Raw genomic sequence first — 56,233 nt, 5'->3', positions numbered from 1 at the left:
TGATGATTTCATAGACGAAGCTTTATCATATGGAAAGCGAAATTTAAAGCAATCCAAAGAAACTTAAAGCAATTCTATGAAGATATTGTACTATTTTTTCATATTTAGTTTACAGAGCCTTTTATTTTATCAAATCTTTTACAAATATTTTTTAATATATACATTTTGTGGGTAGCATCTTCAAATATTTGACAAAGACAATTAGAGTAAAATAGGGCAGACAAAGTCGTCTGCCCTCTACACGGATGTATGAAAACGTTTCCTCTTGCTATTATCTTGTTAGGAAATACATGGAGAGGAAGTATAGTCCAAGCATTATTCCTAAAAGTATCAAAACATAGGGTAATATTGCTTGATAAAAAGCTATAATCATTGTAAAGATTTCTCCCCAGCTTATATCCATATCCTTTATCTTCTTTTCCAATTCTACATCCTTTTCAGTCTTAGGTTCTTTCCTAGAAAACATTTAATCACAACTTTCCTAAGCCTATCTTTTGTTTACTAAGTGACAAGCTACAAAATGATCAGGAGCTGATTCTATAAATTCCGGTGTCACTTCCTTACAAACATCCATTGCATAAGGACATCTGGTGTGGAAAGTGCATCCTTTAGGCGGATTTGCAGGACTTGGAATATCTCCTTTAAGCACAATTCTTTCTCTCTTTTTTTTTGGATCCGGTACTGGTATAGCAGATAACAATGCTTGAGTATATGGATGCAATGGTGATTCATATAAATCATGTTTCCCTGCTAATTCTACCATATTGCCCAAATACATTACCCCAATACGATCGCTGATATGTTTTACAACAGATAAATCATGGGAGATAAAAAGATAAGTCAATCCCATATCTTGTTGTAAATCCATAAGCAAATTAATTATTTGTGACTGAATAGATACATCAAGAGCTGATACCGGTTCATCACATACTATAAATTCAGGATTAAGTGTTAAAGCTCTGGCTATTCCTATTCTTTGTCTTTGTCCCCCACTAAACTCATGAGGATATCTCCTTATATGATAAGGTGCAAGCCCACATTTTTCTATGGTTTCTGAAACTATATCGTTAACTTCCTTCCCCTTTTTAGCCAAACCATGTTCAACCAATGCCTCTCCACAAATTTGCGCAACGGTTTTACGAGGATTCAATGAGCTATATGGGTCTTGGAATACTATTTGCATCTTTGTACGTAAGTTTACCATTTCGGATTTGGATAACCCAAAAACTTCTTTGCCATCATAGTATACTTCGCCATCTGTCTTTTCAAGAAGTCTCAAAATGGTCCTCCCGGTAGTAGATTTTCCGCAACCGGATTCACCTACTATTCCTAAGGTTTCACCTCTTCTAATTGTGAAGGAAATGTCTTCAACGGCATGAACCTGACCTACTACACGTTTTAAAAATCCACCTGTAATCGGAAAGTATTTCTTCAGATTTTTCACAACAACTAAATCTTTATCATCCAATTCTACTCTATCATCAACTCTCAATTGTTCTGCCATTTATTTCACCTCTCCTTCTTTTTCATATAACCAGCAACGAACTTTACGTCCTTCTTCATTATTAATTAAATGAGGTTGTTTTTCTCTGCATATATCCATAGCATGGGGACATCTAGGATGAAATGTGCATCCTTCCGGCATATCTAATGGATTTGGCACTGCTCCCGGAATAACTTCCAATCTATCACGGTTGTCATCCAAGCTTGGTTTAGATTTCATAAGTCCAACGGTATATGGGTGTTTTGGATCTGTATATAATTCAAGTATATCTGCTTCTTCAACAACCTTACCTGCATACATTACAATTACGTGTTCACACATTTCCGCTACAACACCCAAATCATGTGTAATCAATATAATTGCTGTATTTAATTTATCCTTAAGATCCTTCATAAGTTCAATAATCTGTGCCTGAATGGTTACATCCAGGGCAGTCGTTGGCTCATCAGCAATTAACAATTTGGGATTACATGACAATGCCATAGCAATCATAGCTCTTTGTCTCATTCCTCCGCTGAATTGATGAGGATATTCATCGATTGCTTGCTCTGCTCTAGGTATACCTACCAATTTAAGCATTTCAATACATTTTTCCCTAGCTGCATTCTTATCTAAATTTTGATGAAGCATTATAGCTTCCATAATCTGTTTGCCTATTGTAAATACTGGGTTTAATGAGGTCATTGGCTCCTGAAATATCATAGCTATGTCATTGCCCCTTATATGCTGCATTTCTGACTCAGTAGCTTGAACTAAATCCTTGCCTTCAAACAATATTTCACCTTCAACAATTCTTCCGGGAGGGTTTGGAACCAATCTCAAGATAGAGAGGGAAGTTACTGATTTCCCACAACCAGATTCTCCAACTATTCCTAAGGTCTGACCAGGTTTAAGTTCAAAATCTACACCATCTACAGCTGGTACTACACCATCTTCTGTATAAAAGTAAGTTTTTAAATCTTTTACTTCCAATAAATTTTCCATATTTTCACCCCTAGCCTATTGTTTTAGTCGTGGATCTAGTGCATCTCTTAATCCATCACCCAATAAATTCAAGCTCAGCACTGCAATAAATATAACCAATCCAGGTGGAACCCACTGCCACCAACGATGTTGTAGTACAAATTGATTGTTAGCATCAGTTAGCATGTTCCCCCAAGTAGGTGTCGGAGGTGCTACTCCCAGTCCCAAAAAACTCAAAGTTGATTCAGTTAGGATTGCGTCGGCTATTCCAGTAGTTGCAGATACTATTATAGACGCCATGGTATTTGGAATCAAATGAGAAGTAATCTTTTTAAAATCGCTAATTCCCAAAGCTGTAGCCGCTTCCATAAACTCTCTTTCACGAAGGGATAATATTTCAGCCCTTACTATTCTGGCAATTCCAGGCCATCCCAATATTGCCAACACAAGCATTACATTATAAATGCTAGGTCCGCGTATAGCTACAAAGGTAATAGCCATAGGTAAAAATGGAAGACAAGATACTATGTCAGCTATTCTCATTATGATATTGTCAACAGTTTTTCCATAATAACCTGCTACACCGCCTAAGACGACTCCAATAAAAATTCTAAGCCCTGTGGCTACAAAACCTACAGTTAAGGAGATTCTAGCCCCATATAATAACCTTGTATAGATATCTCTTCCCAAAGAGTCCGCCCCAAGTCTATACTCCGCATCTGGCGCAGCATTGGATCTAGCCAAATTTGTTTCATCCCTGCCAAAATCAGTTAGAAACGGAGCGAATATCGCCGCCACAGCCATTATTATCAATACTACCAACCCAACAATAGCTAGTTTGTTTCTACGAAGTCTTTTCAACATTACCTTCCAGGGACTCTCAACTTTGCTGCTTCTTGCTCTGTTATCTGAATTAATATTATTACTTGTAACAGTTGCCATTTTAAGTCCCTCCTTAATCCAATCTTATTCTGGGATCTACAGCTGCATATGATATATCGGCTAATAAATTCCCAATTAAAGTAAATATCGCCAAAAATAGATTTGTACCCATCATTATAGGATAATCCCTATGTAAAACTGCATTGTATTGTAATCTTCCCATTCCCGGCAGTGAAAACATAATTTCCGTAGTTATAGCACCGGAGAATAGTCCCGGTAATGTAAAACCTAAGAGGGTAATTACTGGGATCAGAGCATTCCTTAATGCATGCTTATATATGACAACCCTCTCCTTCAATCCTTTTGCTCTGGCAGTCCTTACGTAATCTTGTCTGATAACTTCCAGCATGCTTGAACGGGTATATCTCATCAAGCTTCCAGCTCCTGCTAGTCCTAAAACTATCAACGGAAGAAAAGAATGGTTTAAAATATCCTTTATCATGTTGATTCCCACATAGTTTTTGCCCGGAGAAACAAAACCGGATAGAGGAAACCATCTTAAATCAATGGCAAACCACTTTTTCATCAAAATAGCAAAGAAAAATATTGGAATAGAAATACCTGCTAATGCAAATATTGTTCCAGCATAGTCAATAAAAGAATATTGTTTAGTAGCTGAAATTACACCTACAGGAATTGCTATCAATATACTTATAAGCAATGAACCAAAAGCTATAAAAAATGTAGCACCCAATCTCTCTGCTATCAATTTGGACACAGGCTGTTTTAACTGAATCGAATATCCAAACTCCCCCTTTAGTGCATTTTTCATATATGAAAAATATTGCTGAACAGGGCTGGCATTTAACCCATATGCCTCTTTTAATGCCTCCATCTGTGCTATAGTCATATTTGGATTTTGCATATAACTTGCAAGAGGGTCCCCAGGAGCCAATTGAATAATGGAGAATACCAATATACTTACACCAAGCATAATCGGGATTTGCTGCAATAGACGTCTTAAAATGTATTTGCCCACCTTACTTCCTCCTTTATGGTAATTCAAGTAAATATAGCCTAGTTGAACTTAAACTAGGCTATATTCAGCTTATTTTATTTTATACTTTTAAATTCTTCTATTGAACAATCTCAATTAGTTGAGATTCATTTGACCAGTCTTTAAATTCTGTTGGGTTGAAGTTTTTAACCCTCTTGCTTACCAGCCATGGATTTGTTCTAATGTATACAAACATATATGGAAGCTCTTCATTAAACTCAATAGCTAATTCTTGATAGATTTCTTTTCTCTTTTCTTGGTCAAATTCATATAGACCATCTTTCATCAACTTTTCAATTGATTCATTTTCAAAGAACCCTCTGTTGTTTCCTGGTGGGAATACAGTTTTTGAGAACACATCGTACATATCAGGGTCAGCAGTTAAACCCCAAGCCATGTTCCACAAATCCCATTTATCTGCATTACCTTCATCACTAATCAAAGTTGACAAGGAGTTGAAGTCCATTAGTTCAATAGTTAAATCAACACCAATTTTCTTCCATTGCTCAACAGCTAAAGCAGTGATCTTCATTGACCATTCTGCGTCATTATAAGAACACCATTTTAGGGCTAATTTCTTCCCGTCTTTTTCTCTGATTCCATCTGCGCCCATCTTCCAACCTGAAGCTTCTAAAAGTTCAGCAGCCTTATCGGGATTATAGTCATATGGATTCAATTTGTCAACATCCGGATATGCCCAGCTAACTGGTGACACAGGAGCGTGACATACGAAACCACCCTCGTCTCCAAAGAAGGACTGAACGAATCCTTTTCTGTCAAGACCATATGTTAATGCCTGACGTACATTTTTATCAGCTAGTATTGGATTTTTGAAGTTGAATCCAACATAAGAATATCCATTGTTCATGTTATTGATTAAATCTCCATGAGCAAATGTATCTCCTTTGATTGTCTCGTAGTTTTCTACGGAGCCTTCAAAGTTAACAGCATCTACAGCTCCAGTTTCAAATTCTGATAACTGGTCGACATTTGCTATAACCTTGTAGATGATACCGTCAAGTTTTGGAGGTCCTTGCCAGTAGTCCTTATTTGCTTCTAATTCTACATATTGGTCTACTTCATATTTCTTTAATTTGAACGCACCATTTCCTAATGGTTCACGGTTCAAATTTGCCTGTTCATCAGCAGTCATTCCGCCGTAGTAGTGCTTAGGCATAATTTCCAAATATCCTAAATCTCTTAAGGTAGTAGCATAAGCTTCTGTTACTGTAACTTCTACAGTATACTTGTCGAGTGCCTTGATGCCTTCAGCTGTCTCAGCTTTTCCAGCCTTTACATCTTCTGCACCAACTATGGATTGCATTACTGCAGTGTATCCTCTGCCCTTATAATCAGGTTGTAAGATGTCATTGTAAGTCCATACTAGGTCATCAGCAGTTACTTCTTCACCATCATGCCATTTAATCCCTTCTCTTAGATAGAAAGTATATACCAATCCATCATCAGAAACCTTATAGTCCTTTGCTAAAGCTCCTTCAGTAGTCAATTCAGTATTTTCCTCAATGTTCAATAACTTGTCAAATACTAACTCAATGATGTAATGGTCATATACTGCTGAATAAGTATTTGGATTGAATATCCCCTCAGGGCTTGTATCACCAATAGTCAATACATTGCCTCTTTCTGAGCCAGGAATTGTTGCAGCTGGTTCTACCGCCGGTTCCCCTTCAGAACTAGGCTCTTGAGTGCCAGTTGGTGCTTCTTTTGGTTGACATCCAGCTAAGAAAACAGATAGTACCATTGCTAATGCAAGTAATAAAACTATGCTTTTTTTCATTGCCTTTCCCCCTTATTTTTTATTTAAAAGTAGCTGTATCGCTACTTTTAAGAACTAATAAAGCTTTATACAAATATATTATGTATATCTGTATATTATGAATTGTAACTGCTACTTTTTGTTCTACCTTAGAAAAGATATGGACTCATTGTGTATACTTATTCTATAACATTTTCACGAGTTTTTCAATACCTATTTATTTAAGCTATAATTGGGTGTTACAAATCAATGCACAATTCACAGTTCACAGTTCACAGTTCACAATCGACCCTTGGGTCGTCCTGAGACGTGCAGTATAAACATTACTCTCGAAGGATCTCCGGTTTTAAGATAGTGAGGAGTTAAGAACTAAAAGTTAAGAACTGCTAAGGTCGAGCTTTGGGGATTAAAACAATTCACAATTCACAGTTCACAATTATTGGAGGCAGATTAATTAAATAACCCTTTAAGAATTTATATCTTAAAGGGCTATCTAGTATTACTATTTTATATTATTTATTATAGAGATTATATCATCTGTCGTTTGAATTGATTTGGAATTCAAAGAGTATGCTCTTTGTGCTGTAATCATCTCCGCCATGCTCCTTGTGACATCTACATTTGAATTTTCCAGAGAATATTGTGCTATGTCTCCAAATCCTTCATCACTGTCTAAAGAATTCCTTAATGTAACATTTTGAGACGGTAGAAACTTTCCTTCACCTATTGATGTTAAAGAGTCTAAAATCTCAGGCATGTACAATATTATCCTCCCTACAGATTGATACTCTCCGTCAACATCGGTAAAAATTTCTCCCTTAGCATTGATATCTACTTTCCCCCACTGTTCTACGGGCATATTTAGGCTAATGTCCAAGAAATACCCGTTATCATCAACTATATTGGAATCTCCATCTATTTTGAAACTTCCATTTCTGCTTAAATATAGATTGCCATTTGAATCTCTTATTCCGAAAAATCCATCACCTTCAATAGCCATATCCATCATATTTGGTGAGTTACTCACTGTTCCTTGTTTAAAATTTATTGTATTTATACTACTTTTTGAACCTGCATTGATACTGAAATCAGTCCCTTCAATAGTATTGTGAACAAGCTCTTGAAAGCTAATTTCTTTTCTTTTATACCCTGTGGTATTTATATTTGCTAAGTCATCAGAGATAGCGTCCATTTTATTTTGGAGCGCTTTTAAACCTGATTTATTGATCCCTAACACATTCATCCCATATCACCTATACCCTTCCGATTTCATTAACTGCCTTATTCAACGTTTCATCTGCTGCATGAAGCAGTTTTTGGTTTGATTCAAATTCTCTGGATATCTCAATCAATTTTACTATTTCATCTACTATGGTAACGTTGGAAGTTTCCAAAAATCCTTGCCTAACATCGGAGTTTTGTATTGTATACCCCTGATCATTGCTGACAAACAAGGTGTCCCCTATACTCACTAAATCATCATAATCATCAAAATCTGTGATCAGTAAACTATAACCCGGATATGCTGCATCTCCTTTGCTGTCATCACTTAATACCTGATATCCTTCAGTTGTCACCAATTGGTTTTCATCGTTTAATCTAAAATTTCCGTTTCTTGTATAGCCTAATTGACCATCAGCCATCCTCACTGTAAAAAAGCCATTGCCTGCAATTGCATAATCCGTTTCTTTATCCGTTTCATATAAATTACCCGGCTCAAAACTTATGACAGCATCATCTATTCTATTGCTATAAATGAAATTGCCTAAATCTACTCTTGTATTTCCATCAGCTCCACCTGTATAGTTGAACATCTCTTGAGACTCATTTGTGCTTTGAACGATATCCTGAAATTTATACCCAGGTGTATTGACATTTGCAATGTTTGCATTGGTGTTTTCCAATTTTTTTTGCAGTATATTCATATTTTTGTTCACAGTGTTGATACTTCGAATCATAAATATCATCCTTTCAAGGTTTAATCTCTATTGTTTTTATTTCAGAAGGATATACCATACCCAATTTTCGTGCTTCTGTTTCCACATCACTTTGATATTTTCTGCCATAGCTAATATTCATTAAAATTGCAGATATAAGTATTCCCACACCTAAAGCAGTTAGTATTTGTCCATTTATGTTTTGTAATTTTTGTACAAATTTTTTAATAATAGCACCTCCCCCTTTTTCATATCCAATAGATTACAAATCTCCTCTAAGGAATAATTATCCTCCTCATATTTTAAGATTCGTTCGTATTTTTCTAATGAATTCTGAGGTATGCTTTGAGGTTCTTCTTTTAAGGACTTTTCTATGGACTTTTCTATAGATTTATATGTATCATCACCAAATTCATCAGAATCTGGAAAAAACAATATCTTTTCTATTGCCTCTATTCTTTGATTTAAATGGTAAAGATCATTTAGTGCAACTTTTCCATATTTTTCATCTGTCTTTATATTATTCTTTTCTTTGTAAACTCCTAATGCAATCAAAACTATCCCTAATGTCATTAAAAAATAAAACATCATTACTCCTCCAATTTAGGCTTTAAATTTTCTTTCAATTTCAAAAGTATTTTCCCATGTATTTGAGATACTCTAGGTATTGAAATTCCTAGAATATAAGCTATTTCTTTAAGGGATAATTCCTCGTTATAATATAAATTTAGAATAATTCTTTCTCTTTTGTCCAATTTGCTTATTGCCTCAGACAACAATTTTCTTTGTTCGATATAAATTATTTCTTCCTCCGGGGTCTTAGTATTTAAGTCCTTAACAGTATCCATTAAATGAATATCCTTATCATCGCTTGAAAATATAATTGATTCCAATGATATAGTGGAAAGAAAGTGCACTGTTTCATGTATTTTAGATAGTTGTTTTTGATCAATGCCAAGTTCTTTACAAATCTCCCATTCTTCGGGAGTCCTCAACAGCTTGTTTTCTAAGGATTCTTTTGCATTGTAATATTGATTTAGTTTATCAATCTTATCCCTAGATACTCTCCCGCCTCTTCTTACTTCATCTATTATAGAACCTCTTATCCTTAAGTTAGCGTAGGCCTCAAAGGGAACATTTTTACTTTGATCAAATTTCTCTATCGCATCCATAAGTCCAATAACCCCTATACTGAATAAATCATCTTGATCATATTCACTACCCTTCACATCTATTCTACCGGCAATTTTTTTTACTAAGGGTAAATATTTAATTATTAGATTATCTCGTTCTTCATTTAACACATAAGACATAAAATTACCCTCTTTTTTATCTTTATTTAATCTTGTTTTTTCTCATAATCTTGAAAACATGTCTAATAATTTTTTCTCTGTTCTTCTCATTTATTTCAATAAACTTCATACCATAATTGTAAACAGTTTTGTTTGAAGAAGTCTTTATGTTTTTATGAACAACTTCACCTTTTAGCATAAAAATATCATCCAATAATTCAAGTACAAACACTAATATCATACCTACTTGAATGCTCTCCTCACTGGCAAATTTCAATCCTCCGCCGCTTAAATCCAAAATTATTCCATCCTTTGAAAATTCTTTTATTTTCTCAAACGCTTTAGTAACTTGGGAATAGTCATTAAAATTCAATTTTGTCAGCTGTTTGTTATCGGTATATATAAACGGTAAACTGGTTTTCACCCTTACATATTCTCTTCTTTGGATAATTTCAAAATTTTCATAGGATAATATCTCATATATGGGCATATCCCCGGCTATACGATTTAATATCACCCCGTCAAAACCCAAGATTCTAGCCTTATCATATACAATACATTTGATTTTATCATCCTGCTTTAGCAGTTTAAACTCTCTGTCATCAGGTGATATGGAAACATAGAGTCTATTCTCTACTAAATCTTGAATAAGCCCAAACGTAATTTCTCCATTTTCGGTTATAAGCTCAACTTTACTCATTAAATTGAATACAGACATAATAATCACCCAAATATCTTTCGTAGTCTATTGCTTAATTGTTTTAAGCTGGATACATTAAAATTATAATTCTTATCGTTTAAAATATTGTTTGAAATTTGGCTAATATTTTTACTTGCAAGGGAATTTGGATATTTTAAAACTATAGGTTGCTGATCCATAACAGCTTTATTGACCCTAATATCATTAAAAATAAATCCGATATTTTCCAGTTCCAATTTTAAAAATTTCTGACATGTTAAGGCTAATTTATTGAAACTTTCTTCTCCTGAGACAATATCCGGTACTTGATTGATTACAACTTTTACTTTATCTTTCAACTTATATATAGAAATCGCCTTCAAATAACTATAAGCATCGGTAATCGCTGTTGGTTCCGGAGTTGTGACCAATATAAGCTCATGGGCAAATATTGCAAATGTCAGTGACTCCCTGCTAATCCCTGCACCATTATCTATTATCAAGATATCATAAACACCTATACTGCTTAATTCATTGATTATTGTTTGCTGCTTATCATAGTCTAAGATTTCCATATTAAATAAATCAGAACCACCGGAGAGCAAGTCTACCCCTTCAGGACCGGTTACAATAATATCTTTTAAAGATATACCTTCATTAAAAAGGTTAAACAAATTCAATGGAGTATTTATGCCAAGTAAAATATTTGCGTTGCTCAACCCAACATCTGCGTCCAAAACAAGTACCCTTTTACCCATTTGCTGCAATTTAATAGCTAAATTAACGCTAAAATTAGTCTTTCCTACTCCGCCCTTCCCGCTTGCTACTGAATAGATCTTTATACCTTGCCCGTTTTGAGTTTTCTCATTTCCATTATCAACCAAAGCCCTTAATTTACTAGCTTGATCAAGCATATGTAAAATTCTCCTCAATATAATCTAATAAATTTTCTAAAGTTGCATCCTTTATATCATCAGGCACATCTTGTCCAAAGCAAAAATATTGTACGGGCAAAGTATTGTTTTCAATAATGCTCCAAAAATTTGTTAAAACAGTTACTTCATCAAATTTAGTCAATATTAAACCGTCATAATTTAATAATTTATACCTATCTAAAATAGAATAAATTGTATCTTTATCAGTAGATACACTTAATACCAAATATTTGTTGAATTCTCCCTCTATGGCATCCAGATAATCCTTTATATCGATTAATTTCCCTTTATTTCTTTGACTAGTGCCCAGAGTATCTATTAAAATCATGTCGCAATCCTTCAATTTGTTTATTTTATAAGCCATCTCATCAGGTGAATTCACCACCTCAAAGGGAGCATCTAAAATATTTGCATAGGTTTTAAGCTGCTCAACTGCTCCTATCCTATAAGTATCCATAGTAACTAACCCAACATTTCTCTTATTGACTAAATGTTCTTTTGCTGCTATTTTGGCAATGGTCGTAGTCTTACCTACGCCTGTCGGCCCCATGAATACATTGATTCTCTCTAACTCAAGTTTCTTTTCAAAACAGTTATTTTTTAAAACCAAATTTAAAAAATTCTTTTTTTCTTCAATGGTTAATTTATTGTCTTCTATTTCATAAAGGTCACAATAACTAACAAGCTTATTTTTAATTATATCGCTTGCTTTTTCATATATGAAATCAGTTTCAATACTTTGCCCCATATCCGTTTCTTTATATTCATTTTGTATACTATTTATATTGTTATTTTTTGTAACAATATTTTCTTCTACTGCAACTGTTACTTCCAATTGTTTCTTTTTTCTAAGGTTATACCATTTCCCAACCTTTACCGTTCTCTGACTAATGATTACAGCATCTTTGCCCAATTCATACTTAGCTCTAATGATGGCTTCCTTCATATCATTAACTATATACTTCTTTATAATCATATCTTATTCACCAATCCTACAGCTTGTATTTCTACATCATTTGGTATCTCGTTAAGTGATAATACCGGTATATTGGGGAAGTTAAATGAAATTAAGTTTCTAAATGCTATTCTTATTTTAGGTGATGCTAAAATTACAGGCTCAATCCCATTGAACAATAATTTCTCATTTAATGTTTTAATATTATCAAAAATTTTAGTTATGATTGCAGGATCCAATACAGGCATCGAACCTGATACTGTCTTTCTAATGTTATTTCCTATAAGCTCTTCAATATCCGGATGTATGGTTATTACATTTAATGTCCTGTCATCTGCCAAATATCCTTTAATAATTGTTCGTTTTAGTTGACTTCTTACATGTTCCGTTAAAACCTCCGGGTCTTTGGTTATGTTTCCAAAATCAGCCAAAACCTCTAATATTGTAACTAGGTCAAATATTGGAACTCCTTCTTTAAGCAAATTTTGCAGTACCTTTTGCACTTCTCCAAGCGACATTATATCCGGAATCAGCTCATCTATTACCACATTATATTTTTCTTTTATACCTTCCAGCATTTGTTTTACTTCCTGTCTCCCTAACAATTCAGCACTGTTTTGCTTTATTACTTCTTTCAAATGAGTTGCAATAACTGTAGTAGGTTCAACTATTGTATATCCCTTTAAGTCTGCTTTTTCCCTGTCTTTTGAATCCACCCATATGGCATCAAGTCCAAAAGCGGGTTCTTTGGTTTTTATTCCTTCTAAGTCAAACTCACTGGTTCCGGGATCGATGACTAAATATTTATTCATATAGATTTGTCCTCTGGCTACTTCATTTCCTTTAATCTTTATAATATAATCATTGGGGCCTAATTGAAGATTGTCCCTTATTCTAATAGGGTTTACCATTATTCCCATTTCATTTGCACACTGTCTTCTTATAGAAGTTATATGGTTCATTAAATTGTCATCATTTCCTTCGTCTACCAATTGAATCAATCCATAGCCTATTTCCATTGAAATCGGCTCTACCTGAAATGAAACTACTGCATCCTCCCTTTTACTTTCTCCCCTTTCCATCGCTATTTCAGCATTTACTACAGCTAACTTTTCTTCAGCTTTTTCATTTTCCATTAATAAATATCCGGTGCCGAATAATATAAGCGATACTATTAAAAACGGAATCGTAGGAAAAGCAGGCACCATTGATATTATAAACATTACAACAGCAGATACCATGATAACCCTTGAAACACTAAACAGTTCTGTTGAAACACTTTTTCCAAAACTTTGCCCGTCGTCGGATCTGGTAACTAGAATCCCTGATGCAATTGAAATCAGCAATGAAGGTATTTGGCTCACCAGCCCGCCTCCAATAGTCAGCTTCCCAAATTTATCTAAAGCTTCCATAGCGCCCATATTGTTTTTGACGGAAAATATAAGTATCCCACCAAGTAAATTTATAATAGTAATTATAATACCTGCTATAGCATCTCCTTTGACGAATTTACTAGCTCCGTCCATTGAACCATAGAAGTCAGCCTCCCGTTGCAAATTCTGTCTCCTTTTCTTGGCCTCTTGCTCATCAATTAGTCCTGTATTGAGATCTGCATCTATTGCCATCTGCTTTCCCGGCATTGCATCAAGGGTAAATCTAGCCGATACTTCAGATACTCTGCTTGCGCCGCTTGTTACAACAACCATCTGGACAATTACTATTATCATAAAAATTACCGCTCCTACAATATAATTGTTCCCGGTAACAAAGTTGGCAAATGCATCTATTACATGTCCTGCATTCCCTTCACTAAGTATCAGCCTCGTTGAAGATATATTTAGGGAAAGTCTAAACATAGTGGTTACCAATAATAATGTAGGAAAAGTTGAAAACTCCAGAACATTTTTAGTAAAAAGAGTTAAAAGCAAAATTATAATGCTTAGGGAAATATTGATAACCAGCAATATGTCCAACAAATAGCTGGGCAAAGGCACGATGATAATCCCTAATATTGCAATAATTGAAAATGCAACAACTACTTCCATATATTTCTTAAATATATCTAAGATATTCTTTATAGATTGCGGCATAGTTTACTCCTTTATAATTCAGTTCACGATTCACAGTTCACAATTCACAATTCACGATTCACAATTGCCGGGGTCATATCTTCCCTTTATTTTTCTCTTGCATTTGATAGACAACAGCCAAAATCTCTGCTACAGCTTTATATAAATCTACAGGCACTTGATCGCCAATCTCAACTTTCCTATACATGGCACGTGCTAATTCTCTATTTTCCATAATAGGAATTTTATTTATCCTTGCTACTTCTTTTATTTTTTCAGCCAGATAATCTTCACCTTTAGCAGTAACAATCGGAGCTTTATCCAGTTTTGAATCATACCTTAAAACCACAGCTATATGTGTTGGGTTAGTAACGACTACAGTAGATTCTTTGATGCTTGACATCATTCTGCTCATGGAAATTTGTCTTTGTTTGCTAGCCCTAAAGGATTTTATTTCAGGATTACCTTCCATCTCTTTAAACTCGTCCATAACTTCTTGTTTGGTCATTCTTAAATTCTTTTTAAAGTCTCTTTTCTGAAACACATAGTCTACTATGCTTAGCGCAAACATTACTAATATAATATTGAAGGTTAAATCCTTTATAAAATCAAGCAGAAAGAAAAATATTTTTTCTGTGCCTAAGTTCCCGCTGTTAATGATTTGATTTATATTTTTTGTTAAATTTTTATATGTCATATAAAATACTAAAAACAACTTCAATATGTTTTTAACTAAGTTGAATATGGATTTTTTAGAAAATATCCCTTTAAACCCTTCAATGGGATTGAGCCTTTTCAAATCAGGCTTTAGAGGTTCTGTTGAAAATATAAATCCGGTCTGCACTAAACTAATGCCTATTCCTATAACTATAGCAATCAGTGCAAATGGCAATACAAGCACTACAAAATTTATAATATTTTTTATAAATAAGGATCCTAAATTCGACTTTGTTATCGATACAGTATAGTCCGTCTGTAAAGAGGTCTTTAAAAACTTTAAACTATTAGAAAATAAATAATTGCCTAATACTCCGATAAACATCATAAAAACAAATAGAGATGCTGCAGCCGATAAATCTCCGCTTTTTGCCACTTGACCTTTCTTTTTTGCATCCTTTAATCGCTTGGGGGTGGCCTCTTCGGTTTTATTGTCTTTATCGTTCATAGTTTACACCTCCACGAGCCAATAAGGAAAACAAGGTCGTATTTCCTTACGAGAACAAATTCATAAATCCTTCTAAATTTTCAGGTATTAGTTGAATGGTATTTCCTATGGAGTTTATTAGCCAAGATAATGTAAGTAAAGTAATTATGTAACTCACCATAGCTTTAACAGGCATTCCCAGCATAAGAACATTTATCTGAGGTACGGTCTTTGATATTATACCTAATATAATATCCGTAACCAATACAACTATAATAATCGGGATTGCCAAATTCAACGCCAATTCAAATACTTCTGAAAATAAACTTACTATTGCCTTTGCGTTATAATTATTGAAACTTACTGTATTAAGAGGTATATAATCAAAGGATTTTACCAAGGCGGTAATGACTTTATGATGCATATCAAGCAAGAAAAACACGGAAATAGATATCCAATAATACATTTTTCCATAATTTGCAGCTGTAGTTCCAACACTTGGATCATATACCGATGCCATGGAAAAACCTACCTGAAAATCTACTAAATTCCCTGCTATTTCAGCAGCGCTAAAGATCAAATTTGTTACGAAGCCTAAAGCAAGTCCTAAAATAGTCTCCTTTATATTTAGTAATAAGAACAAAAACATATTATCTATGACATCAATTTTAGGGATTATAGAATTAATAATCAATGTCAAACTAATTGCAAACCCTATTTTAAATGTATTGGGTAAGCCTTTAAATGAAAATCCAGGGCAAATTACAATAAAAGCTGTAATTCTTATAAATATCAAAATTATTTTTTGCAATTGAAAAGTCATAGCGTCACCTTAGCTTAAATTGGAAATTATCCTAAATAAATATGTAGTAAATGATATTAGTCCATTAAGCATGAAATTTCCAAAAACTATTAATGATATCATTACTGCAATTATCTTTGGCACAAAGCTCAATGTCTGTTCTTGGACCTGAGTAGTAGCCTGCAATATACTAATTATCAGTCCAACCACTAAAGATATTAGGAGCACAGGACCTGACACCTTCATTATCGTAATATATGCATTTCTCAATATATCTAATACCAATACTTGAGTCATTATCTCACTCCTAAATCAGACTTTTTAATAGCGATTCTACCACCAAATACCATCCATCTACCAATACAAACAAAAGTATTTTAAAGGGCAATGAAATCATAACCGGCGGAAGCATAAACATACCCATAGACATCAATATGCTGGCTACCACCATATCTATAACTAAGAACGGGATATATATGATAAATCCCATACTAAATGCCATCCTAAGTTCACTTATAGCAAAGGCAGGAACGATTGTTGTCAAGGATAAATCCATAGGATCATCAACATTGTCTTTGCCTGACGTTCTTAAAAATAGTGCTAAATCTTTTTCCCTTGTTTCTTTAAGCATGAATTCCTTCATAGGTATCGAAGCTCTTTCAAAAGCTTCCTCTTGATTTATCTCATCTTCTAAAAAAGGTGTGACTGCTTCGTTCATAACGCGGCTATATGTAGGCTGCATTACGAAAAATGTTAGAAACAAAGCAAGTCCTATCAATATTTGATTTGGAGGAGATTGTTGTGTCCCCAATGCATTTCTTAAGAAAGACAGCACAACTATAATTCTTGTAAAGCATGTAGTCAATATTAAAAATGAAGGAGCTAATGAAAGCACTGTTAATATAATAAAAAGTTTTACTGTATCAACAGTCGACTTTGGATCTCCACTTGGATTTAGAATTTGACCTAAGGAATCTGTCAATGGATCAGCAAATGCAATTTGGGGTATCATTGCTATCAATAAAAATATTAAAGTTAAAGTCAAGAAATTTCGTCTATTCACTTTTCTTCCTCATTTCAAATATATTGCCTAATTTACCTTTAGGATCCGTATGAGATCTTTGAATTTCCATCTCGTCGATATATTGAATTTCTTCCTTATCAAGCTCTTTGAGTATCTTATTTTCGGTACTCGTAAAACTCATAAGATAATATTTCCCACAGATATCCACTATAGTTAATGCTGAATTATTGTTTACAGATACACGTTCTATGATTTTTATTATTTTATTCTGTTTCTTCATGTACCTATTAAGATATTTTAAGCTCAAATTTGCTATAGCTATAATTATTAATAGCACAACTATAGTCTTAACTATGGATAAAACACTTGATAAATCCATTTTCACACTTCCAATCATTGTACAACAAGGTCTGTAATATAAACTTCTTTTACCAATTCATCTTTTAGAGCCAAATTTATCTCTTCTTTCAATTCACCTTTGAGATTTTTGATATTATCTCCCTCAAGTATATCTGATGAAGTCTTGTCCAACAAAATATTGACTACTCTGTCTCTTATTTTATTTACATTGGATTCTATTATTGCTTTATCGCTTTCTTCATTGCACATAAGGGCAATTTGTAGTTTTAAATAGTTTTTTCGATTATTTTCTGATTTTAAATTTACTACAAATTCATTTAATAAGACATCTTCTTCTTTATTTGGCTTAATTAATTTATTTATATCAAAGTTTGGTCCACTACTATTAAAAGCTATATAACCAAATACCATAGTAGTCATAAGAAGAATCACTATTAAAACTATTATCAATACTTTTGGTAATTTGCTTTTTTCATTGACTGTCATTGGTGCTGCCATTTATCTCACCTTCCCCATTTATTATAATTAGTATATTAACTCTTCTGTTGGTCGAACGGTTTGCTGCACTGTCATTAGGAACTATCGGTCTATATTCTCCATAACCCACTGCTGACAATCTATTTGGAGCCACATTCTCTTCGTCAATTAAATATCTCACTACTGTAACTGCTCTGGCAGTAGATAATTCCCAATTGCTGGGATATTGACGGCTATTCATCGGTACATCATCAGTATGACCTTCTATTACCAACTCGTTATCAAAATCGTTGACAAGACCTTCTAATCGTTTAAGTACTTGCAGTCCACTTTCTTTAAGCTCAGCTTTTCCCGGTTCAAACAATATTGCTTCTTTAATATCGACGAAAACACCCCGTCTATTGGCATTTACAGTGACTTTAGCTTCCAATTCGTTATCTCCAATATAATCAACCACTCTGCCATACATTTCCTGTACTTCCTCCGGAAGGGACTCAAAGTCAATTTCATCATCTTCACCTATATGTTCCACATTAGGTATCTCAATATCATTAATTGTTCCCCCTTCAATGGGATAAGGCCCTCCAAGCCCAGTTAGTACCGATTGTAATGAGTATGCTATATCTTTAAATTTCTTAGCATCTACGGTTGACATTGAAAAAAGCAAAATAAAAAAGGTCAGTAAGAGAGACATCAAGTCTGAGTATGTAGTTAACCAGCTAGGAGAACCCCCATTGTCCTTCTTTTTAAACCCTCTTTTACTCATAATAAACCTTCCTCTTTATAGTTATCGTCCTCTCTGAATCTCGTTAAAGTTTTTTGTTCGCTTGGTGAAAGATAAGTCATCAGTTTTTCTTCTAAAAGCCTAGGATTGCTTCCTGCTTGAATCTCCAATATTCCATCGATAATCATTTGCCCTGTAAACATTTCTTCGTCTGTTTGTTCTCCCAAATTTGTAGCTATCGGAATAAATATGAGGTTTGCACACAAGGAACCATAAAACGTAGTAATAAGTGCGGTTGCCATGCCGGCTCCAATAGTACTTGGATCATCTAATTTAGTTAACATGATTATTAGACCTATTAGGGTGCCTAACATACCATATGCAGGTGCCAATTCTGACCACTTCAAAAGTACGCTTTGTCCCATTCTATGGCGTCTTTCCACTGCATCTAACTTTGTTTCCAATATTTCCCTAATATTATCAGGCTCTACACCATCCACTACCATTTGCAATCCGGATATTAAAAAATCATCATTCATATTATTTATATCATCCTCAAGCGCCAATAATCCTTCTTTTCTGGCCTTTCTTGCCAATCTTGAAAACAATAAAACCAATTCCTTATTGTCCCTTTTGGGAGTAAACAGCAGTGCCTTAAATGTATTTGGCAAATTTTTAAGTGTATCAGGCGGAAAGCTGATTATCAATGCACAGAAAGAACCAAATACTGTTATTATAATCGAGGGAATATGTACAAAATTGGAGATTTCACTATCCATCATAATTGACCAAATAACCAGCGCCATCCCCAGCACTAATCCTATTATAGGTGTTATATTTTTTTTCATATACTGCCTCCAAGTAGGTTTGTGTAAATTTTTCTTTTATACTCAATTGTTTTTTCTATAATTTCTTCAGTTTTATTGGCGACTCTTAAAACTTTTCCGTCTGTTAAAGTTATAATAGTATCAGGTGCTTCTTCTATTTTATATATTAAATCATCATTTAAGCAGATTTCTTTCCCATTTACTAACGTAAGAATAATCATAATTACCTCCATATCGATTAAATCAATTCACAATGCACAATTCACAATTGTTGGGGTCAAGCTTATGCAGGATAATTACTGCTTGTCATCCTTGAGCGTAAAGCGAAGGATCTCTACTACCTTTTTACTAAATACTAATATGGGATTCTTCGTTGCTCTCAGAATGACACCCTGCAGTGATTATACTGCCCTAAATCAATTCACAATTCACAGTTCACAATTCACAATTGTTGGGGTCGAGCTTATGCAGGATAATTACTGCTTGTCATCCTTGAGCGTAAAGCGAAGGATCTCTACTACCTTTTTACTAAATACTAATATGGGATTCTTCGTTGCTCTCAGAATGACACCCTGCAGTGATTATACTGCCCTAAATCAATTCACAATGCACAATTGTCAAAGTTGAGTTTTGGGTTAACGCCTTTGATTGTAAAAGAGGGGGATTACATCAAAGGCGTCAGTTCTTCACCCTTCACTAATTGTTAATTGTCTTTTGTTAATCATTAACCGTCAATTGTTATTATCTCTTAAGATTCATCAATTCTTGAAGCATCTCATCAGAGGTTGTTATGCTCCTAGAATTTGCTTGATAAGCTCTGCTTGTAATTATCATTTCTGTAAATTCATTTGCCAAGTCTACGTTGGACATTTCCAAAAATCCTTGGCGGATTACTCCAAATCCTTCTTCTCCGGCAGTACCCTCTTGCGGTTCCCCTGAGTTTCTAGATTCGGAATATACATTGTTTCCCATCTTTACCAATGCTTCAGGATTGCTAAACTTGACAATCCCTACAAATCCGAGGGACTCTGCCTCTCCATCACGTACAACTATAATCTCTCCATTGTTAGCAATTGAAAAACTATCTAATCCCTCTTCCTCCATAGTTATAATACCCCCATCGCTATCCAAGAGATAATATCCACTGGAATTGACTAAATTACCAGCAGCATCTTTATAAAATGTTCCATCTCTTGTATATCTTACTACTTCACCGGAATCATCCAAGGATACTGCAAAAAATCCTTCTCCTTCTATTGCTAAATCCAAGTCCCTATTTGTAGGCTGCATATTTCCACCGGTCATAATGGTGTCTATTGCCCCTACCTTGACGCCAAGTCCTACCTGTTGAGGATTTATTCCTCCCATTCCACCATCCTCAGAAGGGGATGACCCACTTGAAATAGTTTGATTTAGCATATCTTGAAATCTAGCCCTGCCAGATTTAAAAGCTGTTGTATTTACATTTGCAATATTGTTCGCAATAACGTCCATCTTGGTTTGAAAATTTCTCATACCACTTACACCTGAATATAATGATCTTAGCATTTAAACTCCTCCTATAATTTATTTACGCATCTGTCAGTCAGCGTAGTATCGGCTCCCCTTATAGGTCCGGCCGTTTATCTGATAATTACTGCACTATCTATGTTTGTAACTATTTCCATTTCATCGCTTTGCAGCGCTGTGATTATTGTTCTATTGTTTACACTGGCTATTAAGGCCAAGTCCTTATAAAGCATCAAGCTCTCTCTTGCACCCTTTTGTTCCAAATTGTTCATCGCTTGGTTTAGGGTATTCATATCCGACTCTTTCAACTTTATATTTCTTTCAAGCATCCTTTGTTTTGCATGCTGAGATATTTTAATCTTTTCGTCTTTTATCAAGCTTTCCTGCAAAATCTTCTGAAAATCTAGACTTGATGGAGCATTAGTCTCCTTTGATGCACCATTTTTAACAGGTATTACCTGTCCTCGTTCAACCCTGAAATTCATTCTTCCACCTCTTTCTGTCCCACTTCAATGACAGAACCCAAGTAGTAATAATCTCCGTTTACTTGAAGCAATGCTATGCCATTATGAAACTTAACTTTTTCAACTATTCCGGTAACATTGCCTTCTTCATCAGCCACTGTAACCTCCTTGCCTATAAGGCTAAAGGAATACTGTTGTTGACTCATCAATGTAAGGAGACTCAAATTCTCAGTCACACTTGTAAGCTGTTCTAAGGTAGCAAACTGTGCCATTTGAGATAAATAGTCTGTTTTACTGCCCCCGCCATCACCACCCATAGGGTTTTGATTGCTTATTTCTGCTGCCATTATCTGTAGAAAATCATTAATTGATAATCCGCCTCTATCGGGTACGTTGGATGTCTCATTAGTTGTTTTTTGTCCCATTCTCATTGCAGATATATTATTTGTTTCCATTATCATCCCTCCTCTATGCCAAAATGCTTATAGAGCTTAAATTAGAATATCTGTCAGTTAAATCTTCCAGATTAAATTCTTTTTCAAAATCAAACTTCATAAAATGATTTTGCTTAAATTGCTCATGGTTATTTTTATTGGAACTCCCATTAGAATCAAAATACGAGTTTTCATTTTCCATAGCACCTAAGTTCAATTCGACTTCTACTCTATCCATATTGATGTTTTGCTTAAATAGATTTTCACTTATTTCTCCGACTTTAGCTGCAAACAATTGTTTAATCTGGTCATTATCTACCAATATTTTAGTGCTTATCTTTCCTTTATCCATTTTAAGCATTACATTTACTGTTCCCAATTCCTCAGGATAGAGTTGAACTTTCATAACTGAAGTCTGTCCTTCTGTAGTTGTTTCCATCAATTGAATAATAGTTTCTCCTATGTTTTGTACATTTTCTTTGTGCATAACCTGATTTTCAAAAGAATTATCCGTTTCATTTGTTATAACCCTATCTTCATGAACATAGGTATTGAAAATGGTATCTTTTAACCTTCCGGGTTGATTAGTCCCATCGGATTCATGCTCCTTGAACTTTACCTCTTCATCTTCTGATTTTTTTATAATTTCTCTACTTTCTCTGCCGCTATTACTTACACATTCATTCTTTTTAGGTTCCATCTCAGAATCCAAATCGATATTGTTATCAAATGAAACGTCATCTCCCAATTGTCTTGCATTTAAAGCATCGGGTATGCTTACATGTTCAGATACTATTTCACTTACCATAGACTGTATGTCATTAAACGGCATTTCTTGGATTCCCGGAATTATTGTTTCATTAACTTCTGCACCCTCCAAGGTGAGCCCTATTTGAGTATTAGATGGGATTTCTGCAGCCTGAAGCACCCCGATATTATTTGATACTGGATTTTCAATTTGTTGAATATCAGGTGTAGTTTCATTCTCACATAAAGGCATATTTAGAAATACTCCTAATTTGCTAACTATATCAACTACGGATTCGCCTTCATCTACTGAATTTGTATCTTCTGATTCCAGACCTTCAAGATCTATTTTTTCAGCTCCTTCAATTTCTGTTTTAATTGCTTTTGTCAAAACAGCAAGGAAATCTTCTTGATTTTTAGTTCCTTTTAAATCCTTAACATCTCCTGTGCCATAAGGAAGCTGAATTCCTGTAATTATCATCTTTATCACCTCCTTTACAATTTATACAATTCACAATTCACAGTTCACAATGCACAATTGCTATGGTCGAACTTTGGGGTCTTTTCATTGTGCCTCACACATAACTTATTAGTTGTAAATTGTATATTTATTATGCTTTATTAAATCTAAGTATTGCCATTTCATCTAATTCCTTTTGTTCTAGGGACTTTACATTTTCCTTATAAGTGTCAAAGTCCTTTTCCTTAAGATTTTCCATAATTTTTCGTTCTTTTTGTGCATCAACCAAATCAAGTCTGATTTTTTCTAACTCATCATTTTGAAGTTTTATCAACTCTTCTTGTTTTTCTATTCGATCTTCCAGGCTGTGTTTATAAAGGTCATGTTGTCTCAACTCATAAATGTCCATAACTTCCAACCCTTTTTCCTTGGCACTTTCATATTGATTGTTCAAACGTGTTAGTATCAATTCTTGATGCAACAATTCATTTTGCGATAGTGCAAATTCCTCCATGACATTTTTCTCCTTTATTTCTCTCAATTCCAATATTTTTTCCATTGCAAAAGTATAAATATTAACCACCCCCTATTACTTACTGTCCAGTGTTTCTTCAAGAAGATGTACGGTTTCATCAAAAGTATAATGATCTGCGATATTTTGGCGTAAAAATGTATTTATCGGATTGTATAATTGAATTGCCCTATCTATTTTTGGATTGCTTCCCTTTAAGTACGCTCCTACATTGATTAAATCTTCAGATTCTGCATATATTGCCATATTCTCTTTCAATTCACCTGCCATATTATATTGTTCATCTGATACAATTTCCTTCATAAGTCTGCTTATGCTGTTTTGTATATCTATTGCTGGGAAATGATTTTTAGCTGCTATTTTTCTGGACAGTATAATATGTCCATCCAATATACTTCTTACAGCGTCGGCAATTGGCTCATTCATATCATCACCTTCAACTAAAACAGTATAGAACGCTGTAATGGAGCCCTTCTTTGACATACCACTCCTTTCCAATAATTTTGGTAGCTTGGCAAATACAGATGGTGTATATCCCTTGGTAGTCGGTGGTTCTCCTGTGGCAAGCCCAATCTCCCTCTGAGCCATGGCAAAACGCGTTACAGAATCCATCATAAACATGACTTTTTTGCCTTGATCCCTAAAATATTCTGCTATTGCAGTGGCCACGAAAGCACCTTTAAGTCTTACCAATGGCGGTTGGTCAGATGTAGCACATACTACCACGGACTTTTTATATCCTATGGGTCCCAAGTCTTTTTCGATAAATTCCAGTACCTCTCTGCCCCTTTCGCCGATTAGAGCTATGACATTTACATCGGCATCGCTATATTTTGCAATCATACCAAGCAGTGTACTTTTGCCAACCCCGCTGCCTGCAAATATACCAATCCTTTGACCTTCACCACAAGTAAGCAATCCATCTATAGCTTTTACACCTGTCGCCATTATATTTTCAATCTTTCTTCTTTCGAAGGGACTAGGTGGAGACTTGTCCACATCAGTATAAAGCCCATTTAACAAATCTACATCAACTAATGGTCTTCCTAAGCCATCTAATGTACACCCTAGCAAATCATTGCTAATTTTAATTTTCAATGCTTTTCCCGTTGGCTTAACCAAACACCCGGGACCTATCCCTTGTATATCATCTAATGGCATCAAAAGCACTGAATTGCCATTAAACCCAACGACTTCCGATAGTACAACTTTATCAATTGCGTTTATTTTGATTTCACACACTTCTCCGATAAATACTTCCAGTCCTTCTACTTGAATTATGAGTCCAATAACCTGAGTTACCTTGCCCATCTTCAAATAATGATCTTTTTTCTTTATAATGTCTTCATAAGTCTTAAATGGTATATTTAACAAGATATTCACTCCATATTATCTATATCTTTAATACTCTCTAAGATCGAGTTTAACTGCTTTCTAATCTGTAAGTCTATAATCTTATTTTCATTTTCTACAATGCATCCGTCTTTCTCTAAATTTGCATCACTTAATATGGTAAATATAGTATTTGGACATACCTCTTCCAATTTATATTTATACAATTTTAAATAGTCAAGATTGTCAGGATGGCAGGTGATTACAATGTTTTCGGTTTTACCAAATTCTTGCAATATAGGATTTACCAACATCAAAATGTTCTCTGATGATTCATCAATAGTTAGATGAACTATGGATTCAGCCATATCAGCCGCTAATTCAATTATTTGATCATGGCTTTCTCTAAAATAATCTGAAACCGATTCTTGCGCATCTTCGACTATTTTAACAGCATTGTTTTTAATCTTTGAAGCTTCGGATTTAGCATCTAATATACCTTGGTTGTAGCCATTAGTAAGCCCCTCTTTAAAGCCTTCTTCACATCCTTTTTTAAAGCCTTTATCAAAACCTTGCTTTTTGGCTTCTTCCAATAAATTGTTGGCCTCTTCATTTGCCTTTTCGATTATTTTTCTTCTCTCTTCAGCTGTTTTTTTATATAATTCTTTTTTTATATCATCTGTTAAGCTCGCTCTGATTTCATCCTTAATACTTTCTAAATCCGCTAAATCATCACATTTTTCCTCTTCTTCGGGCGAAGGATAAAAATCAATTTTATTATCATAGGAATTCTTAATTGTAATTTTGGATTCACCTTCACAACATATATTGTTCCCTTTAATTACCCTATACGATGACTGTATCTTGATCACCTCTTCCAATGATGATTTCTCCTACTTCATCCAGTCTCCTTATGATACCGACAATCTTAAATTGAGCTTCTTCAACCGTAGATAAACGAACCGGACCCATAAATTGAATATCTTCCTTTAGCATTTCAGCTGCACGCTTGGACATATTACTAAATACAACATTAACAACTTTTTCCGATGCACCCTTCAATGCCAAGGCAAGGTCTTCATTGCTTACCTCACGTAATATTCTTTGAATCGAGCTTCTGTCAAGATTTACTATATCTTCAAAGATAAACAAATTGGATTTGACGATTTCTGCCAAATCAGGTTGATTTGTCTCCAAATTGCCGATTATATTTCTTTCTGTACTTCTATCTACTGAATTTAATATATCTACAAGAGATTTTACTCCACCTATAGTCTCACTTTCGCTATCAATGATATTTGAGAATTTAGCCTCCATAATCTTTTCTATTTTTTTGATTATAGAAGGTGACGTTCTATTTATCATTCCAATTCTTTCTGCAACTTCCGTTTGTAATTCAGAGGGGAACTGGGACAATACAATCGCAGCTTTATCCGGTTGTATATAGCACAATATCAAAGCAACAGTTTGGGGGTGCTCATTGATTAGTAAATTGTACAATTGATGGGGATCTGCTTTACGAGCTATCGCAAAGGGTCGCTCCTTTTGTTGGATTTGATTCAAAACATCCATAATCTCCATTGCCCTCTGAGTCCCTAAAGCCTTGGTCAAAAGGTTTTTTGCATAGTCTATCCCACCATCCAAAATATATTGCCTTGCGGACGCCATTTCCACAAACTCTTCTATAACCATATCCCTCTCATATGGTTCAACGTAATCTATATTTGCTATCTCATATGTAACCTTTTGGATTAAATTGTCCGGCAATAGTTTTAGTATAGAAGATGATATATCCGGTCCTAAAGCTATTAACAAGATAGCCGCTTTTCTTATATTTCTTTCACTTGATTTCATATAATCACCTATTACTCCTTAAGCCATGCTTTAATTAAATCTGCTGCCAATTCAGGATTTTCTTTGGCATATTTTTCTGCCGTTAATTTTTTAGTATCATCTTCAATCTCCATTACTTCTTCAGTTCCATCAAATATCTGATCAATATTTATATTTGTATCTTCCATATTATCTTCCTCAACAGAGACTTCTTCTTTTGGCTTTTTCTTTACAAGTATTGCTCTGCCCAACACAAGCAAAACTACAATACCGGCTATTCTTAAGCCCCATGCAATGTAATTTCCATATAAAGCTTTCTTTTCTTCTTTTGATCTAATATCTTCAAGTTCCTTAGCGACTTCATCCTGATATGATTTGTCAAATGATATGCTTTCAACACTTATAAGATCTCCTCGATCAAAATCATAACCAGTGGCAGTTGCTACCAGGTTTTGTATTTTTTCGATTTCAGCTTCAGTTAGATTGCCGTCATACACTACAGATGTTGTCATCCTATTAACCTTGCCCGGAGCTTTTATAGTAGTTTTAGTTTCCTGAGAAAGTTCATTGTTGACGCTTCGTTCATATGTTGAGTTATCACCGTTTTCCCCTGCAGTGACATTGCTAATATTGTCATCAATATTACCTCCTCCAACAAAGGTATTTACGTTTGGACCGGTAGCTTTAATCTCTTCACTTCTTATAACAGGATTTTCATAGGTTATAGTTGTAGTCTCTTCAGCATCAAAGTCTAAGTCAGCATAAACCGATACTTTTATTTTTTCCTGTCCCAATGCGCTTCCCAATAAATTATACACATTCGACTCTAGCTTTCTTTCAAAGCCCTCTTGTATCTTTTGATACTTATCCAAAACATCAAGGGAGCTTACATCATCATTTTCTTCTTTTAAAATTCCACTTAGCAAATTACCTTTAGAATCAATAATCTGAACGTTTGCCTCTGGTAAATTGTCAACTGCTCCTGATATTAAAGCTGCTATTCCTTTTATCATCTCATTTGTAACCTTTTGAGATGGCTTTATATCTATAATTACAGATGCAGATGACTCTTTGGCTTCAGATTCAAATATGGTTTTTTCCGGAATCATCAAGTGAACTTTAGCAGAATTCACTACATCTAAAGACATAATTGACCTTTGCAATTCCCCTGCGATTGCCCTTTGATACATAATCTTTCGGTCTTCATCGGTTGCCATTAACCCTACATCATCAAATATCTCAAATCCGGTGGAATTTTCGGGCATCATTCCATCCATAGCCAATTGAAGCCTATATTTATCGACTTGCTTCTCATCAATTAAGATATCTCTGCCGTCATTTTCCAATTTATAAGACATCTTCTTAGACTCTAAATCGCTGATAATATTTCCCGCATCCTCTAACTCAAGATTTCTAAACAATACCACATAATTTGTCTTTTTTGAAACATATGTAAAGATGGAAGCGATCAAAATAACGATGACAAAAACAGACACCAAAGCAATTTTCTTTTTAGTGTCGATTTTATTCCAACCATTTTTTGCACCATCAATAATTTCTGTAATCTTTTCCATAAGGGTTTGTAACTCCTTTATCTATACTTAAATTTGCATATTGTTTATCTCTTTGTATGCTTCTACAAGTCTATTTCTTACTTGTACCGCAAGTTCTAAAGCCAGACTAGCTTCGTCAGATGCAATCAATACAGTATGCAAATCTTCAACGTCACCCTGAATAAAATCTTCCACAAGTTCGTCTGCTTGAATTTTCTTATCATTTAATTTGTTTATTTCGTTGTTGACCATTTCTTTAAAAGAAAACTCAGGCTCTTTTGGAGTATTTGTCCTTGAACTATTTACAGTTGAGATAGCTTCATTTATTAAATTAACTCTTGAAATATCCATATGTATCCCCCTTTTTTAGCCTTATTATTTAGAAATCTCTAATGCCCTTTTTAATATTGTTTTACTTGTATTTAATGCCGTAACATTTGCCTCATACGTCCTTTGAACTTTTATTAAATTAATTATTTCATCTACTAAATTTACATTTGGAAAAAACACATATCCGTCTTCATCTGCATCCGGATGTGAAGGATCATATACTACCTTTAAATCTTCATTATCATCAATAATTCCGGTTACTTTGACTCCCATACTTTTGTTTTCGTATGATCCGTTTAATTTATTTTTAACGGCTTTTAAATTTTCTTCGAATACTACCTCCTTTCTTTGATACGGACCGCCTTCTTCAGTTCTTGTGGTATTGATATTGGCTATATTCGTCGAGATAGTATCCATCTTTAACCTCTCCAATGAGAGTCCGCTTGCATTTATTTGCATTGAAGAAAAAACTGACACATTAACACCTCCCTCTTAAATAGTGAACAGTGAATTGTAAATTGTGAATTGTGAATTGTGAAATAGTTATCTATTTATTTATTACATAGTTCAAATCAGAAAGCTTAGAATTCAGCTGATACACTAAAACCGTATAATATATCTCATTAGCTGCCAATTCTGTCATCTCCAAATCCAAATCTACATTGTTCCCATTTTCATTGAACCGAGTGCCTGTCCTCTTTTTGACCACAGGTTCAGGCACAATCTTGTCATTCCTTACCTTTGCTAATATATCCTCAAATTCGACTTTATTCACCTTATAATCAGGAGTGTTTATATTGGCAATGTTGCTTGAAATAACTCTCTGCCTAAGTGCGGACATATCTAGTCCCTTTTTTATCAAATCATAACTATAATCACTCATATGTAACTCCTCCTTTACAAAAAATCACGCAAAAAAACCTTTCGTCTAGGTAACTGGCTACCATTCCATGGGGTAGGCCCTATAGTTTTGCGTCCTTATCTTTCGATAAGTTTGCCCTTAACTTATGAAAAGCTCGTGTGTCGAGGTTTTTATCTTGTTATTGAAATTATATTACCATATAATCCAATATTTTACAACAAAAACATAAAAAAAGCGTCAAATTTTTCCATAACGCTTTTTATTTTCACTTATTTTATTGTTTTTACGTCATTTATATCATTTTTTGTCGACAAAATAAATTCTACCATTTACAATTTCTTATTTATAAAAATCGGTTCCTTATCGGTTTTTATATAACTATTAACAACCTTATCCTTCTTTTTTAGCTGTTCCATGCTGTCTTTTAAATCTTCTTGTCTATCTTTTAAAGTTTCAATAAGTTTTTTTTGCCCGTTTATGATTAGATTTAACTTATACTCATATTTTTCATCATAGATGGAAGTCAAATTTTCGCTTGCTAACTTCTCATTTAATACTTCTATTTCATTAAAAAACGCTTGATTTGTCTCAATCAGATCTATTCCTGTAGCTACTTTCCCATCCCATAACCTAAGATTATCAAGTATTTTATCTAAAATCTGATTTTTAGCCCTAAATATTTTTTGAACATCTATATCCGTTCCCATGTATCCCTCAACTCTTCCAAGTATTTTCTAACTTCTTTTACTACTTCTATGTCCTTATCTATATTTGCGCGAATAAGTCTATCTATCATATAATCATATAATTGATATAGATTATTTGCTATATCCCCACCCGCTTCAAAATTTAATGTAGACATCAATTCAAATATTATATCTTGAGTCTTAGTAAGATATAGATTTACATTTTCGATTTCCTTTTTAGGTAAGGCTAATTCAGCTAACTTAAGATTTTTTATTGCTCCATCATATAACATTATGAGAAGTTTCTTCTTTGGAGCAGTCATGACCTGATTTGTCTTGTAAGCGTTGTTAGCATATGCGTAATTCATCATTTTACTTCCCTCCGTTATTTCTTCTTAGCTCCATTCATAGCATCTATTTGCCCTTGCAGCCAATCCAACTGACTTTCGGCTTTCATCATCGCTGTATCAAGAGCAGCAAACTTCTTTGTGTAATACTCTTCTTTTCTTATCATGCGGTCATTGAAACGGTCTATTTGCTTGTTTAAATCATCCAAAGTTCTTTCCAAACTTTTATTTTTGGTTTTTATAAGTCCATCATTAGATGATATATAGGAGTCTATCTTTATATTCAGTTTTGCAATGAACCCTACATCTTCACCATCGACTTTGTTAGTAAAAAAGTTCATTACATTTTGTGAATCCTTTGAAAATTCTTCTAAAAGCTTTGAAGAATCAAAACTTAACACACCGGATTTATCTTTGGTTGTTACCCCAAGTATAGAAATATCATTTATTGTTGTTCCTTTGTTCCCTCCAAGAGTATCTGTAACCATCTTTCTAAGAGATGAATGAAGGCTTCGCAAACTGCTATCCCCTGCCAGAGCTCCTCTTCCTTCTGTAGTGTAAGAGCCGTCAGAGCCTTTCGTAACAGTTCCGGCTGCCGATTGTGTCTCTATGAAGCTCATAGTCGAATTATACTGATCTACAAAATCCTGTATAGCCTTAGTTAACTTTTCTGTATCGGTAGCTACAGTAACAGTTGATTCCCCTTCTTGATTTAGATTGATAGTTAGACCAAGGACTGCATCAGTTACTGTGTTGGAGTCGCTTTCAATATCAATATCGTTAATCTTTAATTGGGCATTAACTCCGATTTTTTCATCTCTTGCTGCTTCATTTAAACCTAAACTAGCTAATGTTCCATTACCATCATCATTTAAAGTTATATTTCTTTTACCGGTTTTGCTGTCAGTTAAAATCAATTTCCCATCTATAATTGTAGCATTAATTCCCGTGCCTTTAACGGTCTCTCCATCTTCACCCTTCGTATCCTTTGCTGCTTCATTTATCTTTCCGACTATAGCTTTTAAACTATCACTGTCTTCAACATTTATATCTCTTGAGTCCCCATCAGCATTTGTTATAGTAAATTTACCAGTGGTAATTCCCAATGCCTTGGTGATATCTCCATTTTCTAATGATATTTTCTCTGAAATATAACTAGTATTAGTAGCTAATTGAGAAACATTTATTTTATATGTTCCTGCTACTGCATCCTTAGAAACAGTTGCACTAATAATTTCATCATTTGATAATTTAGCCTTCATCGAATTAAATGTCTTTGGATTTTGTAGTGCCTTTAGCTTCTCGAAAAGAGAATTCAATCTGGTATTTACATCCTTCCAGGCATTTTGCTTTGCTGTTATATCTGTCTTTTTATTTGATAATTGAACTAAAGGCAGTTTTTCTACCTCCATTAGCTTATCGATAGTAGCTTGATCTATTCCTGAATAAGAGCCTATAAAGCTAATCCCTGCCATTTTTTATCCCCTTTCATCTACCAAAATCCCCACTAAGTCCCAAATACTGGCTACTAAATCCAATATCTTTTCCGGTGGGATTTCTTTTACGATTTCATTTGTCTCATTGTTTACAAGCTTTACCATTATACGCCCGGTTCGCTCATGTATCTTAAACTCAAATCTATTGTCATCTTTAAATATCATTTGATTTGTCTGTTCAATTGCTCTTTGCAGTTCATCTCTTTGTAGATCATATTTTACTTTTTGGATTTCCTGCTGATTTAAAACTTGCTCCTTGGGTCCTTTTCCTTGTAAATTGTTTTCCAATACCTTGTCAGCGGTCTTAGGTACTCTTCTTTGGGTCTCGTTCACAGGTCTAGTTATATATATCATAATAATCACCCCATGATATTTTAATAGGACTATTTTAAATAAAGCCGACCGAAACCGGTCGGCTTATTTTTTACTATTATTGTAATAATTGTAATACTGATTGTGGCATTTGGTTAGCTTGAGCAAGCATTGATGTAGCTGCTTGGCTTAGGATGTTATTCTTTGTGAATTCCACCATTTCTTCTGCCATATCAACGTCTCTGATTCTTGATTCAGCAGCACTTAGGTTTTCTGAAGTAGCCGTTAAGTTGTTGATAGTATGGTCTAATCTGTTTTGTGCAGCACCTAATGATGCTCTTTGGGAAGAAACTGTTTCTATTGCTTTATCAATTTTCCCCAAAATACCGTCAGTAACATTGCCGCTAGCATCAAGTAAATTAATACCTACTACATCTCCCTCTACTCCACGTCCTTCATAATCTCCTCCACTACCTACATCTCCTGAAGTTAATACATAACCTACCTCTAATTTTACTGAATCCATACCTTCTATACTTACACTCATAGTTTGCTTATCATTAGCACCTATTTGGAATGTGAATGATGCTTCTTCAAATTTACCTGATTCCTTATCATATCCAAACAGAGACTTTGTATTGAATTCTGTATCAGTTGCTACTCTTGTAATTTCTTTAGCCAATTGATCAAATTCAGCTTGTATTTGTTTTGTATCTTCTGCTGTATTAGTTCCTGTATTTGAAGCCTGTACTGCTAAATCTCTCATTCTTTGAAGCATTGAATGAGTTTCTGTTAAAGCACCTTCTGCTGTTTGGATTAAAGAGATACCGTCCTGTGCATTTCTAACTGCTTGTTTAAGTCCGCCAATCTGACCTCTCATTTTTTCTGATATTGCTAATCCTGCTGCGTCATCTCCTGCTTTGTTGATCCTTAAACCTGATGATAGTTTTGCTAAAGAATTGCTCTTTGCACTATTTGCTGCTGTTAATCTTGAATAAGTATTCATTGCTGAGATATTTTGGTTAATTCTCATTTATTATTCCTCCTTGAATTTTCGTTTGGCTTCCTTGCCTTTTTTTAAGAAACATCGCGATATTTGCTTCTTGTTATATTTATCGGAGAGTTGGAGTAAAGTTTAATAGGATTTTGAAAGATATTTTTTCAATTACTTTTAATTTTAAGGTAGTCTTTTTCTAATAAAGATAAAACAAATGAGTTCCACCATCTTCCATCATAAAAATAATTTTCTCTAAGAACTCCATCTAGTTTAAAATTCATAGTGTCGTATAATTTTTTCTTTTTTATATCAAACTCATAGATTTCTGTCCATATCTTATTTAATCCCAATTCATTAAATCCATATTTAAATAATAGTTTACAGCTTTCTTCTGCAATTCCATTTTCATCTATATATGAATCTTCAAATCCTATATATAGTGATAAATCAGCATATCTATGAACCCAATTTATATAGCAGAGTCCACAACAACCCAACAACTCATCAGTTATAATATCTCTAATTGAAAACATAATAGTATTCGGGTCATTTAGAACCTTGGAATCAAACCAATTATTTTGCATTTCAGAGCTTATTTCCCTATATTCCCTAAAATATTTCCTGAACTCCTCTTTATTTCTCCATTTTCTAAGTATAGGTAAATCCTCTCTCTCTACAGCTGTAAGATAAACCTTATCCCCACTAATCATTCACAAGATCTCCCCATTTAATATAATCATCTTTCTTTAAGTCCCTATTAACCTTTTTTCCTACTATTTCATCAATTTTATATGGTGGGATTCCATCTTCTTTTATCGGTCTAACCGGAAATAAGTCCTCTTTATATATAATAGATCCCTTAGCAATATCTCTTGTCAAAAAAAGAGCACGTCTCTGTATTATTGATGTTTCTTTTTCATTATCTTCAATTTTTTTGTTCCCATCCCCTAGCGCATAATATAATTCCATAGATCTGTCTACCATTTCTCTCCATGAAACAGGATTCATCGAAAACTTATGATCCGGTCCTATTCTTCCATTATCATCAGTGAAATGTTTTTCAATTACCTTAGCACCTAAAGCTATTGCACCTAAAACCGTAGCATGACCTAAAGTATGATCAGATAATCCTAAAATAATATTAGGAAATAACTCTTTATATGTTTTTAATACATTTAAGTTAATATATTTAAAATTTTCTGCAGAAGCAGTATAATTAGTATTGCATTGCATTAAAACCAGATTTTTATTTTTATGATATATTGTTTTAACTGCCCTTTCTACATCTTCTATATCCGATGCACCAGTTGCAAGCAAAACTGGTTTATTTTTACTTGCAATATAATTTATTATTTCAAGCCAAGTAATATCTCCTGATCCTATTTTATATGCATTTACGTAAGGGCTTACTAAATCAACTGATTCAAAATCATATGGACTAGTCATATATTCTATGCCAACTTCATCGCATTTTTGTTTTAATTTGCATGTCCAATCTTCTGGTATACTTGCATCTTTATACACTTCATAAACTGATTTATCCCATGATGATTGATGTGAATTCATATTCCCCATATTACTAAATCCTTTTTTGCTAACAATTTTTGGAGCTTTAAAATTTTGAAACTTAGCTGCATCAGCACCAGATTTCTTTGCTAACTCTATAAGCATAAATGCTCTTTTCAAATCTCCATCATGATTTGCAGCTAAATCAGCTATAAAATACGGTTTCTTACCTTCCCCAACAAATCTATTTCCTATTTTTATAACACTCATAATTCACCTCTAATAAATTAATCTATTTATTGTAATAATCTTTAACCAATTCCTTAAATCCGGTATCAATACTTAAATCTACATTCACTAATTCTTTAATATATTGTGTATTAAGGGTAGTATTTTTTGACCTTTTAACCTTAAAATTCATCATATTGTCAATTGAACCTTTTTTGACTAAATTTGAATCTAGTTTGAAATAATCAGCTAACTTTATTAAAAAGTCATACTTACTTATGTTTTTATAACTGCCAACATTAACTAATCCTTTGTAATTAGATATTATTAACTCATAGCAAACCTCAGCAAGTTGTTTAGTATAAACAGGATTGAAAATCACATCATAAAATCCAGTTATTCCCCTTCCAGCAATAAGGTTTTTTAGTCCCCATTCAACTAATGAATTACCTGTTTCAGTGTGAAATCCATAAATATTGGTTCTAATTATAATTGCATTAGGATTACTTTGAGTAATAAGTTTTTCACCTTCTAGTTTGGTGAAAGCATAATAATTTAATGGATTTGTCTCAGATCCTTCTGTGTAATCCCCTACTATCCCATCAAATACTGAATCAGTAGAAATATAAATAAATTTTGTCACATCTGAATTATAGGAAGCAAGTATTTCCGATGATTTTGCATTCAATTGATATGCATATTTCTTTTCTCTTTCACAATATTCCAAGTTTACATTTGCTGCACAATGTATAATAATATCCGGTTTTATTTCATCTAATATGCTTCTTAGTATTTTTAGATCAGTTAAATCACAAGTATAATTATCTATGAATTGTTTATTAGATGCTGATCTATTTATACCAAATAAACTAAAAGATCTATCTTTTGAAAAGATTTCTACAAGAGCTTTCCCTAACATTCCATTAGAACCAGTAATTAATACCTTATTCATTACATTAGCCCTCCACAAAAATTATTCTACAATAACGCTATACTTATTCGCCTACTTTTTTTGCTCTATATGACTATTTATATAAAATAATTCCGGCTTTTTATTAAACAAATTTAATATATCATCCAGATAAAAGTTATGAACTCCTTTATATAAATCACCATAAATAGCTTTAATAAGTTCAAAATCTTCCTCTGTATCAAGTGTCCATCTATGCTTTGACTCATCTTTACTGTTTTTATAGTAAAATATCTTATCGCTATTCTCATAAATATATGGCGTTACATGTTCTAATTGATAATCTTTTTTAGCATTTTCGTAAGCTTCTTTTAAAGATTTTATGGAAAATACCTCCAAATCAAGACCTCTTGGATATGTTCTATTTTCTACATATAAACCTGCATTAGTTACTAAATCATAATCATTATTCAAATAAAAATTAATTACTTCATCAGCTATATTGGGATCAATTAAAGGACAATCAGAAGTAATCCTGACTACAACATCAGCGGAAAATTCCATACCTGCTTGATAATACCTACTTAAAACATTATTCTCACTTCCCCTATATATTTTAACTCCATCCTTAAATGCTTGTCGGACAATTATATCATCTTCATCAGATAGTGTAGTAGCAACCACAATTTCATCTATTGCAGAAGCTTGTTTTATCCTTTCTATATCATGACTAAGAACCGGTTTTCCAAACAAATCTTTCATAACCTTACCATGCAATCTTGAAGAACCCATTCTTGCTTGTATAATTGCAACAACTTTTGGCACATAATCATCTCCTTTTGATTATATGATTTCTATCAAATATTAATATACGTTAAATTACTTAAATCCTTTTAGTTTTTCCCTCAATTCCTCCACACTCAACCATTCATCGTTAGTTCCGGAATTATATTCAAAATTCTCATCAATAGGCTTGCCCCCATTTAAGAAGTTTTCAGATTTCCACCAATCAAAATGAGGGTATATTATATAATGTTTGCCATACTCAAAAGTCATTCTTGATTCGTCTTTTGGAACCATAACCTCATGCAATTTTTCACCTTCACGAATTCCCACTTCTTTTATAATACAGTTTGGTAACATAGCCTTAGCTAGATCCACTATTTTGAAAGAAGGTATCTTGGATATATATGTTTCCCCACCTTTAGATTCGCTCAAAGCTTTGAAAACCAGCTCTACCCCTTCTTCCAAGGTTATCCAAAACCTAGTCATTCTAATATCTGTTATTGGCAATTCCTTTTCACCGCGATTAATTAATTCCTGAAAAAAAGGAATGACTGAGCCTCTGCTGCCTGCTACATTACCATATCTAACTACCGAGAACACCGCTCCTTTTCCACCAGAATATGCATTTGCAGATATAAATAATTTATCAGAAACTAACTTTGTTCCTCCATAAAGGTTAATCGGATTAACAGCTTTATCAGTTGATAAGGCTACTACTTTCTTAACTCCGCAATCCAATGCAGCATCAACTATATTTTGCGCCCCATATATATTAGTCTTTATAGCTTCAAACGGATTATATTCACAAGCCGGAACCTGTTTCATTGCTGCAGCATGTATCACATAGTCAACACCTTTAAACGCTCTATATAGCCTATCCTTGTCTCTGACATCACCAATAAAAAATCTAAGTTTTGATTGCTGTTCTTTTGTTAATTTAGTTGAAAATAATTTCTTAACGGCATCTTGTTTGAATTCATCTCTTGAATATATAATTACTCTTGAAGGATCATATTTAGCAAATATCATCTCAATAAATTTCTTTCCAAATGATCCTGTACCACCAGTAATTAAAATTGATTTATTATCCAACATAGTATTACACTCCATCCACTAAAATTCATTAATGTATTTCTTCATTTCATCATATATAGGTTTTATCATTTCTATATCAGCAGTACATATACCAATGAATCCTCTAAAGCTATTCACTATTCTTTTTCCCTTTTCATATGGATTTTTTTCTTCATTTAAGCTATCTATGCTATTAGCCAGCACTTTATACTGAACTCTATTCATTGGTAATATGAACGTTTTATAAAAATCATTGTTTTCTATTCTTCTTAATTCCTTATCCAATTTTATATATAGATTTTCAGTTTGAGTATAATTCCTATTGTTTATTGCCTTTTCAATTTTAGTTAATATTAGCTTGTATTCCTTATTGATCTTCAAAGCTTTTTCATAGGATTTATCCATACTTTTGGCTTGAAACTCCATATATTCTTTATCATAGCTTGTCTTATTTCCATTTAGCCAATTTTTATCTACTGTTTTTTTGTCTAAAACTGTTTCTATAACATCTTTTAATTCCTTAAATTCCGTTCCTTCTATTTGAGCTCCACCTTTTGTAGTATTAATTACGTTAATATTCGGCAGGATTTTTATATAGATTTCCATTTGATGTCTCATGGAATTAAACCCTTCATTTGTCAATATTTCATTTCCATATACGTCTTTTACCCATAAGCCATTTGATATTTCATCATCAGTGAGCTCCTTATTATAGGAAATCCCTTCTGAATAACGTTCTTTACCTCTATATCCCAGATTTTGACCTACTAACAATATATTATCAAATCCTAAGGTATACAGCAATTGAAGTGTAACCACCGCTATAGACGGAGCATCCTGAATTATACTTATAGCCCCTCCAGTTTCATTTTTTAAAAAATAGCCTGCTACTGTATCTTGACTTGTTATCATATGATATTTTTCCCCGGGATAATTTTCCAAAGTCTCATACCCTACTGATGAACCAAATATCATTGGAACATTACAAATATTTTTATCTTTTATTGTTTTAAATACATTTTGATTAAAAGCTGCCGGATCATAGGTACATGCAGCATCAGGATATATATTATTATATATAAGCGTATTAACAGCTGAACCTACACTGAATATATAAGCCAATCCATTATCTTTAATATATCTAATATTCTCGATCTCATCATTAAGCGATGGACCTGCTGCTACTAATACAGCAGTTTTGCCTTTAAATTCACCTTTCTTTTCAAGTATTATATTTGGAGTGGATAATACTTCTTTTAAATTTTTCATGCTATTTATTATCCATCTTTTTTGAAATGCATAATCTGTATGTAAAGATTTTCTTTCATTTGTTAACACTTCTTTAAACCTTTTGAAAAATATTTCATGATTTTCTTTGAAAGCACTGCTATAGCTTGGCAAGTCTATGATTATAATTTTTTTATCTATTTTCTTTATAATGGTTTTAAAAAAATCTTCCATAATTTTAGGATTATATTCACATTGAACTAAGTCCAATTTTCTATATGAATTACTTTTTAGATTATTGTATTCCAAAAAATGGCAAAAAACTTCAATGGAAGGTTCATATATTGAAAACTCAACATCAGGGTATCTGCCGGCAAAGACATTAATATGATATCCAAGACCTATCCCATAAAAGATTACATATGTATCTTCATCTATATTTTCTCTTTCCCCCAAATTGTCTATTATGGATTCTGCCTCTCTCAGAGGGTTGTATTTACTATGTAGATAAATCATACTATTATCTTTTTCGATTTTAAGTGTTTTATCACTAGTTTTAGTATCCTCTAAAATTACCTTTGATTCATTGGTATTTTCTTCTGATTTCTTAAGTTCTTCATAGAGAATCGGACTATTTTCCTTTAGAAACACTATATTATCAATTAACATCTTCTTTCACCGCCTTGGGCTTTAGAAGTTGCAGTTTATCAAGCATATTTTCAAATGTTGGTACTATTTCGTATAACAATAAATCTCCTATAAGAATATTGTCTTTATTTATTATCGAATTTTCAAGCTCCGGTATAAATTCATTAAGTTGTGATACGGCTTGTACATATTCGTTCCATTTTTCATAATTTATAATACTATTTAAATCATTGATGGAATCTATTTGCGTTAATGTCTGAATAATCCATTGAATTCCTTCAAATAAATTCGTTAACTGTTTCCAAGAATTATTATCAGGTAGTTGATAAAATTCATCTGATAGTTTTGTAATAAGTGGAATTGCATTTTTTATATAATCATAAGATGATAGGATTGTATCATTTACTAATTCTGTAATCATTTGGTTAATGGCCTCGCTTTCTATTTTATTCTTATCATTCTTATCTACTTTTCCTATTTCTATATTAATGGAATCGTTGACTTTATCTTATTATATACCTTTATATCTATTGTCGGCTATAAATTATATATATTTAGATTTTAAAACAAAATTTTACAAATTTCATCATTCAAATAATGCTTTGATAAACCATTTCCAGACAAATATCTACTCTGCATGCGTTTGTATGATCCTATATTTGGGCTTAATTTATTCTTTTTTCTGCCGATAATATGAGTTTAGGGGGATAAACCAGTTCAATCTTAAATAAATTTTCATTTGTATGAAAATGTTTTTAATGGCATGAATTTTAAAAAATAAGGAGGAATTTTTATGAATAAAGTATTTAACAGTTTAAGAGCAAAGATTTTAGCCATAGCCATATCAACCACATTTATTACCCTATTAATATTTGGATCCACCATGTTTTACTTAATAAAAAATAATTCATATAATGATTATATTGGCAGTTCAAATGAAATCTTATGGAAATCGGTAAAACTGGTTGGAATCCTTGCTATTATAACATTGTCACTGACAATAGCCCTCACCAATTACTTTACGAAAAAGTTGACAGACCCAATCAAAAGATCCTCAGAGTATCTAAAGTTAATTGCAGACGGAGACTTTACACAAGAAATGGATGAGAGAGATTTAGCAAGAAAAGATGAGTTAGGTATCATAACAAATGGTATAAATACCATGAAAAACTCCTTAAAGGGACTGGTAGTAAGTATAAAAAGCGAAACGATCGAAATAGAAAATAAAGTTGAGAATGTGAAATCAAATGTAAATTTGCTAAACAGTGATTTACAGGATATATCGGCAACTACCGAAGAAGTGGCTGCAAGCATGGAAGAGACTGCAGCTTCATCAGAGGAAATGACAGCGACTTCCCTGGAAATTCAAAAAGCTGCTCAAGCAATCGCCCTTAAATCTCAAAATGGATCAATAGCTGCAAATGCGATCAATGAAAGCGCTGAGGGCACAAAGGAGAACGTAAATGCTTCTCTTGAAAAGGCCTTTGAAATATTAAAAAACACTAAAGAACCTCTTGAGATAGCTATCAATGAATCAAAGGTAGTAGAACAAATCAATATCTTATCAGATTCAATAATGAAGATAGCAGAACAAACTAATTTACTTGCTTTAAATGCTGCTATAGAAGCTGCCAGAGCAGGAGAAGCCGGTAGAGGATTCTCCGTAGTAGCAGACGAGATACGAAAACTGGCTGAACAATCGAAGGAAACAGTGTTGAAAATTCAAAACACTACATCTAAAGTAACTACTTCGGTAAAAAATTTAACCAATTGTTCTAACAATTTATTGGCATTTATATCTGAGGATGTTGAAAGCGATTATAATACTATGATGAATGTAGCTGAGCAATATAGTAAATATGCAAAATATGTGGATGGATTGGTTTCCGATTTTAGTTCTACATCCGAAGAACTATTGACTTCTATACAAGATGTACTTACTGCAATTGACGGAGTCGCCATAGCCTCAAGTGAAGGTGCAGAGGGATCATCTGAAATAGCCAACAGAGTATCCGGAGCTAGCATCAATTCAAATGAGGTCCAGATTCAAGTTGAAAAAGCAAGGGAAAGTACTGACAAATTGAAAGCAGATGTGAATAAGTTCAAATTTTGATCAGGAGGTTTATGATTATGATAAAATGGAGTAATAAGTATCTACTTGGCATTGATATCATAGATGAACAACATAAAGAATTGTTTTGCATTGCCGGAGATGCCTACGATCTATTGAAAAATGAATTTTACATTGATAAATATGATAAGGTTGTTAAATTGATAGAAGAATTGAAAAGATATGCAACATTTCATTTTGAAACAGAAGAAAAATATATGATGGAAATCGGTTATAAAAAATTGTTTTCCCATAAGATGGTTCATAATGATTTTATAAAACAGGTAAATGAAATTGATTTGGAAAAGGTGGATGAAAATCAAGAAGAATATTTGGCATCCATAATACAATTTATTGTTGATTGGATTGAACAGCATATATTGAGGATGGACAGAGAATATGTTTCCAATTCACAGTTCACAATGCACAATTCACAATCGAAAGAAAAGTGAAGAGTTGCTAGGGTCAGACTTTTGGGTCTTAAAAGATGAGATTCTTCACTACGGTCGAGAATGACGCAAGCAGTAATTTGGAGTCTTAAAAGAGAATATCCTAGCGGGGCGGATAGGGTCATCCGCCCCTACGAATGATAATACAATACACAAGTGATTTATAGAATTTTAAAATAGGTTGTTCATACGGACAACCTATTCTTTATTAAATAACACCGATATATCAAATTCGGATTCTATTGATTTTTGATTTTCTTCTATTACAGCATCATATACTTCTTTTCTTAAGATAGGAATATCCTTTGGAGCCTCAATGCCTATCTTAATCTTCCCATCTTGAATATCTAATATCTTAATTTCTATATTATCCCCTAGAATTATGCCTTCTCCTATTTTTCTATTTAATATAAGCATATCACTACTCACCTATCCCTTCTGGGAATAGTTTATGCTTTGTTGTATATATAGAGTCATTCAAGATAAATTGCTTCCCCTTTTTATCAGTCGGATTTACAATTATTGGGGCCAAAAGATTTGCTGTACTTTCATTAAAGGATGATCCCATGGTTACAATATTGTAGACTTCCAATTCCCCATCTGCTTTTGGATCTATACCTATTTTAGCCAAATTTTCATCCGGAATATCTATTTCATAACCCGTAAAAAAATCCCAAGGATTTATAAGCAGAAATGTCAAATAACTATGATTTATATCCTGAAGAAATTTAAAATGGCTATTCCCGGGGACATCCAATATTATAAAATCATGATAGTCTTCAAAACCCAATAACCCATATGGAAATGTAATGATTTCATCTTGGGTTATTTTTATTTCTCCTAGGTATTTGGTTTGAATTAACATAGAATTTCGTCCTTTCGATTTTCCTTAATTCACAATTTCTATCTCAAGAAATCCAATAAGCTTGGTTGAAGGATATTAGCTCCTACCGATAGGGATGCTATATAGACTGTTGACATTACCATATATTCCATATATTTTTCTGCTATATCTATATCTTCCTTTTCAGATAATAGACTTGTAAGATTTAGATTCTCAGTTTCATTCCTTGATTGAGCAGCTTCCAACCTGTTGTTTACAGCTCCCACACCGGAACGCACTCTCAAAACATTGTCTAAATGCTTGTCAATATCAGCGAGAAATCCATTTGAGAGTTCTTCAGTGTTTCCGCTCTCCATAGCTTTTGTGATCTTATCAATCAATACACCTAAATCCTTATTTTCATCATCAATATCTGCATTTACTATCCTACTACCATCTGTCATTATATCTACGGTAACACCTTGAGATATTTCTCTTATTATATTGTTATTGTCGCCTTTATATATTAAAACCCCATCTTCATTAATCTCAAACGGTGGCTCAGTAGTCTTTTGCCCGCCAAATATATACCTTCCATCAAAATTTGTATTTAATATATCTTTAAGCTGTTCAGCCTGCATTTTTATCTCATCTTGTATAGCAGCTCTATCCGTATCGGACAACGATCCATTGGCTCCGTAGATTACCAAATCTTTTAATCTATGTAAAGTCGATGTGACTCCCTTCAGTGCAGTATCTTGTGTCTCCACCCATCCTAAAGTATCTTTTATATTTGATTTATATTGTTTGTTTTGTATGATGTTGTTGTTTAAATCCATAATCTTCGACAATAGTATTGGGTTGTCAGAGGGCTTGGATACCTCTTTCCCTGAGGCTAATTGATTTTGATACTTTTGCATTTGTTTTAAGTTTATAGAAAGATTCCTTAGATAATTGGTTGTTAATGTACTATTTGTAATCCTCATATCCTACACCCCTGTCCTATTTATTAAAGTATCCAACATTTCAGTAAGTACCGATATCACCTTTGCATTTGCTTCAAATGACTTTTGAAATTGGATTAGATTTGTTACTTCTTCGTTTATTGATACTCCTGAGGTAGACTCCCTGCGAAGTACCAACTGATTTAATAAGACTTCTTGATTTGACACCATATTGTCTGCATGTTCCTTCGAAATCCCAACTTTGATTACTATATCTCTATATGTTCCTTCAATTGTTGCATTAGTGCTTTCAAGTTTCTTATTCCTCAATCGTGCTATCTCCAAAGCTAAGGAGCCGTCTCCCTCCGAGCCACCAGCCATTTTGGTATTTACCAAATTATTATTCTTTAAAATTTCATCATTCACCTTGATGGTACTTGCCGGATTATTTTCATCAAACACAAAGAAAGGTATCTCGTTTTCTCCCGCTTCATGTACTTCATTAATGACTTGAGCAAGATTTTTAGCAAATTCATTAAATTCACTTCTCCTTGCCTTTATATCATCAATTGCCTCCATATAGCCTTTAAGTTTCCCCGATTTTAAGAAATCTTCTGCCTTAATTGTTTCTGTATTATCTTCTTTTACAAGAATTGGCATCATATTTTCATCTGTTTTTAATTGAAAATCTGCATCCGGTCCCAATACCTCCCTACCTTCTATTTTAACTATAGCCCTATTAAATTTATCAAATTCAACTTTAAAATCCGCTATGGATGATAGTCTCTTAAGCATCAAATCCCTCTGATCCATCAAATCATTTGGAAGATGCCCTTTGGCAGAAATATTGTATATTTGTTGATTGAGGGTCTCTAATTGAGTGATGATGGAGTTAAAATCATCTACAGTCTTTCCCACTTCAAATCTTGTCTGTTCTTCCAAAGAATTTAGTTGAGTTATCATATGATTTATCGTGTCTGTTAAGGTATTTGATTTTTCTACGACTATTGTCTTAAAATTAGCCCCTTCAGGGTTTTTACTCAATTCTTGCCATGCTGTAAACATCTCAGCTAAATTAAAATTCAGTCCTGTATCTGAAGGCTCATTGAATATAATTTCAAGCTGACTCAAGGTTTCTGATTTCGTATCATATCTATTTAGTGTAGAGTTTTCTTGCCTAATTTGTTTGCTTACATAGTCATCAACAAGACGAACAATCGACTCCATTTTGACGCCTGTTCCAAGCTGTCCAACCCCGGCAAAATTAAAGGCCAAATCTGCTTTTAAGTCTACTCTTTGTCTTGAAAATCCTTCTGTGTTTGCATTTGAAATATTGTGGCTAACTGTTTGCAATGCTGTTTGCGCAGCTTGCAAGCCTTTGTTTGCGATGTTAAATGTACTAAATATACCGGACATATTTACCTCCTAAACTTCTTGGTCTATAAGACCAATGTTGTTTGATTTTTGATAATCGCCTTTTGCTGAGTAAGTATTTGACGTATTTTGAATATTTTTAGATATTGCTTCCAATAGGGAATTCTGATAGCTTAGTGATTGCTTTGTTAATAAAAGATTAGTTTCTTGGATGGAATTTATCTCTTCTACGAGTTTTACAAGCTGAGATTTCTCCTCTGCTGTCGGAATTACATCATTTTGACTCAAACTATATTGTGATAGAACCTCAACATACTCGTTTTTCTTCTCGACCAATTCTGAAATTTTTGATACATCATTGTGTATTAGCGCTTCTTCTTCCTCTTCGAGCAATTTTAGCAGAGAATTTAAATGATTACATAAATCTTTAAATTGAGTCATTATTTTATATTTCCTTTCTCATTATCTATAGTAGTTAAAATTTTATCTGCTATATCTTCTGAAGATACTTTATAAGTCCCATCCAGTATTGATTTTCTAATCGCTTCTACTCTTTCACTTATGTTTTCGTCCTCTAATTGCTCCATTTTTATCGCCAATTCTTTAGCAGTTTTAGAAATCTCAACATTTACATATGGTTTGCTCTTGGTATGGATTTTATCCGTTCTTTCATCTTTTGAATTATATACATTTTTATTTATAATTTGAGTATAAATCTTGTTTATTTTCATAACAATACCTCCTTGAAACCTTTGTATATATATCGGAGAAGATATAGAATTTATTAATAGCAATTAATAACAATAATAACAATTCACAATTAAAAGAAAAGTGAAGAGGTAAGCGCTAAGAATTGCTGGGCTCGAGCTGTTGAGGATTAAAAGAGAGATCCTTCGAAAGTAATGATTATACTGCCCGACTCAGGATGACACAGCAGTGATTTTACTGTCAATAAACAATTCAATTCACAATCGACCCTTGGGTCGTCCTCAGACGGGCAAGATTAACTTAACTATCGAAGAATCTCTAGTTTTAAGATATTGAAGAGCTAAAAGCTAAGGGTTACTGGAATCAAGCTTTGGGGGATTAAAAGAGGAGATATGACAAAAAAGGTGGTTTCCCACCTTTCTACCTTATTTTAAATTTTGTACGCGTTGTTCTTGGCTTAGTATATTTGTGATGCGTATGCCAAAGTTTTCGTTAATAACTACTACTTCTCCCTGAGCGATTAACTTCCCATTTACATATATTCCCAACGGATCTACTGCTAGCTTGTTAAGTTCCACTACGGAGCCGTTGCTAAAGGAAAGCACATCTTTTATTGTTTTTTTAGTTTTACCTAAAACTACACTGAATTCCAATGGGACGTCCATTATTAAATCTAAATTTCTAGGAGCTGCCTTTTCCGTTTGTGGCGGATTTAAGTCCTGGAAAATAGGTTTTTGAACACTCACCTTTTCCGCTCTTCTCTCTTCTCTCGAATTCTCTCTTACTTCCACTTCAGGTTGGGATTCTACCGTGACTTCATTTTCTTCTTGGCTTTCTTCTCCATTTAGCATTATATTTACTATCTCTTCTACCGCCTCCATGGTATATATTTGCATGATTTCACTTTGTATCAAGCCCTCTACCGTTAAATCAAATGATATTTTACAAATTGTTTTTTCATATTCAAAGTTGTTACAATCGATAGTATAATTGCTATCCCACAGTTCCACATTAGGAGGTAAAATATCAACCTGTTTCCCAAGCATTGTTGCCATTGCTGTGGATGCGGAACCTATCATCTGATTCATTGCTTCACCTACCGCACTTAACTCCAGTTCAGACAATGTTTTATCTGATTCACTGCCGCCACTGCCATCTCCACCCATCATCAAATCTGCAATAATAGTAGCATCAGACACATCCATCATCAAAAGATTGTCCCCTTTCAATCCATTTTTAAAGCGTACAGTTGAGACTACCTTTGGTTTTTTACATTCTTGTATTATCTGTGCAAACAGTGCTGATGATACTCTCGGGGTGGTTATAAGCACTTGTCTGCCCAATATAGATGACAATGTTGTAGCAGCTGTAGACATGGATATGTTTCCAACTTCTCCAATAATATCTTTCTTTTCATCGGTTAAATCATCGTCATTTACGTCGGCCTTTTTTGATAACAGAGCATCTATTTCATCTTGGGATAAAAAATTATTATTCATTCTCCACATCCCCCTCTATGTATTGTAAAACTTCCACTGCTAATTTATCATTATATACCCCTGGTTTAACTAAGAAATGAAGCTTGTCCTCAACATACATTCTTAAGGGGGCATTAATATCCATATCCAACTGTAATATATCACCTTTTTCAAGTTGTAAAAAATCACTTACTGTAATAGAGGATTTGCCTAGTGAAACCTCTAGATTTACTTCTGAAGACATAAGCCTCTCAGATATTATCTCCTTGTTTTCTTCTACTGATTCCTTTTCAAAATCAAACCAATTTTTAAAGCTTAATTTATCCATTATATTTTCAATTGAAATATATGGTATGCAAAGATTTATAAAGCTTTTTTCCTTAAAAATTTCTACTGTAAAGCTTGCCAGAATAACCGGCTCATTTGGTGATAGATTTTGAATCATTTGCGGATTTGTTTCAATCCCATCTATGCTTGTATCTATTTCAATAATTTCGCTCCACGCTGCTTCATAGGACTTTAATATATTTAGAAGTAATTCTTCTAATATGCTTAATTCTATATCTGTAAACTTATCTTTTTTTCTTATTCTCTTACTATAATCGCTTTCAATGCCTCCACACATCAATTCAATAATCTGCTCACAAAAATTAGGATTTATCTCCAATAATTGTATCCCGCTTAATGGTTTCGAGCGAAATATGCCCATTAATGTTGGATTTGGAATAGAGCGAATAAACTCGTCAAAGCTAATCTGTTCAACTGCACCTATCTTCATGCTTACATTGGTACGCACTTGCGTAGACATAAGATTACCTGCCAATTTAGAAAAATTTTCAAATATCATATATAGGGTATTTATATATTCTTTTGAAAGTTTAATTGGTCTACGAAAGTCATAAGTTCTGACCTTATTCTTTTCTTCTTCCTCTTTAAGGGCATCAGGGTCTAATTCCCCAGAATTTAGTGCACTTAAAAGTGAATCTATTTCTTGTTGTGTTAAAACCTGTTTCAAATTAAATCCCTCATTTTTCAGAAATTAATCTTTCAATATCTAGCAAATTTATAATTTTACCATCCAACAATATAATTGATGAATCCTGTATATCTTCTTCTGAAATATCTACTACTTTTATAACGTCTGATACCATAAGTCCCATGTCATCTTGATTGAATTCTACAATAATAACATTATTATAACATAATCTCCCATCTAGGTCTAAAAGTTTGAATAAATTTATTAGCGGAATTACATTTCCTCTTAAATTTAACAACCCTTCCACCCAATTCGGGGCTTTAGGTATGTATGAAGAATCCATATTGACACTTATTTCCTTTACATTGTGTGTATCAAGTGCATAATATTTATCACCTAATGTAAATACAATAATTTGCATTATCTTCAACTCCATTATCCAATAACTTTATTTATAGACTTGATTACCCTCTCATTGTCAAATGGTTTTACTATAAAATCCAAAGCTCCGGATTGTATAGCTTCCATGACCATTGATTGTTGTCCCATAGCACTGCACATAATGACTTTGGCATTAGGATCTATAGCCATTATTTCCTTCAATGCAGCAACTCCATCCATTTCAGGCATTGTAATATCCATAGTTACTAAATCCGGTCTTTCTGATTTGTATTTTTCAATAGCTTCCATACCATTTTGGGATTCAGCAACTACCTCAAATCCACCCTTTTCCAATATATCCTTTAATTTCATTCTCATAAAAATTGCATCATCTACAATTAAAACTCTTTTTGGCATTTATAAAACCTCCTAAAATCCTAATTTATTGAATAATTTTTTAAGTACTCCCGGTTTTGGTATAAAATATAGTGAAGCTTCTATCTTATCTCCTTGATATATAAATTCATTTTTAATAATTAAAATACTGTTGTCGTATTGCTCAGACTCTATATATACGCTGCTCAAAATAGCTCCAAACATATCTTTGGCTAATAGAGGTATGGACGATATGAAACTAATATCTATCATCTTTGAAATAGCATTTAAAAATGATGTTACTACAATATTTACGAGTTCCTTGATGCATGAATTAGCCAATTCTTCATTTATTTCTATACCATTAGAAATCATCATATTTATAAGATCTAAGGAAGCCGCTTCATCAGTAACAAATAGAAATGTGCCCTCACAACCCCCAAGCATTCTCATGATAATGGCGGTAACCATCTTATCCTCCGGCATTATTTTTTCAAATATTTCATCATAATTTAATATTTCTGTCGTAGGTACTGACATATTTATTGGTTTATCGATTAAATGAGAGATGCTTGTAGCTGCATTTCCGCCACCTATGTTTGTAAGTTCTTTAATAATATCCAATTGCATATCACTAAACTCGTTTGTTTTCAATCTATTCAATCTTCCCTTCCGCACATATATTGCCTACATCCAATATTAGGATGATATCACCATTGCCTAGGATTGTAGCTCCAAGGTATTCTTTTACATTCTTTAGCACACCTCCCAGTTTCTTGATGACTATCTCTTGCTGGCCTATCAATTCATCTACTAAGAGCCCATAGGGCTGTGAACCTAGTGAAATGATAATAAGATGCTTTTCATCACTGTTGGATTCGATGGATAACTTTTTATCCAATCGAATAACCGGAATTGCTTGATCTCTATAGATATAAACTTCGTTTGCATGAGACTTTATTATTTCCTCATTTTCGATTTCGACTACCTTTTCTATGATACCTAAAGGCAGTGCAAATATTTCTTCACCTACCTTTATCATTAAGGATTGTATAATGGACAGAGTCAATGGCAGGTTTATGGTAAATATTGAACCCTTATTTACCTCACTCTTGACGTCTATAGAACCACCTAAACTTAAAATTTTCTGTTTCACTACATCCATCCCAACACCTCTGCCGGAGATGTTATTTACCTCTTTTGTTGTAGAAAAACCTTGGTCAAATATTTTACCTATGTTTTCGGACTTTATGCCTCCGCCATCATCACTGACAGTTATTACAACCTTATTTCCTTCCTGATATGCAGTCAACTTTATAAGTCCTGATTTTGGCTTGCCAAGAATAACTCTATCCTCTGCGTGCTCTATTCCATGGTCTGCTGCATTTCTTAAAAGATGTACCAGAGGTTCTCCAAGTTCAGAGATTACTGTCCTATCCAATTCTGTTTCTTCACCTTCAACTGCAAATTCAAATTCTTTTTCTAAATCCTTTGACAAATCTCTCATCATTCTGGGAAATCTGTTGAAAACAACGCTTACGGGCTGCATTCTGATTTTCAATACCAAATCCTGCAAATCAGATGTAATTCTGGTAATCTGCTCAAGTGTTGAGTTAATTTCTTTAAACTCAAATCTACTGCTGATGTCATCTAATCTGTTCCTATATATGACCAATTCAGACACTAAATTCATAAAATGATCCAGTCTGCTTAAATCCACCCTAATGGATTGATTCGCATGGTTATGAGTATTGATTTCGGTTTTTCCTAAATCTTTTAATTTCGTTTTTTTTATTTTATTATCCGGATTATTGTTTGTTTTTTCTTCCCCGGCTGAAAAATCTTTATCTATCTCTTCTATTATGATATCATCTATTTCAGAAATTTCATCTATTTTTTCAAATACTATATCTTTGCTTTGCTTTGACAAAAATATTAACCTGAATTCAAAATCAAATTCTCCCTCTTCCAGCTTCTCCGGTGCCGGATCTGAATGAATTATTTCACCTATTCCTTCCAATCTATTTACTACTAAATAGCTCCTTGCTCCTTTTAGCTGACAATCTTCGGACAATTTTACGATTATATTGTAGGCATTGAACCCTTGATCTATGGCACTGTTTATGACCATTAAATCAGTATCGCTTATTTTACTTGTTAAATCTACTTTATTTCCCTTTTTAACTTGCTGAGTATCCTTTTTCCCAATGTTGTCCAATTCTTTTAGCAAATCATCTATATCATATTCTATATATTTTTCATTTCTTAAATCTTCTATGATTTCCAACAACTTGTCTAAACATTTAAATAGCAAAGTTATAATCTCTGAGCTAACTTTCACAGTCCCATCTTTAACAAAAGAAAATACATTTTCCATATGATGAGTTAAGCTTTGCATAGTTTTATAACCCATTGTAGCTGCCATACCTTTCAGAGTATGCGCTGCTCTGAAAATCTCATCTATTATACTTTTTTCATTCGGGTTTTTTTCTAATTCCAGTAAACAGTCATTTAAAGTCTGTATATATTCATCAGATTCTTCAAAGAACAATTCTCTATATTTACTTTCATCATCCATAATAACACCTCCTATTTTGAACCCTATATTTTTTCATAAATAAAGGTTGAAATTTTCTTGAACCCAAATTCTTTTGGATTATATATTGCCTCAGTGGCACCTGTAAACAAAATCCCACCTTTTACTAAAGATTCATTGAATTTCTTATAAATCTCATCTTTAGTTTCACTTTTTAAATATATAATTACATTCCTGCAAATAATTGCGTGGAATCCCTTTTGATATTTATCCAGTACCAAGTCATGCTTTTTAAATGATACCATCCCTTTAATATTATCTTTAATATAATATTTATTTTCCTTTTCAATGAAATACTTGTCCAAATCTTTCTTATCCAAATTTTTGATTTCAAAATCCTTGAATACACCATCTTTTGCCTTTTTCAAGATATTGTCGTCTATATCGGTAGCTATTATCTTTTCATTGGTTTTAATATTGTTTTTATCCAATATCATTGCCAAAGAATATGGTTCTGCTCCGATTGAACAAGCTGCGCTCCATATCTTAATATTCTTGAATTGACGGTTTAAGTAATCTCTTAATATAAATTCAAAGTCGGTAAATATATCTTTATTTCTATAAAACTCTGTTACGTTTATCGTTATATAATCTAAAAATTTGTTTCTTATAACTTCATCACTTGCTATCAACTCTGAATAATCCTCAAGAGTTAAAGCTCCGGAGCTTTTCATTACTGTAGCAATACGTCTTTTAAGCTGTTTCTCTTTATACGCATTCAAGTCTACATTCAACTCATCTCTTACAAATCGATAAAATCCTTCATAGTTTAATTCCATTATTTCACCTTTGTTAAGTTGTTTAATACTTTGGATATCTCCTCTAAACTCAAGATACTATCAACTACTCCTCTTTGCACCGCATTGCCGGGCATACCATAAATGACAGAAGATTCTTCATCTTGTGCAATGTTGTAACCTCCGTTAATTTTTATGGTGGACATACCCTCTGAGCCATCTTTTCCCATACCTGTCAGTATGATTCCCAGAAGGTTTTCTCCATAAACCTCAGATGCCGATTTAAACAAATAATCCACACAAGGCCTTACACCGAAAAGCTTAGCTCTGGAATCTAACCTTATTGTATTTCTTTCAACAGTCATATGAAAATCACCCGGTGCAATAAACACAAAGCCTTTTTCAATTTTCATTTTATCTTCAACTTCTACTACTTTAACCTGTGATGCTTTATCAAGCCTAGCTGCAAAGGATGTAGTAAAACCCTTTGGCATATGCTGTACAATAAAAATCGGAACATCCAAGTCCTTTGGCAATTTACTGATTAAATATTCTAAAGCACTTGGTCCTCCTGTTGAGGCTCCTATGGCCACTGCCTGAATCTTTTTTATATGTCTTTCGGTCATATTTATTTAAAACCCATATATTCTTTGTCTCCCATAGAAGTGATGTATAGGTCTTTACCTCCTGTCTAAAAAAGATTGCATAAGAAATTTTCATCCATTGATAAACTCGATTAGAAAGTTTTTCAAGATATATCTCATTACAATTTTGTTATTTCCCTGTTTGCTGTCATTATATTTATCTCAAATGTATCTAAATTCACTACCATCGTTCTGCCAATATTTCCACCTGTATGACTTGCAATAATCGGAATACCCATTTCCTTTAGTTTCTCTTTCACAGCCAATACATTGCGTTCTCCTATATTTGAACACATATTTAATTCCGAGAAGTTGAACATACTTGCTCCTCCTGCTATTTTAGCAATTAATCCTATATTGAATTTGCCATTTGTAATCTTAGATACCATTAACGGAATAGCCAAATCCGCAAATTTCTCGGGCTTTAGATCTCTATTGCTAAAAGGGGTACTATCCGGCAACATAATATGACTTAAACCCCCTATCCTAGTTTTTGGATCATATACTGCTATACCTACGCAGGAACCGAGACCTAAAGTCATCAACACATCAGGTGAGCCAGACACTTTGTAGTCAGATATGCCCACTTTTATTCTACTTATCATATTTTAATCACCATTTCATTTTAAGTCGATTTAAATCCATAGACTATTAAGTCCAACTCCACTACTTTCGAATATATGTTTCTACTCCACTTTAGATGACAATCCTTTTATTTCTTCTTCTTGTTCCGGGGTAAAAACTTTGTCAGTATCTAAAATTATTATGATGCCATGTTCTGTATTGAAAAATCCCTTCATATAATCTTTTATAATTTGATATTCGCCATTTTTTTCTTCATATTGATCTTTGCTTAGTTTATATATTCCAATTATTTTTTCAACCAGAAGTCCTACTAAGCCACCCTTCCAATTGACTACAAGAATCTTGTTTTCTCTCTTTATAGCGGTACTCAAATTGTACAATCTAAGATTTAAGTCTATTATTGGCAAAAATTTCCCATCATATTGTAAATATCCCAACAGATAATCCGAAGAATCAGGTATATCTTTTATATCCTTATATTCAATTACTTTTTCAACTTGTGGTACGCTTAATCCAAATTTTTGATTATTGCTCTCAAAAACTACATATTGTTCCATGGTTACCTCCATATCAATGCACAACTTGATTCAATTCACAATTCACAATTCACAATTCACAATTCACAGTTCACAATTCAAAAGAATTAATTCACGATTTATAATTTAAAATTTAAATTTGTTTATAACGTTGTAAAGATCTTGTGCTAAAGTAGTCAATCCTTCACTGGCTTTTGCTATTTCTTCAATAGATGCAGCTTGCTGTTCCATAGAAGCTGAGGCTTCTTCTGTAGATGCTGAGTTCTCCTCTGCTATTGCAGTCAAATTTTGAAGGGTATTTAATATTTCATTTTTCATTTTTTCCATTTTTTGACCGGATTTATATAGATTTTCGATATCAGCTATTGCTTCTTCGATTGCTTCTGTAATCAAGATATATTTTTCCTTGCTGCTCATAACGCCTTTTGTCTGATCATTTGCAATACCGGATACCATTCCAATGGTCTTGACTGCATTCCCGGAATTTCTTTGCAATTCTACAACAATTTTATCTATATCACCGGTTGAGGATGAGGATTCTTCAGCTAATTTTCTTATTTCATCAGCTACTACTGCAAATCCCCTACCTGCATCCCCGGCTCTTGCAGCTTCTATTGCAGCATTTAAAGCCAGAAGATTGGTTTGTTCCGCTATTGAGGCTATTACCTTGCTAGCTTTTCCTATCTTATTTGAGCTTTCATTCGTCTGCAAGATAACATCATTAATCTCTTTTATAGCAGTTATACTATCATCTGCTGCTTTAGTCAATCTTTCAATTTCTCTCAATCCATCTTCAACGGCTGCAGTTATTATTTCCCCTTGCACCCTTAGTTTCTCTATATAAATCTTGTTTTGATCTATGGAATCTCCTAATAAAATCGCCTTTGAAGAGCCTTCTTCGGTGCTTAATGCTTGGTCTGAAGCTCCCTTTGCAATTTCTTCTACTGTTTTCGTAACTTCTTCAGCTGCAAGTGCAGATTGTTTTGACGTAGCTGTCAACTCCTTAGATGATTCTTGAACTCGTTCAGATGTATTATATACGTCTTGAATTACCGTTCTAAAATTATCAATTATACTTTGAAAAGCCCTAGACAATATTCCCGTCTCATCTTTTCTTTCCAAATCCCTTAAGGATACATCAGTAGTCATATCATAATTCGCTATTTGTTTTGAATATTCAACTACTCCTAATATAGGTTTTGCTATTACATGCCCCGCCATATATGTAACAGTAATACTTATAACTAAAATAAAGATAGTTGCCAATGTAATCATAACTCTTAACTTTGGGATTGCAGATAACGCCTCTTGTTTATTCGCTGTAACAACTAATAGCCAATCTGTTTCTTCAATAGGTGTAAATCCTGCAAACATGTCATTTCCTTGATAAGAATATTCCTCTAATCCAGACCTTTGTTCTAAAATTTTTTCAAACAGAGCTGCAAGGGATTTAATGCTTTTGTCATTTTCCACTTCTACTAATGGATTGTATCCTGCTAAGACCTTTTCTTGATCCGGATGAGCAATTGTATTGCCATTATTATCTATCATATATGCATATCCCAATTCACCATAACCCGTATCGTCTGTAATATCGCTTAGAGTCTTAATATCCATATAGCCTAATAATCCACCAACCGTTCTTCCTGCTCTCTCAATCGGTGTAACATATGCAAGCACAAGTTCATCGTTTACCTGACTTTTAATAATATTTATACTGCTTTCGCCTTCAATTACCTTAAACAACGGGTCATCAGATTCCAATTTGATTGAATTTCCATCAACATAATTTATGTTTCCGCTCAAATTTATAACACCCAAATTTATAAATTCTGT

Annotated in this window: 66 protein-coding genes and 1 riboswitch (1 of these 67 running past the window's edge); of the genes, 2 read left to right on the top strand and 64 right to left on the bottom strand. The window is 33.5% G+C overall.

All coding sequences use genetic code 11. The features are described from left to right. Positions 1 to 271: 271 nt before the first annotated feature. The 47 genes from H8707_RS08970 to H8707_RS08740 all read right to left on the bottom strand — a co-directional run bounded on the left by H8707_RS08970 (position 272) and on the right by H8707_RS08740 (position 40,102). A complete protein-coding gene (locus tag H8707_RS08970; RefSeq protein WP_262429804.1) occupies positions 272 to 466 on the bottom strand; it encodes a hypothetical protein in 195 nt (64 codons plus the stop codon). 21 nt (positions 467 to 487) lie between these two features. Continuing rightward, on the bottom strand, positions 488 to 1,468 hold the full coding sequence (locus H8707_RS08965) for an ABC transporter ATP-binding protein (protein WP_316699635.1): 981 nt from the start codon (positions 1,466 to 1,468) through the stop codon (positions 488 to 490). 36 nt (positions 1,469 to 1,504) lie between these two features. Then, positions 1,505 to 2,488, bottom strand: a complete 984-nt coding sequence (locus H8707_RS08960) for an ABC transporter ATP-binding protein (protein WP_262429802.1) — start codon at positions 2,486 to 2,488, stop codon at positions 1,505 to 1,507. A gap of 15 nt (positions 2,489 to 2,503) precedes the next feature. Beyond that, a complete protein-coding gene (gene opp4C, locus H8707_RS08955) occupies positions 2,504 to 3,409 on the bottom strand; it encodes an oligopeptide ABC transporter permease (RefSeq protein WP_262429801.1) in 906 nt (301 codons plus the stop codon). Positions 3,410 to 3,422: 13 nt separating this feature from the next. Next, the gene (locus H8707_RS08950) at positions 3,423 to 4,388 is read right to left on the bottom strand and encodes an ABC transporter permease (RefSeq protein WP_262429800.1); all 966 of its coding nucleotides are present in this window, start codon (positions 4,386 to 4,388) and stop codon (positions 3,423 to 3,425) included. A gap of 97 nt (positions 4,389 to 4,485) precedes the next feature. Next, positions 4,486 to 6,204 (bottom strand): ABC transporter substrate-binding protein, encoded by a 1,719-nt coding sequence (locus tag H8707_RS08945; protein ID WP_262429799.1) that lies wholly within the window; start codon positions 6,202 to 6,204, stop codon positions 4,486 to 4,488. 481 nt (positions 6,205 to 6,685) lie between these two features. Next, positions 6,686 to 7,426 (bottom strand): flagellar hook-basal body protein, encoded by a 741-nt coding sequence (locus H8707_RS08940; protein WP_262429798.1) that lies wholly within the window; start codon positions 7,424 to 7,426, stop codon positions 6,686 to 6,688. A 10-nt stretch (positions 7,427 to 7,436) separates the two neighbouring features. After that, on the bottom strand, positions 7,437 to 8,141 hold the full coding sequence (locus H8707_RS08935) for a flagellar hook-basal body protein (protein WP_262429797.1): 705 nt from the start codon (positions 8,139 to 8,141) through the stop codon (positions 7,437 to 7,439). Positions 8,142 to 8,315: 174 nt separating this feature from the next. Next, positions 8,316 to 8,708, bottom strand: coding sequence for a hypothetical protein (locus tag H8707_RS08930; protein ID WP_262429796.1), 393 nt, complete (start codon positions 8,706 to 8,708; stop codon positions 8,316 to 8,318). A gap of 2 nt (positions 8,709 to 8,710) precedes the next feature. Further along, on the bottom strand, positions 8,711 to 9,433 hold the full coding sequence (locus H8707_RS08925; protein ID WP_262429795.1) for a sigma-70 family RNA polymerase sigma factor: 723 nt from the start codon (positions 9,431 to 9,433) through the stop codon (positions 8,711 to 8,713). Between the two features lie 22 nt (positions 9,434 to 9,455). Further along, positions 9,456 to 10,112 carry a flagellar brake protein gene (locus H8707_RS08920; RefSeq protein WP_262429794.1) on the bottom strand — a complete coding sequence of 219 codons (657 nt, stop codon included), beginning with the start codon at positions 10,110 to 10,112 and terminating at the stop codon, positions 9,456 to 9,458. A gap of 23 nt (positions 10,113 to 10,135) precedes the next feature. Continuing rightward, on the bottom strand, positions 10,136 to 11,005 hold the full coding sequence (locus H8707_RS08915; RefSeq protein WP_262429793.1) for a MinD/ParA family protein: 870 nt from the start codon (positions 11,003 to 11,005) through the stop codon (positions 10,136 to 10,138). Further along, complete coding sequence (locus tag H8707_RS08910) at positions 10,998 to 12,002, bottom strand: flagellar biosynthesis protein FlhF (RefSeq protein ID WP_262429792.1); 1,005 nt, start codon at positions 12,000 to 12,002, stop codon at positions 10,998 to 11,000. The genes H8707_RS08915 and H8707_RS08910 overlap by 8 nt, the downstream gene beginning before the upstream one ends. Continuing rightward, positions 11,999 to 14,071: a flagellar biosynthesis protein FlhA gene (flhA, locus tag H8707_RS08905; RefSeq protein WP_262429791.1), complete on the bottom strand. Its 2,073-nt coding sequence runs from the start codon at positions 14,069 to 14,071 to the stop codon at positions 11,999 to 12,001. Before flhA ends, H8707_RS08910 begins: the two co-directional genes overlap by 4 nt. 73 nt (positions 14,072 to 14,144) lie before the next feature. Then, the gene (gene flhB / locus H8707_RS08900) at positions 14,145 to 15,215 is read right to left on the bottom strand and encodes a flagellar biosynthesis protein FlhB (RefSeq protein ID WP_262429790.1); all 1,071 of its coding nucleotides are present in this window, start codon (positions 15,213 to 15,215) and stop codon (positions 14,145 to 14,147) included. Positions 15,216 to 15,261: 46 nt separating this feature from the next. Further along, a complete protein-coding gene (fliR, locus tag H8707_RS08895; protein ID WP_262429789.1) occupies positions 15,262 to 15,990 on the bottom strand; it encodes a flagellar biosynthetic protein FliR in 729 nt (242 codons plus the stop codon). Positions 15,991 to 16,026: 36 nt separating this feature from the next. Next, on the bottom strand, positions 16,027 to 16,293 hold the full coding sequence (gene fliQ, locus H8707_RS08890; protein ID WP_262429788.1) for a flagellar biosynthesis protein FliQ: 267 nt from the start codon (positions 16,291 to 16,293) through the stop codon (positions 16,027 to 16,029). Between the two features lie 10 nt (positions 16,294 to 16,303). Further along, the gene (gene fliP / locus H8707_RS08885) at positions 16,304 to 17,059 is read right to left on the bottom strand and encodes a flagellar type III secretion system pore protein FliP (RefSeq protein WP_262429787.1); all 756 of its coding nucleotides are present in this window, start codon (positions 17,057 to 17,059) and stop codon (positions 16,304 to 16,306) included. Further along, entirely contained in the window at positions 17,052 to 17,399 is a 348-nt protein-coding gene (locus H8707_RS08880; protein WP_262429786.1) for a flagellar biosynthetic protein FliO, read from the bottom strand. The genes fliP and H8707_RS08880 overlap by 8 nt, the downstream gene beginning before the upstream one ends. A 14-nt stretch (positions 17,400 to 17,413) precedes the next feature. Further along, entirely contained in the window at positions 17,414 to 17,878 is a 465-nt protein-coding gene (locus H8707_RS08875) for a flagellar basal body-associated FliL family protein (RefSeq protein ID WP_262429785.1), read from the bottom strand. Then, positions 17,853 to 18,623, bottom strand: coding sequence for a flagellar motor protein MotB (locus H8707_RS08870; protein WP_262429784.1), 771 nt, complete (start codon positions 18,621 to 18,623; stop codon positions 17,853 to 17,855). Before H8707_RS08870 ends, H8707_RS08875 begins: the two co-directional genes overlap by 26 nt. Next, on the bottom strand, positions 18,620 to 19,429 hold the full coding sequence (locus H8707_RS08865) for a motility protein A (protein WP_262429783.1): 810 nt from the start codon (positions 19,427 to 19,429) through the stop codon (positions 18,620 to 18,622). Before H8707_RS08865 ends, H8707_RS08870 begins: the two co-directional genes overlap by 4 nt. Further along, positions 19,426 to 19,629, bottom strand: a complete 204-nt coding sequence (locus H8707_RS08860; RefSeq protein ID WP_262429782.1) for a flagellar FlbD family protein — start codon at positions 19,627 to 19,629, stop codon at positions 19,426 to 19,428. Before H8707_RS08860 ends, H8707_RS08865 begins: the two co-directional genes overlap by 4 nt. A 520-nt stretch (positions 19,630 to 20,149) precedes the next feature. Beyond that, on the bottom strand, positions 20,150 to 20,956 hold the full coding sequence (flgF, locus tag H8707_RS08855; protein ID WP_262429781.1) for a flagellar basal-body rod protein FlgF: 807 nt from the start codon (positions 20,954 to 20,956) through the stop codon (positions 20,150 to 20,152). A gap of 74 nt (positions 20,957 to 21,030) precedes the next feature. Beyond that, complete coding sequence (locus tag H8707_RS08850; protein WP_262429780.1) at positions 21,031 to 21,402, bottom strand: TIGR02530 family flagellar biosynthesis protein; 372 nt, start codon at positions 21,400 to 21,402, stop codon at positions 21,031 to 21,033. After that, positions 21,399 to 21,836 carry a flagellar hook assembly protein FlgD gene (locus H8707_RS08845; protein WP_262429779.1) on the bottom strand — a complete coding sequence of 146 codons (438 nt, stop codon included), beginning with the start codon at positions 21,834 to 21,836 and terminating at the stop codon, positions 21,399 to 21,401. Before H8707_RS08845 ends, H8707_RS08850 begins: the two co-directional genes overlap by 4 nt. Positions 21,837 to 21,849: 13 nt before the next feature. Next, positions 21,850 to 23,043, bottom strand: coding sequence for a flagellar hook-length control protein FliK (locus H8707_RS08840; RefSeq protein ID WP_262429778.1), 1,194 nt, complete (start codon positions 23,041 to 23,043; stop codon positions 21,850 to 21,852). Between the two features lie 130 nt (positions 23,044 to 23,173). Beyond that, on the bottom strand, positions 23,174 to 23,581 hold the full coding sequence (fliJ, locus tag H8707_RS08835) for a flagellar export protein FliJ (protein ID WP_262429777.1): 408 nt from the start codon (positions 23,579 to 23,581) through the stop codon (positions 23,174 to 23,176). Positions 23,582 to 23,611: 30 nt separating this feature from the next. Next, the gene (fliI, locus tag H8707_RS08830; protein WP_262429776.1) at positions 23,612 to 24,937 is read right to left on the bottom strand and encodes a flagellar protein export ATPase FliI; all 1,326 of its coding nucleotides are present in this window, start codon (positions 24,935 to 24,937) and stop codon (positions 23,612 to 23,614) included. Then, the gene (locus H8707_RS08825; protein WP_262429812.1) at positions 24,934 to 25,758 is read right to left on the bottom strand and encodes a FliH/SctL family protein; all 825 of its coding nucleotides are present in this window, start codon (positions 25,756 to 25,758) and stop codon (positions 24,934 to 24,936) included. The genes fliI and H8707_RS08825 overlap by 4 nt, the downstream gene beginning before the upstream one ends. Beyond that, positions 25,733 to 26,740 carry a flagellar motor switch protein FliG gene (gene fliG, locus H8707_RS08820; protein WP_262429775.1) on the bottom strand — a complete coding sequence of 336 codons (1,008 nt, stop codon included), beginning with the start codon at positions 26,738 to 26,740 and terminating at the stop codon, positions 25,733 to 25,735. The genes H8707_RS08825 and fliG overlap by 26 nt, the downstream gene beginning before the upstream one ends. An 11-nt stretch (positions 26,741 to 26,751) precedes the next feature. After that, complete coding sequence (fliF, locus tag H8707_RS08815) at positions 26,752 to 28,293, bottom strand: flagellar basal-body MS-ring/collar protein FliF (protein ID WP_262429774.1); 1,542 nt, start codon at positions 28,291 to 28,293, stop codon at positions 26,752 to 26,754. A 27-nt stretch (positions 28,294 to 28,320) separates the two neighbouring features. After that, entirely contained in the window at positions 28,321 to 28,623 is a 303-nt protein-coding gene (fliE, locus tag H8707_RS08810; RefSeq protein ID WP_262429773.1) for a flagellar hook-basal body complex protein FliE, read from the bottom strand. 24 nt (positions 28,624 to 28,647) lie between these two features. Continuing rightward, on the bottom strand, positions 28,648 to 29,079 hold the full coding sequence (flgC, locus tag H8707_RS08805) for a flagellar basal body rod protein FlgC (RefSeq protein ID WP_262429772.1): 432 nt from the start codon (positions 29,077 to 29,079) through the stop codon (positions 28,648 to 28,650). 70 nt (positions 29,080 to 29,149) lie between these two features. Further along, the gene (locus H8707_RS08800) at positions 29,150 to 29,485 is read right to left on the bottom strand and encodes a flagellar basal body rod protein FlgB (protein ID WP_262429771.1); all 336 of its coding nucleotides are present in this window, start codon (positions 29,483 to 29,485) and stop codon (positions 29,150 to 29,152) included. Positions 29,486 to 29,530: 45 nt separating this feature from the next. Further along, a riboswitch (cyclic di-GMP riboswitch) is annotated at positions 29,531 to 29,611 on the bottom strand. A 182-nt stretch (positions 29,612 to 29,793) separates the two neighbouring features. Further along, positions 29,794 to 30,171 carry a hypothetical protein gene (locus H8707_RS08795; RefSeq protein WP_262429770.1) on the bottom strand — a complete coding sequence of 126 codons (378 nt, stop codon included), beginning with the start codon at positions 30,169 to 30,171 and terminating at the stop codon, positions 29,794 to 29,796. After that, on the bottom strand, positions 30,156 to 30,521 hold the full coding sequence (gene fliS / locus H8707_RS08790) for a flagellar export chaperone FliS (RefSeq protein WP_262429769.1): 366 nt from the start codon (positions 30,519 to 30,521) through the stop codon (positions 30,156 to 30,158). The genes H8707_RS08795 and fliS overlap by 16 nt, the downstream gene beginning before the upstream one ends. A gap of 14 nt (positions 30,522 to 30,535) precedes the next feature. Further along, complete coding sequence (gene fliD / locus H8707_RS08785) at positions 30,536 to 31,972, bottom strand: flagellar filament capping protein FliD (RefSeq protein WP_262429768.1); 1,437 nt, start codon at positions 31,970 to 31,972, stop codon at positions 30,536 to 30,538. Positions 31,973 to 31,975: 3 nt separating this feature from the next. Next, entirely contained in the window at positions 31,976 to 32,347 is a 372-nt protein-coding gene (locus H8707_RS08780; RefSeq protein WP_262429767.1) for a flagellar protein FlaG, read from the bottom strand. A gap of 76 nt (positions 32,348 to 32,423) precedes the next feature. Then, positions 32,424 to 33,338, bottom strand: a complete 915-nt coding sequence (gene hag / locus H8707_RS08775) for a flagellin Hag (RefSeq protein WP_262429766.1) — start codon at positions 33,336 to 33,338, stop codon at positions 32,424 to 32,426. A gap of 128 nt (positions 33,339 to 33,466) precedes the next feature. Beyond that, positions 33,467 to 34,012 (bottom strand): GNAT family N-acetyltransferase, encoded by a 546-nt coding sequence (locus H8707_RS08770; protein ID WP_262429765.1) that lies wholly within the window; start codon positions 34,010 to 34,012, stop codon positions 33,467 to 33,469. Continuing rightward, positions 34,005 to 35,078: an N-acetylneuraminate synthase family protein gene (locus tag H8707_RS08765; protein WP_262429764.1), complete on the bottom strand. Its 1,074-nt coding sequence runs from the start codon at positions 35,076 to 35,078 to the stop codon at positions 34,005 to 34,007. The genes H8707_RS08770 and H8707_RS08765 overlap by 8 nt, the downstream gene beginning before the upstream one ends. 22 nt (positions 35,079 to 35,100) lie before the next feature. Continuing rightward, the gene (locus H8707_RS08760; protein WP_262429763.1) at positions 35,101 to 35,988 is read right to left on the bottom strand and encodes an SDR family oxidoreductase; all 888 of its coding nucleotides are present in this window, start codon (positions 35,986 to 35,988) and stop codon (positions 35,101 to 35,103) included. A 51-nt stretch (positions 35,989 to 36,039) separates the two neighbouring features. Continuing rightward, a complete protein-coding gene (locus tag H8707_RS08755; protein ID WP_262429762.1) occupies positions 36,040 to 36,771 on the bottom strand; it encodes a glycosyltransferase family protein in 732 nt (243 codons plus the stop codon). A gap of 54 nt (positions 36,772 to 36,825) precedes the next feature. Beyond that, positions 36,826 to 37,827 (bottom strand): UDP-N-acetylglucosamine 4,6-dehydratase (inverting), encoded by a 1,002-nt coding sequence (pseB, locus tag H8707_RS08750; RefSeq protein WP_262429761.1) that lies wholly within the window; start codon positions 37,825 to 37,827, stop codon positions 36,826 to 36,828. A gap of 18 nt (positions 37,828 to 37,845) precedes the next feature. Continuing rightward, complete coding sequence (locus tag H8707_RS08745) at positions 37,846 to 39,702, bottom strand: motility associated factor glycosyltransferase family protein (protein ID WP_262429760.1); 1,857 nt, start codon at positions 39,700 to 39,702, stop codon at positions 37,846 to 37,848. Continuing rightward, a complete protein-coding gene (locus H8707_RS08740) occupies positions 39,692 to 40,102 on the bottom strand; it encodes a hypothetical protein (protein ID WP_262429759.1) in 411 nt (136 codons plus the stop codon). Before H8707_RS08740 ends, H8707_RS08745 begins: the two co-directional genes overlap by 11 nt. A 372-nt stretch (positions 40,103 to 40,474) precedes the next feature. Here H8707_RS08740 and H8707_RS08735 point away from each other — a divergent pair, with 372 nt between their 5' ends. Together H8707_RS08735 and H8707_RS08730 are read left to right on the top strand one after the other, a co-directional pair. Then, positions 40,475 to 41,794: a methyl-accepting chemotaxis protein gene (locus H8707_RS08735; protein WP_262429758.1), complete on the top strand. Its 1,320-nt coding sequence runs from the start codon at positions 40,475 to 40,477 to the stop codon at positions 41,792 to 41,794. Between the two features lie 17 nt (positions 41,795 to 41,811). After that, positions 41,812 to 42,243, top strand: coding sequence for a bacteriohemerythrin (locus tag H8707_RS08730; protein ID WP_262429757.1), 432 nt, complete (start codon positions 41,812 to 41,814; stop codon positions 42,241 to 42,243). Between the two features lie 195 nt (positions 42,244 to 42,438). Here the strand turns inward: H8707_RS08730 and csrA are convergent, their stop codons facing one another. From csrA to H8707_RS08645, 17 genes are all read right to left on the bottom strand, one after another. Beyond that, positions 42,439 to 42,657, bottom strand: coding sequence for a carbon storage regulator CsrA (csrA, locus tag H8707_RS08725; protein ID WP_262429756.1), 219 nt, complete (start codon positions 42,655 to 42,657; stop codon positions 42,439 to 42,441). A 4-nt stretch (positions 42,658 to 42,661) separates the two neighbouring features. Beyond that, on the bottom strand, positions 42,662 to 43,105 hold the full coding sequence (gene fliW, locus H8707_RS08720; protein ID WP_262429755.1) for a flagellar assembly protein FliW: 444 nt from the start codon (positions 43,103 to 43,105) through the stop codon (positions 42,662 to 42,664). A gap of 38 nt (positions 43,106 to 43,143) precedes the next feature. Then, positions 43,144 to 44,049, bottom strand: a complete 906-nt coding sequence (gene flgL, locus H8707_RS08715; RefSeq protein ID WP_262429754.1) for a flagellar hook-associated protein FlgL — start codon at positions 44,047 to 44,049, stop codon at positions 43,144 to 43,146. A gap of 3 nt (positions 44,050 to 44,052) precedes the next feature. Then, positions 44,053 to 45,423, bottom strand: a complete 1,371-nt coding sequence (flgK, locus tag H8707_RS08710; RefSeq protein WP_262429753.1) for a flagellar hook-associated protein FlgK — start codon at positions 45,421 to 45,423, stop codon at positions 44,053 to 44,055. Positions 45,424 to 45,432: 9 nt separating this feature from the next. After that, complete coding sequence (flgN, locus tag H8707_RS08705; protein WP_262429752.1) at positions 45,433 to 45,822, bottom strand: flagellar export chaperone FlgN; 390 nt, start codon at positions 45,820 to 45,822, stop codon at positions 45,433 to 45,435. Beyond that, positions 45,822 to 46,112, bottom strand: a complete 291-nt coding sequence (flgM, locus tag H8707_RS08700; protein ID WP_262429751.1) for a flagellar biosynthesis anti-sigma factor FlgM — start codon at positions 46,110 to 46,112, stop codon at positions 45,822 to 45,824. Before flgM ends, flgN begins: the two co-directional genes overlap by 1 nt. A 402-nt stretch (positions 46,113 to 46,514) precedes the next feature. Continuing rightward, positions 46,515 to 47,588: a flagellar motor switch phosphatase FliY gene (gene fliY / locus H8707_RS08695; protein ID WP_262429750.1), complete on the bottom strand. Its 1,074-nt coding sequence runs from the start codon at positions 47,586 to 47,588 to the stop codon at positions 46,515 to 46,517. Beyond that, positions 47,581 to 48,582 (bottom strand): flagellar motor switch protein FliM, encoded by a 1,002-nt coding sequence (fliM, locus tag H8707_RS08690; protein WP_262429749.1) that lies wholly within the window; start codon positions 48,580 to 48,582, stop codon positions 47,581 to 47,583. Before fliM ends, fliY begins: the two co-directional genes overlap by 8 nt. A gap of 10 nt (positions 48,583 to 48,592) precedes the next feature. Continuing rightward, positions 48,593 to 48,964 (bottom strand): chemotaxis protein CheW, encoded by a 372-nt coding sequence (locus H8707_RS08685; RefSeq protein ID WP_262429748.1) that lies wholly within the window; start codon positions 48,962 to 48,964, stop codon positions 48,593 to 48,595. A gap of 14 nt (positions 48,965 to 48,978) precedes the next feature. Continuing rightward, positions 48,979 to 49,341: a response regulator gene (locus tag H8707_RS08680; protein WP_262429747.1), complete on the bottom strand. Its 363-nt coding sequence runs from the start codon at positions 49,339 to 49,341 to the stop codon at positions 48,979 to 48,981. A gap of 12 nt (positions 49,342 to 49,353) precedes the next feature. Then, positions 49,354 to 49,962 carry a chemotaxis protein CheC gene (locus tag H8707_RS08675; RefSeq protein ID WP_262429746.1) on the bottom strand — a complete coding sequence of 203 codons (609 nt, stop codon included), beginning with the start codon at positions 49,960 to 49,962 and terminating at the stop codon, positions 49,354 to 49,356. Then, positions 49,955 to 51,877: a chemotaxis protein CheA gene (locus H8707_RS08670; RefSeq protein WP_262429745.1), complete on the bottom strand. Its 1,923-nt coding sequence runs from the start codon at positions 51,875 to 51,877 to the stop codon at positions 49,955 to 49,957. Before H8707_RS08670 ends, H8707_RS08675 begins: the two co-directional genes overlap by 8 nt. A gap of 23 nt (positions 51,878 to 51,900) precedes the next feature. Next, the gene (locus H8707_RS08665) at positions 51,901 to 52,674 is read right to left on the bottom strand and encodes a CheR family methyltransferase (protein WP_262429744.1); all 774 of its coding nucleotides are present in this window, start codon (positions 52,672 to 52,674) and stop codon (positions 51,901 to 51,903) included. After that, positions 52,674 to 53,258, bottom strand: a complete 585-nt coding sequence (locus H8707_RS08660) for a CheB methylesterase domain-containing protein (protein ID WP_262429743.1) — start codon at positions 53,256 to 53,258, stop codon at positions 52,674 to 52,676. The genes H8707_RS08665 and H8707_RS08660 overlap by 1 nt, the downstream gene beginning before the upstream one ends. Before the next feature lie 137 nt (positions 53,259 to 53,395). Then, positions 53,396 to 53,881 (bottom strand): chemotaxis protein CheD, encoded by a 486-nt coding sequence (locus tag H8707_RS08655; RefSeq protein ID WP_262429742.1) that lies wholly within the window; start codon positions 53,879 to 53,881, stop codon positions 53,396 to 53,398. A gap of 81 nt (positions 53,882 to 53,962) precedes the next feature. Further along, entirely contained in the window at positions 53,963 to 54,418 is a 456-nt protein-coding gene (locus H8707_RS08650) for a chemotaxis protein CheW (protein WP_262429741.1), read from the bottom strand. Positions 54,419 to 54,523: 105 nt separating this feature from the next. Beyond that, positions 54,524 to 56,233, bottom strand: the 3' portion of a protein-coding gene (locus H8707_RS08645) for a methyl-accepting chemotaxis protein (protein WP_262429740.1). The gene runs 345 nt beyond the window's last position; the window shows 1,710 of its 2,055 coding nt (coding positions 346-2,055); the start codon falls outside the window, past its right edge; its stop codon occupies positions 54,524 to 54,526.

Source organism: Paratissierella segnis, assembly GCF_014385195.1.
Taxonomy (GTDB): domain Bacteria; phylum Bacillota; class Clostridia; order Tissierellales; family Tissierellaceae; genus Paratissierella; species Paratissierella segnis.
Note: the sequence above shows the minus strand (reverse complement) of the source record. Positions and strands in the feature narration are given on the sequence as shown.

Coding starts and splice junctions, on each gene's coding strand:
- fliJ (WP_262429777.1), bottom strand. CDS start 23,581: ATGGAAAAAATATTGGAATTGAGAGAAATAAAGGAGAAAAATGTCATG.
- pseB (WP_262429761.1), bottom strand. CDS start 37,827: ATGTTGGATAATAAATCAATTTTAATTACTGGTGGTACAGGATCATTT.
- flgF (WP_262429781.1), bottom strand. CDS start 20,956: ATGCTAAGATCATTATATTCAGGTGTAAGTGGTATGAGAAATTTTCAA.
- H8707_RS08650 (WP_262429741.1), bottom strand. CDS start 54,418: ATGGAACAATATGTAGTTTTTGAGAGCAATAATCAAAAATTTGGATTA.
- H8707_RS08655 (WP_262429742.1), bottom strand. CDS start 53,881: ATGATAAGTAGAATAAAAGTGGGCATATCTGACTACAAAGTGTCTGGC.
- flgL (WP_262429754.1), bottom strand. CDS start 44,049: ATGAGGATTACAAATAGTACATTAACAACCAATTATCTAAGGAATCTT.
- H8707_RS08740 (WP_262429759.1), bottom strand. CDS start 40,102: ATGATTACAGAATTAGTAAATGATACAATCCTATCATCTTATGATTAT.
- fliE (WP_262429773.1), bottom strand. CDS start 28,623: ATGGATATTTCAAGAGTTAATTTAATAAATGAAGCTATCTCAACTGTA.
- H8707_RS08945 (WP_262429799.1), bottom strand. CDS start 6,204: ATGAAAAAAAGCATAGTTTTATTACTTGCATTAGCAATGGTACTATCT.
- H8707_RS08910 (WP_262429792.1), bottom strand. CDS start 12,002: ATGATTATAAAGAAGTATATAGTTAATGATATGAAGGAAGCCATCATT.
- H8707_RS08680 (WP_262429747.1), bottom strand. CDS start 49,341: ATGCCAAAAAGAGTTTTAATTGTAGATGATGCAATTTTTATGAGAATG.
- flgK (WP_262429753.1), bottom strand. CDS start 45,423: ATGTCCGGTATATTTAGTACATTTAACATCGCAAACAAAGGCTTGCAA.
- H8707_RS08770 (WP_262429765.1), bottom strand. CDS start 34,012: ATGATTAGTGGGGATAAGGTTTATCTTACAGCTGTAGAGAGAGAGGAT.
- H8707_RS08880 (WP_262429786.1), bottom strand. CDS start 17,399: ATGGATTTATCAAGTGTTTTATCCATAGTTAAGACTATAGTTGTGCTA.
- H8707_RS08960 (WP_262429802.1), bottom strand. CDS start 2,488: ATGGAAAATTTATTGGAAGTAAAAGATTTAAAAACTTACTTTTATACA.
- fliY (WP_262429750.1), bottom strand. CDS start 47,588: ATGAATAATAATTTTTTATCCCAAGATGAAATAGATGCTCTGTTATCA.
- fliQ (WP_262429788.1), bottom strand. CDS start 16,293: ATGACTCAAGTATTGGTATTAGATATATTGAGAAATGCATATATTACG.
- fliF (WP_262429774.1), bottom strand. CDS start 28,293: ATGGAAAAGATTACAGAAATTATTGATGGTGCAAAAAATGGTTGGAAT.
- H8707_RS08670 (WP_262429745.1), bottom strand. CDS start 51,877: ATGGATGATGAAAGTAAATATAGAGAATTGTTCTTTGAAGAATCTGAT.
- opp4C (WP_262429801.1), bottom strand. CDS start 3,409: ATGGCAACTGTTACAAGTAATAATATTAATTCAGATAACAGAGCAAGA.
- H8707_RS08935 (WP_262429797.1), bottom strand. CDS start 8,141: ATGATTCGAAGTATCAACACTGTGAACAAAAATATGAATATACTGCAA.
- hag (WP_262429766.1), bottom strand. CDS start 33,338: ATGAGAATTAACCAAAATATCTCAGCAATGAATACTTATTCAAGATTA.
- H8707_RS08970 (WP_262429804.1), bottom strand. CDS start 466: ATGTTTTCTAGGAAAGAACCTAAGACTGAAAAGGATGTAGAATTGGAA.
- H8707_RS08780 (WP_262429767.1), bottom strand. CDS start 32,347: ATGATATATATAACTAGACCTGTGAACGAGACCCAAAGAAGAGTACCT.
- H8707_RS08920 (WP_262429794.1), bottom strand. CDS start 10,112: ATGAGTAAAGTTGAGCTTATAACCGAAAATGGAGAAATTACGTTTGGG.
- H8707_RS08915 (WP_262429793.1), bottom strand. CDS start 11,005: ATGCTTGATCAAGCTAGTAAATTAAGGGCTTTGGTTGATAATGGAAAT.
- H8707_RS08845 (WP_262429779.1), bottom strand. CDS start 21,836: ATGGAAACAAATAATATATCTGCAATGAGAATGGGACAAAAAACAACT.
- fliG (WP_262429775.1), bottom strand. CDS start 26,740: ATGAAATCAAGTGAAAGAAATATAAGAAAAGCGGCTATCTTGTTAATA.
- flgN (WP_262429752.1), bottom strand. CDS start 45,822: ATGACTCAATTTAAAGATTTATGTAATCATTTAAATTCTCTGCTAAAA.
- H8707_RS08760 (WP_262429763.1), bottom strand. CDS start 35,988: ATGAATAAGGTATTAATTACTGGTTCTAATGGAATGTTAGGGAAAGCT.
- flgM (WP_262429751.1), bottom strand. CDS start 46,112: ATGAAAATAAACAAGATTTATACTCAAATTATAAATAAAAATGTATAT.
- flhA (WP_262429791.1), bottom strand. CDS start 14,071: ATGCCGCAATCTATAAAGAATATCTTAGATATATTTAAGAAATATATG.
- H8707_RS08735 (WP_262429758.1), top strand. CDS start 40,475: ATGAATAAAGTATTTAACAGTTTAAGAGCAAAGATTTTAGCCATAGCC.
- fliW (WP_262429755.1), bottom strand. CDS start 43,105: ATGTTAATTCAAACCAAATACCTAGGAGAAATAAAAATAACCCAAGAT.
- flhB (WP_262429790.1), bottom strand. CDS start 15,215: ATGAACGATAAAGACAATAAAACCGAAGAGGCCACCCCCAAGCGATTA.
- H8707_RS08665 (WP_262429744.1), bottom strand. CDS start 52,674: ATGGAATTAAACTATGAAGGATTTTATCGATTTGTAAGAGATGAGTTG.
- H8707_RS08730 (WP_262429757.1), top strand. CDS start 41,812: ATGATAAAATGGAGTAATAAGTATCTACTTGGCATTGATATCATAGAT.
- H8707_RS08870 (WP_262429784.1), bottom strand. CDS start 18,623: ATGAGTAAAAGAGGGTTTAAAAAGAAGGACAATGGGGGTTCTCCTAGC.
- H8707_RS08865 (WP_262429783.1), bottom strand. CDS start 19,429: ATGAAAAAAAATATAACACCTATAATAGGATTAGTGCTGGGGATGGCG.
- H8707_RS08930 (WP_262429796.1), bottom strand. CDS start 8,708: ATGTTTTATTTTTTAATGACATTAGGGATAGTTTTGATTGCATTAGGA.
- fliS (WP_262429769.1), bottom strand. CDS start 30,521: ATGATGAATTACGCATATGCTAACAACGCTTACAAGACAAATCAGGTC.
- H8707_RS08840 (WP_262429778.1), bottom strand. CDS start 23,043: ATGATAATTACAGGAATTCAGCTTCCTTATGGCACAGGAGATGTTAAG.
- H8707_RS08685 (WP_262429748.1), bottom strand. CDS start 48,964: ATGCAAATTATTGTATTTACATTAGGTGATAAATATTATGCACTTGAT.
- H8707_RS08795 (WP_262429770.1), bottom strand. CDS start 30,171: ATGGGAACGGATATAGATGTTCAAAAAATATTTAGGGCTAAAAATCAG.
- H8707_RS08850 (WP_262429780.1), bottom strand. CDS start 21,402: ATGAATTTCAGGGTTGAACGAGGACAGGTAATACCTGTTAAAAATGGT.
- H8707_RS08765 (WP_262429764.1), bottom strand. CDS start 35,078: ATGAGTGTTATAAAAATAGGAAATAGATTTGTTGGGGAAGGTAAGAAA.
- fliD (WP_262429768.1), bottom strand. CDS start 31,972: ATGGCAGGGATTAGCTTTATAGGCTCTTATTCAGGAATAGATCAAGCT.
- H8707_RS08745 (WP_262429760.1), bottom strand. CDS start 39,702: ATGTTAATTGATAATATAGTGTTTCTAAAGGAAAATAGTCCGATTCTC.
- csrA (WP_262429756.1), bottom strand. CDS start 42,657: ATGCTTATATTAAATAGAAAAATAGGAGAAGGCATAATTCTAGGGGAT.
- H8707_RS08925 (WP_262429795.1), bottom strand. CDS start 9,433: ATGTCTTATGTGTTAAATGAAGAACGAGATAATCTAATAATTAAATAT.
- H8707_RS08875 (WP_262429785.1), bottom strand. CDS start 17,878: ATGGCAGCACCAATGACAGTCAATGAAAAAAGCAAATTACCAAAAGTA.
- H8707_RS08940 (WP_262429798.1), bottom strand. CDS start 7,426: ATGAATGTGTTAGGGATCAATAAATCAGGTTTAAAAGCGCTCCAAAAT.
- H8707_RS08800 (WP_262429771.1), bottom strand. CDS start 29,485: ATGAGTGATTATAGTTATGATTTGATAAAAAAGGGACTAGATATGTCC.
- H8707_RS08660 (WP_262429743.1), bottom strand. CDS start 53,258: ATGACCGAAAGACATATAAAAAAGATTCAGGCAGTGGCCATAGGAGCC.
- H8707_RS08860 (WP_262429782.1), bottom strand. CDS start 19,629: ATGATTATTCTTACGTTAGTAAATGGGAAAGAAATCTGCTTAAATGAT.